The following is a 55,161-nucleotide window of genomic DNA, read 5'->3' as shown; positions in this document are numbered from 1 at the left end:
CCATCACGCGCTCGATGACGCGCTGGTTGTCGCGGTAGGTGCCGGACTGCTGCAGCAGCTTGTCGACGAGCGTGGTCTTGCCGTGGTCGACGTGCGCGATGATGGCGATATTGCGCATGGACATGCGGGTAGGGCCTTGCTTTCAAGGCCACGAGCCGGTCAGGTTCGAAGCCCTGCCGGCGCAGCCTGTTTCACGTGAATCTGGAATTCGTTGCGCTGCACATAAACGTTGGAAGGCGTTTCGGCAACCGTTCAGGCTGCCGAAAGGTGAGCGCGTTTAGTCTTCGGCCAAAGCCCGCTGCCGTTCGGCCACGGCCCGCCCGACCTGATCGATGGCAAGCCGGTAGGCGGCCAGAGCGGCAGTGTCGAGGTCGCCCTTGGCATAGTCGGCGAGTACGCGGGTCAGGATCTGGTCCGCCTCGCTCCCCAGCCGGGCGAGTTCCGCCTCGTCCTCGCAGGAGCGGATCACGGTAAGCAGCTCCAACAGCTCGTCGAGGCCCGACATGGCGCGGCGGCGGCGGTTGGCGCTCTCGCGGCTCAGCAGCGCGGCTCCGCCCGTGCCGACCGCGGAGAGAACCATCGCGCCGATATAGAACCAGTCGCCATAGCGATCGAAGAAGCTCTCCTGCTCGCCGTCGATATAGGCGGCCGCGCCCGAGTGAACCGGCAACGGCGCGTCCTTGTCGGTGGAGGGGGTCTCCAATGCCTGCACGGCCGGTACCTCCGTCGCCAATGTCAGCCTCAGGCCGAGGATGTCCTTGGTCAGTTCGCCGACGAGATTGTCGTCGAGATTCTGTGAGGCGACGAGCCGCGAGGTGATCGAGATGGTCTGCAGGCTCTCGGCCGGCCGGGGCGGGTCGCCGCCCAGCGCGCCGCGGACGATCTCGCCGGATTCGATCGCGCGATAGTGAGCGGCCAGCGCGTCGGCCTCGCGGACGGGGATCAGGACCGGGTCCTCGCCCCAGGCCTCGCGCAGCCGGCGCAAACCGTCATTGTTGGTGTGCGAACCGACGGCATTGATCGAAAAAAACACCTCGATGCGCTGCTCCTTCACCGCCGGGATCACCTCGTCGGGCAACAGGGCGACGATCTCGACGTCCTCGGGCCGAACCTCGTACTGCGCCAGGACGCGCTTGAGCAGGACGAGATTCCCCGCTGGATTGCGGATCACGCCGACCTTGCGGCCGCGCAGATCGGCGATGCGGCCGACGGCGCTCTCTTTGGTCGTAATGAAGAAAGGAAAGGTCCGCCGGGTGATCAGCACCGTGTCGGCGGTCGAGGGCATGGCGATGTCGGCCCGCAGCATGGCGAGATCGGCCTGTCCGGCATCGATTTTCTTCGCGCTGTCCTCGGAACCTTCCGTCAGGATGAGGCGCAGGCGGATGGCGGCCTTGTCGCGGTTGAGCCCCTGGACGAAGGCGGCCGCCATGCGCGCGTCCTCGGAGCCGAGGGGGCCGACAGCCAGGCGCAGCGTACGCGGCTGGCTGACATAGTAAAACACCGCCGCGGCGAGGCCGGACATGGCGAGCAAACCCGCCAGAACCGCCAGACCGCGCCTGCCCATGCCCAGCCGGACCAATCCTTGCCCCCTTCTTCGCCCCGTTCAGCATGACTTCCTTCGCCATCATGTCGCAAGTACGGCATGCACCGGCGAACGGACCGTGCTAAACGCCGCGCCATGTCCAATGGTTCGCCCTTCCTGATCAAGATCTGTGGTCTCTCGACGCCCGAGACGCTGGAAGCTGCGCTCGCGGCCGGCGCCGACATGATCGGGCTCAATTTCCACCCGAAGAGCCCGCGCTACGTCACGCTGGAGCGGGCCAAAGAATTGGCGGCGATCGCCCGCGGAAGGACCGAGATCGTGGCGCTCGTCGTCGACTGGAGCGAGCAGCAGGCAGCGGAGCTCGTCGAGGCGCTGAAGCCCGACTGGTTCCAGTTCCACGGCCGCGAGACTCCCGAGCAGACCGCGGCGCTGCGCCGTGCCGTTCGCCGGCCGGTGATGAAGGCGCTCGGCATCGCCACGGCCGAAGACCTCAAGGCCGTCGCGACCTATCGCGATGCCGCCGACCTCATCCTGCTCGACGCCAAGCCGCCGAAGGACGCCGCCTTCCCCGGCGGGCACGGCAAACCCTTCGACTGGAGCCTGCTCGCCGGCATCGACCGTTCCCAGCGCTTCATGCTATCGGGCGGGCTCGATCCGGCGAATGTCGCCGAGGCGATCCAGGTGACCCGTCCGGCCGGTGTCGACGTATCATCAGGCGTCGAAAGCGCGCCGGGGGTCAAGGACCCGGCCCGGATCGCGGAATTCATCGCGGCGGCCCGCAAGGCCGCTGCGGCAATACAGGAAGGCTCGAGCGCATGAACGCCCCCTCCCACCCGAACAGCTACCGCAACGGCCCGGACGAGAACGGCCGCTTCGGGATTTTCGGCGGCCGCTTCGTCGCCGAGACGCTGATGCCGCTCATCCTCGAGCTGGAGCAGGCCTATAACGAAGCCAAGGCCGATCCGGCCTATCACGCCGAGATGGCCCATGGGCTCAAGCACTATGTCGGCCGCCCGTCGCCGCTCTATTTCGCAGAGCGCCTGACCGAGCACTTCGGCGGGGCGAAGGTCTACCTCAAGCGCGAGGAACTGAACCACACCGGTTCGCACAAGGTGAACAACGTGCTCGGCCAGATCCTGCTGGCGCGGCGCATGGGCAAGAAGCGCATCATCGCCGAGACCGGCGCCGGGCAGCACGGCGTCGCGACCGCGACGCTTTGCGCCCGCTACGGCCTCGAATGCATCGTCTATATGGGCGCGGTCGACGTCGCCCGGCAGGCGCCGAACGTGTTCCGCATGCAGATGCTCGGCGCCACCGTCGTGCCGGTCGAATCCGGCACCAAGACGCTGAAGGACGCGATGAACGAGGCGCTGCGCGACTGGGTGACCAATGTCGCGACGACCTTCTACTGCATCGGCACGGTCGCCGGCCCCCATCCCTATCCGGCGATGGTGCGCGACTTCCAGTCGATCATCGGCAAGGAGACGCGCGAGCAGATGCAGGAAGCCGAAGGCCGCCTGCCGGATTCGCTGATCGCCTGCATCGGCGGCGGCTCGAATGCGATGGGGCTGTTCCACCCCTTCCTCGACGACCCATCCGTCGAGATCTACGGCGTCGAGGCCGCCGGCCACGGCATCCCGAGCGGTTTGCACGCGGCATCGCTGAGTGGCGGGCGCCCCGGCGTGCTGCACGGCAACCGCACCTTCCTGCTGATGGACAATGACGGGCAGATCAAGGACGCCCACTCGATCTCGGCCGGGCTCGACTATCCCGGCATCGGCCCGGAGCATTCCTGGCTGCACGATGTCGGCCGGGTGACGTACCTCTCGGCCACCGACGAGGAGGCGCTCGAGGCGTTCCAGCTGATCTCGCGGCTGGAAGGCATCATTCCGGCGCTGGAATCGGCCCACGCGCTCGCCCGCGTCGCCGAGCTCGCCCCGCAGAAGCCGAAGGACCATCTGATGGTCGTCAACCTGTCCGGCCGCGGCGACAAGGATATCCCGCAGGTTGCGGAGATCCTGGCGGCGCGCTGATCGCCGCCGGGAACACCCGACATTCTTGCCCCGAAGCCCTCGACTCCCGGCATATAATCAGCAACCATGGGTTGCTCTGGCGCGCCCGCGCCGAGGTTATTGCTTAGGGTGAGACCGGGGCCATTGGGGGGCAGCGGTAGCGACAGTCGTTCGAGCGATCCCGGACCCGCGGCTGCGGGTTTGCCGGTCGAGATCGCTTTTCTCGCACGGCACGGTGTGGACCCTTCCGCGCTGACGCACGCGGCCGAGCACGCCATGCGCAACCGCACCGATCCCGCGCGCGAGGCCATGGCGCTCGGCCTGATTGACGAAGCCGGTTTCTACCGTGCGTTGGCGGACGAGATGGGCTTGCCGTTCCAATACACGCCCCCGTCACTGCTGCCGGGTGGCAGATATCGCGCGATGCTGCGCCAGGGCATCGCGCCCACGCTGGAAGGGGCCTCGCTCCGCACCGTACTCGCCCCGGAAGGGCCGGCACTGCGCCGGATGATCGAGGCCGGCCCACGACGGCGCGACAATATCGCGGTGACGACACCGCGCCGCTTCGCCGAGGCCTTGCGCCGTTCAAACGCCGGGGAGCTGGCGCGTCATGCGGCCGGCCTCGACGAGGCCGGGCTCGCCCGCGACAGTGCCCGCACCGGCGCCAGCCGCGGCCAGGTGATCGCAGCCGGCATCGGCCTCGCCGCAGCAGCGATCGGCAGTGTCATCGCGCCGCTCGAAACCTTCTTTGCCTTCGCCCTGCTGCTCGGGCCGCTCTTTCTCGGCCTCATTCTGCTGCGCCTCGCGACCACGATCGAACGCGCGACACCCGATCTCTGGGCAAGCCATCGCTGGCGCATCGACGATGCGCGCCTGCCGATCTACACCGTCGCCGTGCCCATGTACCGCGAAGAGGCGGTCCTGCAGCAATTGACCGATGCGCTCTGCGCCCTCGACTACCCGCCCGCCAAGCTCGATATCCGCCTGCTGATCGAAGAGGACGATGCCGGCATGCGGGCGGCGCTGGCCAAGATGTCGCTGCCATCCCAGTTCATTGTGACGGTCGTGCCGCCCGGCGCCCCGCGCACCAAGCCGCGGGCGCTCAATATCGCCCTGCTCGAGGCCCGTGGCTCGTTCTTCACCATCTTCGATGCCGAGGATATTCCCGACCGGCAGCAATTGCGCATGGCGGCGGCACGCTTTCTCAGCGGACCACCGGACCTCGCCTGCCTGCAGGCGCGACTCGTCATCGACCATGCCGAGGAAGGCACGCTCCCCGGGCTCTTCGCGCTCGAATACGCCGGGCTCTTCGAGGTGCTCAATCCCGGCCTGCTGCAGTTCCAGCTGCCGATCATGCTGGGCGGCACCTCGAACCATTTCCGGACGGAGGTGCTGCGCGCCGTCGGTGGCTGGGATGCCTGGAACGTCACCGAGGATGCCGATCTCGGCATGCGCCTCGTGCGCGCCGGCTATCGCATCGGTGATCTGCCGTCGATCACGCGCGAGGAAGCACCTCTCTCTATCCCGGCCTGGCTCAAGCAGCGCTCGCGCTGGATCAAGGGTTACATCCAGACGCTGGTGACGCATTCGCGCGAGCCGATCCGGCTCCTGCGCGAAGCGGGTATCGGCGCGACATTCGCCTTCCTGTCGCTGGCCTTCGGCACGGTCGCCACCGCGCTGGGCTATCCAGTCTTCGCCGTCGCCGCATTGCTCGCCTGTTGGGACGGATCGCTGTTCGCGCCGGAGAGTGCTCTCGCGACCGTCACCTCGACGATCGCGCTCTGCGTCTGGCTATTGGGCAGCGTCGCACTCTTCGCGCCGCCGGCCGTCGGCGCGCTCCGCCGCGGCTCGCCCGGTCTGCTCCTGCTGGTGCCGCTGCTACCGCTCTATTATGCGCTGGTCTCGGTCGCGGCCTGGATGGCGCTCTACGACTACTTCAACCGGCGCTTCGTCTGGAACAAGACCGAGCACGGGCTGGCACGCCGGCGTGCACCCGTTGAAACCTGCTACGAGTGCCGCAACCATTCCGCCGCGGCCTGCGCCGGAGGTTGCTCGATGTTGAAGGCACCGATGAAGCTGCCGTCCTTGCCCATCAGATAGACCAAAGCGGTGTGATCCATCGTGTAGTCCCCGTCCTTCAGCGGCACCTTCTTGGCGTAGGCGCGGTAGGCTTTGATCACGGCGTCGACCGCAGGCCGATCGCCGCTCAAGCCGACGATGCGCGAATCGAAGGAGGCGAGATAGCTCTTCATCGTCTCCGGCGTGTCGCGCTCGGGATCGACGGTGATGAACAGCGCCTTGAGCTGCTTGGCCTTGTCGCCGTCACCAGCGGCGCGCAGCGCCTCGGAAATCTCGAAGAGCTTGGTCGGGCAGACGTCCGGGCAATGGGTGAAGCCGAAGAAGACCAGGAAGGGCGAGCCGCGCAGATCGGCGTCCGAGAGCGGCTTGCCGTCCTGCGTCGTGAGGGTGAAGGGGCCGCCGACGCTGGCCGTGCCGGTGCCACCGCCCTGGCGGCCGGGAGAGAAGGTGAGGATCGCGGCAGCCGCCAGCGCAAGCGCACCGGCAAGGAACACGACGAGGGGCAGGACGATGCGGCGATTCACGGAGAGCTTCCCGACGGAGCGGCGCGGTGGCCGCTATGCTTTGGATGATGGTCATGCATCGGCTGGTTCAGAAAACCGGTTCCCACTTTTCGGGCCGATGCCTAGAAGCAAGCGACGATGGCGGCGATGAGCCCGTCGGTGAAAAGCCGGTCCCCCTCGCGCCACCACAGCAGCAACCCGGCCAGCAGCAGGCCAAAGAAGCCGCCGCCGAGCAACAGGAGTCCGTTGCGGCTCGAAGAGCCCGCCTCGGCTTGCGCTGTCGGATCCACCTGCACCATTCCAACATCCTATCGCCACGCGACCTCGTCCGAAAGCGGGCGGCGTGACGCAGGGACTAACGATGCGGCGATGCGCCTTGGAGCGCGATTAATTCCTGGAACCGCGGTGTCATTCCGGGGCTTCGCGTCAGCGAAGAGCCCCGAAGCCAGAACACTGTCGAGCGTCATTCTCGGGCGAAGCAAAGCGCAGACCCGAGAATCTCTTGCAGGAAATGGCTCTGAGACTTCTCCTTCATGAGATGCTCGGGTCAAGCCCGAGCATGACGGCGGAGGTTCCGCTTATTTCACCGGGAAGGTGAGCGGGGAATAGTCCGTCACCGGGCGCTTGACCCAGTCATTGCCGGGCGCTGCGGCTTCGGTTCGCTTCTGGGCCTCGTGGAGCCGCAGCGCCGCAGCGGGATAGTCCATCGTCAGCACGGTGCCGTCGCGCACGACGAGCTTGCCGTCGACATAGACCCGGTCGACGGCGCGCTCTGCGGCGGCATAGACCATGCTGCGCACGGGGTCGCGGCGCGGCTGCATCATCGGGTGCTTGAGGTCGACCATGACGAGGTCGGCCTTGCAGCCCGCTTCCAGGCGCCCGATGTCATCGCGGCCGAGCGCGGCGGCGCCGGCCGTGGTCGCGGCCTCGAAGATGTCGGTGGTGGTCAGGGTGCGCGGATTCTCCGCCATCATGCGGGCGACATAGCCGACATGGCGCATCTCCTCGAGCATGTTGTGCGGATAGGTGTCGGTGCCCAGGCCGATCCTGACACCGGCGCGGCGATAGCGGCCGAAATCGTCGAGGGCGATGCCGCGGCGCATGAAGACCGTCGGGCAATGGGCGACCATCGTGCCGGTCTCGGCCAGCAGCGCGAGGTCGCGCCGGCTGTGCCAGGCGACGCGCGGGTAATCGTCGAGGAAGATGCCGTGGCCGACGATGCTGGTTTTGCCGAGCACGCCGAGCTTCTCCAGCCACTGGATCGGCGTCACGCCATGGCGGCGAGTGATCTCGTGGAACTCGACTGTCGATTGCGCCGCGTGGATCTGCCAGGGCAGGCCGCGACGCTTCGCTTCAGCATAGCTGTCCTTGATCAGGCCCTCGCTGCAGGTGTCGATCTGCGAAGGAGAGACCATCGCGAAGAGCCGGCCGGACGGATGCTTCTGCGCCCGCTCGATGACCGCGAAAGCCTGCTCCATGGCCGCGACGCCGGCCTTCTCGTCCCACTCGTATTCGACGACATGGCCGTTCTTGGTGTACCAGCGGGCCGACCGGAACATCGGCGATAGGCAGACGCGCAGGCCGCTATCGGCGGCGAGGTCCAGCCAGCCGGGATGAGCGACCGACATGTCGGCGAGCGTGGTGACGCCGGAGAGCAAAAGTTCAGAGTAGGCGACCTGCACGCAATCGGGCACCGCCTCGGCGTCCGGCCGCAGGATCGGCATGAACTCGTAGAGCGAGGAATTATAGAGCGCAGGCGAGCCAAGCTCGTCGAGGAAGCCCTTGTTCAGCGCCTCGCTCGAGGGATGCGAATGGATGTTGACGAGACCGGGCATGACCATGCGGCCACTTCCGTCGACGGTCTCGTCGGCCTGCCCCTCATAGCGAGCACCGACATAGCGCAGCGTGCCGTCCTCGAAGGCGACATCGGCTCCGTGCAGATAGACATGCCGGGAGGCTTCCGCGTCCCAGGCGACAACGATTTCGGCGTTCTTGATGACCGTGATCGTCATGACGTTTCCTCCCTAGCAGTTAGACATGGAAAAAGCGCCGCGCGGCCTGGGCCACGCGGCGCTGAGGAAGCTTAGCGCTTCAGCTTGATGTCGAGGCCCTTGTAGAGGCCCGCGCCGTAGATGCCGTGGGCGCGTGCGCCCTCGACACGGTCGCCCGCGACCACCCAGAGCGGCTGCGAGGCCAGCGGCACCCAGACATTCGCCTCGGTGAGCTGGGTCTGGACCGCGCCGATCGCCTGCTTGCGCTTGTCGGCATCGACGGCGGTCGCCGCAGTCTTGAGCAACTCGTCCGTCTTCGGGTCCTTCCAGTTCATCCGGTTCGGCGTCGGGGCCTGGCGGCTGGCGAAGTAGAGGTTCAGCGCCTCGGTCGCCGTCACATAGGGGTAGGACATGTAGAAGGCGTCGAATTCCTGCGTCGCCAGCTTGCCCCAGGCGACGGTGGCATCCCAGAGCTGGATCTTCAGGTCGATGCCGACCTTGCGCAGATCGGCCTGCATCGCCTCCGAGATGCGCGGGTTCACGTCGTTGCGGATGCCGTAAACGACGAAGGTCGCCTTCTGGCCGTCCTTCTCTCGGATGCCGTCGGAGCCCGGCTTCCAGCCGGCCGCTTCCAGCACCTTGATGGCGCCGGCGGCGTCATGCTTGGGCATCTTGCCGGCCGAATCCTTGTCGTAGTCGAGCACGGCCGGGTTGAGCAGCGAAGGCAGCGCGGTGCCCTTGCCGAAGAAGATCGCCTTGGCGATGGCCTGCTTGTCGACGGCCATGTTGACCGCTTCGCGGATCGCCGCGTCCTTCGAGACGGGCTTGTCGACCTTGAAGCCCATGAAGATGTCGTAGATGTAGTTTTCCTGCCGCTGCACCGTCATGCCCGGGATGCGCTGCATCGTGTCGAGCGCGATATAGGGCATGTAATAGGTCACGTCGGCCTGCTTGGCCTGGATCGCGGCCATCAGCGTGTTCGACTCGGGAATGACCTTCCAGACGATCTCGTCGATCTGCGGCTTCGGGTCCTTGTAGATCGGCGGGCCCCAGCTGTAGTGCGGGTTCTTCTTGAGGACGAGCTCCTGGCGCGGGGTCCATTTCGACCAGCAATACGGGCCGGTTCCGTTGAAGCCCTGCACGCCGAAGTTCGGGCCGAGCTTCTCGACCGTGTTCTTGTCGACGACAGAGGCGAAGGACAGCGCCATCTGGAACAGCAGGTCGCTGTAGGGCTCCTTGAGCTCGTAGATCAGCGTGGAATCGCCGTCGGCGCGGATGTCCTTGACCGGACCGCCACGGAAGGAGACCGGCGACTTGTTGGCGGGGTCGGTCCAGCGCTTCAGCGAATAGACGACGTCGTCGATCGTCATCGGGCGGCCGTCGCAGAACTTGACGTCGTTGCGCAGCTTGAAGGTGTAGGTCATGCCGTCCGGCGAGACCGTCCAGCTGTTGGCGAGACCCGGCTTGATCGTCTTCATGTCGAAGTCGACCGTCACCAGCGTATCCGCCATCATGTAGAGCACCTCGGCAGCGGCCGTGGCGGTGGTGCGGATCGGGTCGTAATTGTCGGCGTCGATCACGCGCAGGATCGAGAGCGGCGCCTTCTGCTGCGCGACCGCCGGCAGGGCGGCGAACGTCGCCACGGCGGCGCCGGCCAGAAGCAGGGTGGAGAGTTTGGTCATCGAGCTGGTCCCCTTTTGACGTTTCTTGGGCGGTATGAGCGGCTTACTTCCGCAGCTTCGGATCGAGAGCGTCCCGCAGCGCATCGCCGAGGACGTTGAAGGCGAGCACGACCGCGAAGATCACGAGGCTCGGCAGGACCGAGACATGCGGCGCGAAAAACAGGAAGTTGCGGCCGTCGGCGGCCATGGCTCCCAGCTCGGCGGTCGGCGGTTGCGCGCCGAGCCCGAGGAAGGAGAGCGCCGCGCCGAGCAGGATGACCTGGCCGAAGCGCAGGGTGACGAAGACGAACATCGCCGAGAGGCAGTTCGGCAGAACGTAGCGCAGAATGATGCGCAGATCGCTGAGGCCCAGCGAGCGGGCCGCCTCGATATAGCCCTGCTGCAGCACCACCAGCGCCGAACCGCGCACGACGCGCGCCATCAGCGGCACGGTCGCGATCGAAAGCGCGATGATGACCGCTGTCAGCCCGGGGCCGAAGATCGCCGCGATGGCGAGGCCGAACAGGATGGCCGGAAAGGACAGCAGCACGTCCATCAGGCGCATCAGGACGCCCGAGAGCTTCGGGTAATAGGCGGCAGCGAAACCGATCACGCCACCGATCACACAGCCGAAGATCACCGAGGCACCGCCCATGAGCAGCGTCGTCCTGAGGCCGAAGAGCAGGCGGGTGATCATGTCGCGCCCCTGCCCGTCCGTGCCGAGCAGCCCGGCCTCGCCCGGCGGCTTCAACGTGTTGGCGAGATCGTTGCCGTAAGGATCGGTCGGGGCGAGCCAGGGGGCGAACACCGCACAGAGGATAGCGAGGACGACCAGGCCGAGAGCGATGCAGGCGCCGACATCGGACAGCAGCATCCTGAGGACCGTCTTCCGGCGGACGGGCGTGGCGGCGGCGACGCTCACGGCGGCTTCCACCGCCTTGGCACCGGGCAGGAGAGCGCTTTTGGCGGAACTCATCAGGCGCCCCTCACACGCGGATCGAGCACGGCGTAGAGGACGTCCACCGCGAGATTGACCAGGATGAAGCCGAGCGACAACACGATGATCGTGCCCTGCGCCATCGGCAGGTCGCTCGACAGGATGGCACCGACGGCGAGCCGGCCGATGCCCGGCCACGAGAACACGGTTTCCGTGACGACGGCGCCGCCGAGCAGGAAGCCGATCTGCAGGCCGATCAGGGTGACGACCGGCACCAACGCGTTGCGCAAGGTGTGCCTGATCAACACGACCCATTCAGCCAGCCCCTTGGCGCGGGCGGTGCGGACATGGTCGGCGCCGAGCTCGTCGAGCACCGAGGTACGGGTCATGCGCGCGACCGGGCCGACAAAGACGCCCCCCAGCGTGAGTGCCGGCAGGATGACGCCCTGAATACCTTCCCAGGTCCAGAGCGGACCGGTGCGGCCGGTGAAGGGCAGGATCGGATATTTGAAGCCGAAGAGCCAGATCAGCCCGAGGCCGAGGAAGAAGACCGGCAGCGAGACGCCGGCGACCGAGACCGCCATGATCGCGCGGTCAATGAGCGAACCGCGGAAATAGGCGCCGAGCGTGCCGAGCAGCATGCCCAGCGGAATGGCCCAGACCAGCGAGGCGAACATCAATTCGAGCGTCGGGCCGATGGTGTTGCCGAGCTCCTGCACGACGGGGACGTTGTTGATGATGGAAACGCCAAGATCGCCCTGCGCCAGGCGCCCGATATAGATCACGAATTGCTTCCAGAGCGGCTGGTCGAGTCCCAGTTCCTGGCGGATGGCCTGAACGACATCCTGGGTCGCAGTCGGGCCGGCGCGCACCTGCGCCGGATCTGTCGGCACGACCTGCATCAGCAGGAAGCCGATCAGCAGCACGCCGAGCAGGACCGGAACGACCAGCAGCAGCCTTTGCAGCGTATGTCGGAGCATGAAGAGGTTCCCGGCTTATTGAGCGGCAGCCGCGAGCTGGCCGTGCCGGTCGAAGACGACCTCGCCGCCGAGCAGCGTCAGGTCGCAGCGCACCTCGTTCTCGACCTGCTCGACCGGAACCGAGAAGATGTCGTGCGAGAGCACAGCGATGTCGGCGAGCTGTCCGGGGACAAGACGGCCGAGCTTGTCCTCGGCGAACTGGGTGTAGGCGCCGAGCAGCGTATAGGCATGCACCGCCTCTTCCATGCTCAGCTTTTCGGCGCCGCCGATCTCGGTGTGGCGCTTGGTCTGGCGGGTGACCATGGTGAAAAGGTTCTTGAACGGGTCGGTGGCGCAGACCGGGGCATCCGAGCTCGCCGCGGCATGGAGCCCGCCATCGAGCCATTTGCGCATCGGATAGGAGGCGCCGGCGCGGGCCTCGCCGAGATTGATCACGTAGAGATCACCGAACTCGTAGATGAAGGCCGGCTGCGGCACCGGATCGATGCCGGCTGCCGCCATGCGGGCGAGCTGACCACCGGTCAGGAAGCCGCAATGCTCGATGCGGTGGCGCCGCCCGCGGATCGGATGCTCGGCGCTGTCGGCTTTTTCGATGCCCGAGAGCACCTGCTCGATCGCGGCGTCGCCGATCGCGTGGATGGCGAGCTGGTAGCCGAGCTTGTGATAATGCGCGAGATAGCGATGCATATCTTCGTCGGAATAGATGAAGATGCCGCGGTTATCGGGATCGCCGACGAGGTAGGGCTCGCTCATCGCCGCGGTCAGGCCGCCGGCGCTACCGTCTCCGAACACCTTCATCGCGCCGTAGCGCAGCAGGCCGGTCTCGCGGCCGAAGCGGTAGCCGGCGGCGTAAGCCTCGTCACCGATGCCGTCGGCATTGCCGTAGATGCAGACCCAGGTCCTGACCGGCAGCGTGCCGGCGCGGGCGAGCTCCTCATAGGCCTCGATCTCGGCCATGCCCGCGCCCATGCCGACGCCTGCATCCATCACGCTGGTGAAGCCCTGCGCGAGCATGTAGTGCCCGGCCTTCTCGATCGCCGCCTTCAGCTCGGCGACGCTAGCCTGCGGCATCGCCTCGACGATCAGCCGCATCGCGCTCTCCGCCAGCAGGCCGGTGAGCTTGTTGTCGCGCCGCTCGATCAGGCCGCCGGCCGGGCTCGGCGTGTTGTGGCCGATGCCTGCAGCCGCCATGGCACGGCTGTTGACGACGCCGACATGGCCGCAAGTGCGCTTGATGTAGACGGGATTGTCCGGGGCGATACGGTCGAGCTCCTCGGCCGTGGGATGACGCCCCTCGGCGAGTTCGTTGTGGTCGTAGCCGCGACCGATCACCCATTCGCCGGGCTTCTTGCCCTTGGCGGCGGCGGCAACGCGGCGCAGAACCTCGCCGATGCTGTTGACGCCTTCCTCGGGGCGCAGATTGACCTCGCTCATGGCGAGGCCGAGCGGCAGCAGATGCATATGCGCGTCGTTGAGACCGGGAATGGCGACGCGACCGGCGAGATCGACGACCTTGGTGCCAGGCCCCTGAAGCGCGGCGATCTCCGCCGCCGATCCCGCCGCCAGCACCTTGCCGCCAGCGATCGCCAGGGCTTCCGCGAAGCCTTCCGCCAAGCCGCAGAAGATGCGGCCATTCAACAAAACGGTTTCGGCTTGCGTCATCGCCCCTGCTTACCCTGTTTTCTCTGTTGAATTCTCGCCGCAGGCATTGGCAAATAGGCAGTATTCGGCAAGCATCGACCGTCGCGCGAAAGCGAGATATCGCTTCCACGCAGCCCTATCGGAGGGGATTGGGATTTTAGTCTGGACGGTACGTTCTGATCGCGAAAACTATTCCACTCCGCCTGATCCCCATGACACAATTTTCTTATTGGCTTTCGGGCAGCATTGCTCAGAATATTGAGCATGGCAAGGGCCGTCGAGCAGGCGCGCCCTGCATGACGCGCAAAAAAGACAAGGCGCGCGAAACGGGGAGGCGGAGCAGCGATGAGCTTTGATGTCGGCGGAAGGCTGAAGGAAATCAGGCTCGCGGCCGGACTTTCCCAGCGCGAACTGGCCGCCCGCTCGGGCGTCACGCATAGCCTGATCTCGCTGATCGAGCAGAATCGGAACAGCCCGTCGGTCGCCTCGCTGCGCAAGATCCTCGACGGCATCCCGATGAGCATGGTGAATTTTTTTGACGAGGCCCGGACCCCGAAGGACAAGGTCTTCTTCGAGGCCCCGGACCTGCTCGATCTCACCTCGCGGCTGCATCAGGTCAATGGCGGCGAAAGCCGGGGGCAGATGTCCTTCCGCCAGGTCGGCGACGCGCAGGCGCACAACCTGCAGATCCTGCACGAATCCTACGAGCCCGGCGCCGATACGGGAATCGCGATGCTGAAGCACGATTCGCATGAGGGCGGGGTGGTGCTGTCGGGCGAACTCGAAGTCTCCGTCGGCGACCAGATCAAGGTGCTGATGCCGGGCGACGCCTATCTCTTCGACAGCCGCGTTCCGCATCGCTTCCGCAACATCGGCACGGAGCGCTGCATCGTCGTCAGCGCCTGCACGCCGCCCTATCTCTAGGTAGCACCGCCTTCGGCGCGTAGCGCTTCAGCCCTCGCGAACCGCGACGATGAACAGGCGCGGGAAGCGCAGCAGCACCTTGCCGTCGCTCTCGACCGGATAGGCCGGCGCGATGCGCTCCAGATAGCGCGCCATGAAAGGCTCTCGCTCCTCGGCGGTCAGCCGGTCGAGATAGGGCTTGAGGCCCGTGCTCTTGAACCATTCGGCGATGGCCTCGACGCCGGCGAGCGCATGCACATAGGTCGTCTGCCAGATGTCGACCCGGCATCCGGCAGCCATCAACCAGCGGCGGTAATCCCCGAAGGAGCCGATTGCAGAGCGCTCCGCCTTGGCGGTGGCGAGCCGCTCTGCCCACGGCCCTTCCGCGGCGACCTCGCGCATCGCGACATGCGAAGGTTCCGCGAGATTGTTCGGCATCTGCACGGCGAGGCAACCGCCCGGCTTGAGCGAGCGCGCCAGCCGCGGAAACAGGCCTTCATGGTCGGGCAGCCATTGCAGCACGGCATTGGCGAAGACCAGGTCGTAACCGGCGGCGTCGGACCAGGTCGCGACATCGCCCAGCACGAAGGACAGGTCCGGCAGGCGCTTGCGCGCCTTCTCCAGCATGTCCGGCGAGGAATCGAGCCCCTGGGTAAGGGCATCGGGAAACCGCTGCGCGACCAGTTCGGTGCTGTTGCCGGGGCCGCAGCCGAGATCGATGCAGCGCTGTGGAGCGCTAAGCGGCACGCGGGCGAGGAGGTCGATCGAGGGGCGTGTCCGCTCGTCCTCGAAGCGCAGATATTGCGCGGCATCCCAGTCGGGCTTTGCAGTCATGCGGGAGGCTTTCGGGCAAGCAGGGCGAAACGGGTCGAGGAAGCCAGCCGGATCGCGTCGTGCAGCGGGGCGGCCCTCTGCTGCTCGCGAACGACCTGGATATAGTCAGCCGGCACGATATCGACGAAGCCTGCAGCCTTCAGCATATCCTCGAGACGCTGCCGGCTAAGACCATCCTTGAAGTAGAAGCGCTTGGTGATCGAGGCATGGGTGTCCGCATCGATCTGATGGACGGGCGCACCGCGCCTGTCGCGCAGCCAGTTGCCGAAGCGATTGACCAGCGCCTGCCAGCGCGTGCGGTTCACCCAGTCACCGTCGATCACCAGCAGGCGGCCACCGGGGCGCAGGACGCGGAACCACTCGCTCAGAGCCGCTTCCGGATCGGTCAGCGTCCAGACGAGATGGCGGGTGATCGCCGCATCATAGCTGGCCTCGTCGTCGAGCAGATGCTCGGCATCGCCGAGCCGGAAGCGTGCCGCCTTGCCATGCTTGGCGCGGGCGCGCTCCAGCATCGCCTCGGAGAAGTCGAGCGCCGTGACGCGGTGCTTGAGCGAGAGCAGCGCGCGGGTGATTTCCCCGGTGCCGCAGGCGAGGTCGAGCACATCGAGCGGTGCCGGGCCGAAGGAATCGCGAATCAGGCGCTGGAACGCCTGCAGCTCCCGGTCGGATTTGATCGCATGGCCGAAGGAGAGATCGAAGCTCTCGGCACGCGACGACCAATAGGCCCGGATCTCTTCCTTCAGGGTGAAATTGTCGTGCGAAGCGGGAGCGGACATGGCTCAATGGACCTGGATATAGGGCTCGACCAGAAGCGTGCCGCGGGCCGAATGCTCCAGATGCACACCCACGGCATATGTCTCCGAAACCGCCGGATGCGCAAGCACCTCGACCGGCGCGCCGGCCTGGGCGATGCGCCCGCCATTCATGACGAGGACACGGTCGGCAAAGCGTGCCGCGAGCGAGAGATCGTGGATGGCCACGACGGTGACGATGCCGCGCCTGCGGGTCGCCTCGCGAATCGTCGCCATGACGTCGAGCTGACGGCGGACATCGAGCGCGCTCGTCGGCTCGTCGAGCAGCAGCACGTCGGGCTCGCGCACCAGCGCCTGGCCGATCGCCGCAAGCTGGCGTTGGCCTCCGGAGAGCGTGGCGATGTCACGCGAGGCGAAGGGAGCGAGACCCAGCTCCGCAATCACCGCCTCGACGGCGCGCATGTCCTCGGAGGAGGCCGCGAGAGCAAACCCGCGATGCAGGCTCTTGCGGGCGAGCAGGATGATGTCGAAGACCGACAGCGCGACGCGCGCCTCGGTATTCTGCGCGAGATAGAAGACCTTGCGCGCACGTTCCCGTGCCGGAACCATCGCCAGATCGCGATCATCGAGCTTGACCATGCCTGCCTGCGGGGCAAGCAGGCCAGCCGCGCAGCGGAACAGCGTCGACTTGCCCGAGCCGTTCGGACCGACCAATGCGGCCAGTTCGCCGCGTGGCAACTCGCCGGTGCCGAGCCCTTGCAGCACGGGCGTGGCGCCATAGCGGAAATCGAGATCGCGGATGAGCAGCGCCACGGCTCAGGCTCCCCTGTTGCGGATCGACATGACCAAGCTGAAGAAGAAAGGCACGCCGATCAGCGCTGTGATGATGCCGATCGGATAGATCACGCCGGGCGTGATCGCCTTCGACACGCTGGAGGCGAGCGAAAGCAGGACCGCGCTCGCGATCGTCGCGACGGGCAGGAAAAAGCGCTGGTCCTCCCCGACCAGGAGCCGCGCGATATGCGGCCCGACGAGCCCGATGAAGCCGATGCCGCCGACGAAGGAGACCGAAACGGCGGCCAGCAGCGATGTCGCGATCAGGATCTCCAGCCGCAGCCGATCGACGCGGACGCCGAGGCTCTCCGCCCGGTCGTCGCCGAGCCGGAGCGCGGTGAGCGCCCAGCCGCGCATCAGGAAGAAGGGCAACGCCAGCGCGATCAGCAGCGCTGCGACACCGACCTTGCCCCAGGTGGCGCGGGCGAGGCTGCCCAGCGTCCAGAACACGATCTGGGTAAGCTGGACCTCATTCGAGCGGTACTGCAGCAGTGCCGTGAAGGCGTTGCAGGTGAAGAGCAGCGCGATGCCGACCAGGATCATCGTCTCGGCGCTGACGCCGCGCAGCTTGGTCATGAAGAACAGCACGAGCGAAGCGGAGAGTGCGAAGACGAAGGCATTCGCCGTGACGATGAAGGGGCCGGCGCCGGGCACGACGCTCCAGCCGAAGACGATCGCCACGGAGGCGCCAACCGTCGCCGCGGCGGAGACCCCGAGCGTGAAGGGATCGGCCAGCGGATTGGCGAGGATGGTCTGCATGCCCGCCCCGCTCAGGCCGAGCATGGCGCCGACGGCGAGCGCCATCAGCGCGATCGGCAGGCGCAGATCCCAGACGATGACGGACAATCGCGGCGAGGCCGATTGCGGGTCGACGAGCGTGCGCAGCACATCGGCGAGCGGCAGGTTGCCGGGCCCGATCGAGACGTCGAGCGCCACCGCAAAGAGCAACACCAGCACGCCGAGCAGAACGAGCTTCAGGCGCTTCGCGTTGCGCTTGCGGTAATCCGCGGTCGCGGTCGCCGCCACGGGCAGGACTGCCGTCATCGCTTCAGGCCGCGATCATTGGAGCTTGGCCCAGAAGACGCCGGAATAGGAGATCGGCAGGAATTTCTCATGGAATTCCTTGAACACCGCCTCCGGATCGATGTCCTTGAACAGGTCCGGATAGAGCTCCTTGGCCATGGCGAGCTCGGCGACGAAGTAATAGGGCGCGTCGTAGAACTGGTGGTAGAAGGCCATCACCTTCTTGCCCTGCACTGCCTTGAGCTGCTGGAAGCCAGGCCGCTGCATCAGCGCCGACATTTCCTTCTGCACCTTCTCGGGGGTGGCGTCATAGCCGAGGCTGACGGCGTTGCTTCCGGGATTGCTGCCGTACCAGTTGGCGCCCGTCAGGAAATAGACATCCGGGTTGTCGGTGAGCACCTTCTCCTGCGCGGCTTCGGCCTGGAAAGCTGAGAAGTACTGGCTGCCCCAGTTGCGCCCGCCGGCTTCCTCGATGAAGCGGCCGAAGTTGAAGGGACCGAAGGTGGCGCAGCAGGGCAGGAGCCCGGCAGCCCGCTCGACGAAAACCATCGGCTTCTTCTTGTCGGGGATGGAGCCGACACGCGCATAGATGCGGCGGGTCTGGCGGAGATAATAGTCGGTGAAGGCGGCCGCCTCCTTCTCGCGGCCGAGGACGCGGCCCAGCAGCTGCACGCTCGGCAGCACGTTCTGGGTCGGATCCTGGCGGAAATCGACGAAGATCGTGGCGATGCCGGCCTTCTCGAGCTTGCCGAGCAGGCCCGTCTCCTGCGCCTTGAAGTAGTTGGAGAGGTCGAGGATGTAGACCTCGGTGCCGAGCGCGGCGATCTTCTCCATGCTGACATCGGCGGCATAGGGGTTGCCCATGTCGGCGACGTCCTTCGCCTTCGGGAACTTCGCCAGATATTTCTGCCAGGCACCGGGATCGTTCTGGATCAGGTCGTTGCCCCAGCCGACGACGCGCTTGAACGGGTCGTCGCGGTCCAGCATCGCCAGCGTGTAGAGCTGGCGGCCCTCGCTCAGCACGATCTTCGACGGATCGCGCGTGACGTTGACGACGCGCCCGGCGAGATCAGTGACCTCGATCGTCTCGGCGCGGGCGGACGGTGCGGAGAACACCGCCAAAGCCAATGCGGCAGCAGGAAGAAGGCGCGTCAGGCGGGACAGAGCGAACATGATAGCCGACCGGATCGAGAAAAGCGCTTCGCGCTAACACAATCCTCCGGCAGTAGACAAAGCAAATCTGCATATTTTAATTATTCTAAAGAAATGAATACTGCAGTTTTCTTGTAAACGGACAACATCCGATCGCGGAACATTAGGTTCGAAAAACATCCCGCGCTCACCGAAGACCAGAGCTCCATGCTTGCCGCGCCGAGGTGCGATGAGCCTTTGCCGCACGGCATGAATTGTGCTCGAAATCACATCGACAATGGTCGGCCCACAAGCCGGCAGCAGCGGAAAGGATAGGGTCCGTGGCCTACCGCCATGTCATCGGCTTGCGGAGCTATGTCTTCGAAGACCTGCGCGACCTCATGGCCAAGGCCACACCGCCGCGCTCGGGCGATCAACTCGCGGGACTTGCGGCCGCCTCGGCGGAGGAGGCCGTGGCAGCCCGGATGACGCTGGCCGATCTGCCGCTCAAGACCTTCCTCACCGACGCGCTGATTCCCTACGAGATCGACGAGATCACCCGCCTGATCCTCGACACGCATGACGCGGCGGCCTTTGCGCCGGTCGCGGGCCTGACGGTCGGCGGCTTCCGCGACTGGCTGCTTTCGGACGAGGCGTCGAGCGAAGCGCTGGCCCGGCTCGCCAGGGGCGTCACGCCTGAAATGGCAGCCGCCGTCTCGAAGATCATGCGCCTGCAGGACCTGATCGCCGTGGCGCGGAAATGTCGCGTGGTGACCCGCTTCCGCAACACGCTCGGCCTGCCCGGCACCATGGCCGTGCGCCTGCAACCGAACCACCCTGCCGACGATCCGCGCGGCATCGCCGCCTCGATCATCGACGGGCTCTCCTATGGCTGCGGCGATGCCGTGATCGGCATCAACCCGGTCTCCGACAATCTCAGCGTGCTCTCGGACCTGCTCAAGTTGCTCGACGAGGTGATCCAGCGCTACGCCATCCCGACGCAGGGCTGCGTGCTCACCCATGTCACCTCATCGATCGAGTTGATCGCGCGTGGCGCGCCGGTCGACCTCGTCTTCCAGTCCGTCGCCGGCACTGAGGCGGCCAATCGCTCCTTCGGCATCGATCTTTCCGTGCTGCGTGAAGGCTACGAGGCCGGGCTCTCGCTGAAGCGCGGCGCGCTCGGGCAAAACCTGATGTATTTTGAGACCGGCCAGGGCTCGGCGCTCTCCGCGGAGGCCCATCACGGCGTCGACCAGCAGACGCTGGAGGCGCGCGCCTATGCGGTCTGCCGGGCCTTCGACCCGCTGCTGGTCAACACCGTCGTCGGCTTCATCGGGCCGGAATATCTCTATGACGGCAAGCAGATCACCCGCGCGGGCTTAGAGGACCATTTCTGCGGCAAGCTGATGGGCCTGCCGCTGGGCTGCGACGTCTGTTACACCAACCATGCGGAAGCCGATCAGGACGATATGGACGCCCTGCTGACGCTGCTTGCGACGGCCGGAGTCACCTACGTGATGGGCGTGCCGGGCGCCGACGACGTGATGCTGAACTATCAGTCGACCTCTTTCCACGACCAACTCTACATTCGCGACCTGCTCGGCCTGAAGCGCGCGCCCGAGTTCGAGCGCTGGCTGCAGGAACAGGGCCTGACGGGCACAGATGGCCGGCTCCTGGCCCAGGCTGGTGCACCGCGCCTCGTGACGTCACTGGCGGAGATGGTGTCGTGAATACTCCCGATCCCTGGCGGCGCCTTTCCGCACTGACGCCAGCGCGCATCGGCATCGGCCGTGCCGGATCGGGCCTCGGCACGCACGAAACCCTGCGCTTCGCCCTCGCCCATGCGCAGGCCCGCGACGCCGTCCATGCGGAACTCGACACGGCCGCGCTCGCCGCCGAGCTGCGGTCGCTTGGGCTCGCCTCCCTTCAGGTCGCCAGCCGGGCGGCCGGGCGCGCCTCGTACCTGCTGCGCCCCGATCTCGGCCGCAGCCTTGCCGCGGAAAGCCACGCCGCTGTCGCGTCCGGCGGCAGCGGCGGCTGCGATATCGCGCTCGTCATCGCCGACGGCCTGTCGGCACAGGCCGTGCAGGCCCATGCCGCTCGCTTCGTCGCAGCTTTCCTGCCGCTCGCGGAGCGCAGCGGCTGGTCGCTGTCGCCGGCCGTCATCGTCTCGCAAGGCCGGGTGGCCATCGGCGATGAGATCGGCATGCTCTTCGGCGCAAGGCTGACGCTGCTGCTGATCGGCGAACGGCCGGGCCTGTCCTGCCCCGACAGCCTGGGGCTCTACATCACCTACGCCCCGCGCCCCGGGCGCAACGATGGCGAGCGCAACTGCGTCTCGAACATCCATGGCGCAGGTCTGGCGCCAGCCGAAGCCGCAGCACGCGCTGCCTGGCTGGTGGAGGCCTCGTTCGCGCGCGGGCTCTCCGGCGTCGCATTGAAGGACGAGAGTGCGAGCAACACCACCCCCCGCCTCGCCTCCGACACGATCTGAACACGCGGCACCCGATCAGAGCAGCTTGTCGGGACCGTCCATGGCTTCGAGCGCCCGCACGGCGAAGCGTCGCCCCAGTGGCGCTAACTCCGCAGCGTTGGCAGCCGCAGCCGTGCCCGCCCTGACGCGATCGGCAATGCCGACGAAAATCACGGCGAAACGAAACAGCGCGAAGGCGAGATGAAAGCGCGTGAGCGGCGCCGTCGGCACGGCATGGGCATAATAATGCGCGAGAAACTCGGCCTCTGTGGGAATGCCGAGCGCGGCCCGGTCGAGGCCGAGGATGCCGCCATATTCGTCGGGCGCCGTATGCCAGGGCATGGCGCAATAGCCGAGATCGGCAAGCGGATGGCCGAGCGTCGACAACTCCCAGTCGAGGATGCCGATCACCTCGGGCTTCTCGGGGTGAAAAAGCAGGTTGCCGAGCCGGAAATCGCCGTGGGCGATCGAGACCTGACCGTCATCGGGAGGGAGATGCGCCGGTAGCCAATCGGCGGCGGCCTCCAATTCAGGGATCGGTTCGCCCGGCGATTCCCGCAGTTGCCTGGTCCAACGCGCGATCTGGCGCTCGAAATAATTTCCCGGTCGGCCGAAGTCGCCGAGACCGACCGCGTCGGGCCTGACGGAGTGGAGCTTCGCCAGGGCCTCGGCCATGCCGAGATAGAGGCCGTGGCGCTCGGCCGGCGCGAGGCCGGGCAAGGCGCAATCATGGAAGACGCGGCCATCGAGCCGCTCCATCAGATAGAAGGGCGTGCCAAGCGGCTCGGGTTCGGCATGGAAGAGCACCGCGCGGGGCACCGGCACATTCGTTTGCGCCAGCGCTTCAAGAACACGGAACTCGCGGTCGATCGCATGGGCGCCGCGCAGGATCGGACCCGCCGGCTGCTTGCGCAGCACCAGCCGCTTCCCGCCATGATCGACGAAATAGGTCGGATTGGATTGGCCTCCGCCGATCCGCTCGATCGAGAGAGCACCCGGACCGAAGCGTTCGTCCAGGAAACCCGCCAGCGCGGCGGGGTCGAAATCGGCCTTGCCGCTTGGAGCCTCGCCGCCCTGCCCGGTCATCGCGACGCCTCAGCCTTGTGCCTGCCCGGCGACGGGCCAGCGCCAGAAATCGCGGCCTTCCTCGGTCAGGAAGCCGTTCAGCACCATCTTGTGGACTTCATCTGCGCCGTCGACCAGCCGCGCCTGGCGGGCGTAGCGGTAGATCCACTCCAGCACGGTATCCTTGGAATAGCCGCGGGCACCGTTGATCTGGATGGCGACATCGGCGGCATCGTGCAGGACATTCGCAACCTGGACCTTGGCCATCGAGACCTCCTTGCGGGCGAAGCCGCCACGATCGAGCTCCCAGGCCGCCTTCATCACCAGCATGCGGCCGATCTCGATGCGCATGGCGAGGTCGCCGAGCTTGAGCTGAATGCTCTCGCGATCGGCGAGGCGCTGGCCGAAGCCGTAGCGCTCGGCGGCATAGGCCTGCGCGATCTCGACGCAGCGCCTGGAGAGGCCAAGCCAGCGCATGCAATGCGTCAGGCGGGCCGGGCCAAGGCGGACCTGCGTCACCTTCATGCCCCTGCCTTCGCCGCCGAGCACATCCTCGACCGGAATCTCCAGGCCGTCGAATTCCAGCTCGCAATGGCCGCCATGCTCCTCCGGCCCCATAATCTCGATGCGGCGCAGGATGCGCCAGCCCGGCTGGTCGGCATGGAAGAGGAAGGCGGTGAGGCCGCTGCGCGGATCGTCCGAGGTGCGGGCGACCAGGATGAAGTGCTTCGCCTCCTCCGCCCCCGTAATGAACCATTTGCGGCCGCTAACAATGTACGTGTCGCCCCGCCGTTCGGCTTTGGTCAGGATCATCGAAGGGTCGGAGCCGCCGCCGGGGTGGGGCTCGGTCATGGCGAAGGCCGAGCGGACCTTGCCCTCGACGATGGGCTTCAGCCAGCGCTCCTTCTGATCGGGGGTTCCGAGCGCCTCCAGCACCATCATGTTGCCGTCATCCGGCGCCGCCGAGTTGAAGACGACGGGGCCGAAGATCGAGCGGTTCATCTCCTCATAGGCGACCGCCATGCCCATTTTGCCAAGCCCGGCCCCGCCGGTTTCCGGCTTGAGCTGCAGGCACCAGAGCCCAGCCGCACGGGCCTTGGCGCGCACGGTCTCCAGCAGGGGCAGCGCGATGTTGCCATGCGCGTCATAGGAAGCCCGATCCGCTTCGAGCGGCATGATTTCGCGCTCGACGAATGCGGCGATGCGGGCGCGATAATCCTCGATGCGGGCAGAAATCTCGAAATCCATGGCCGTTCTCACAGAGACGAAACGAGATGGCCGCCATCGACTTCGATGGTCGCGCCGGTGATGTAGCTGCCGGCGGTCGAGGCGAGCAGCAGAAGGGCGCCGTCGAGCTCCTCCGGCTTGCCCAGCCTTCGCTGCGGGATGCGCTTGATCAAGTTCAGACCGGCTTCAGTCGCGAAGAAATCGCGGTTGATGTCGGTCTCGATATAACCGGGGCAAAGGGCGTTCACGCGAATGCCGTCGCGTGCCCATTCGAGCGCCAGGGCCTTGGTGAGCTGGATGACGCCCGCCTTCGAGGCCGCATAGGCGCTGACGCCGCCGGCGACGCGATGGCCGAGGATCGAAGCGATGTTGACGATGGCTCCGCCGCGCCCGGCTTCGCGCATGCCGCGCGCCACGGCCTGGGCGACGAGGAAGACGCCCTTGAGATTGGTGTCGAGCACCGCATCCCAATCCGCTTCGGAAAGGTCGGCCGCCGGACCGGCGCCGCTGACACCTGCATTGTTGACCAGGATGTCGAAATGCCGGCCGGCGAGCGCATCGGTGATGGAAGTGGCATCGCCGACATCCAGCAGAATGTTTTGCGCAGTGCCGCCCGCGGCAGCGATCTCGCCACATGCCTGATCCAGCGCAGATTGCCGGCGCGCGGCGAGCGTAACCTCGACGCCATGGCGCGCGAGCAGCTTGGCGAAATGCAGCCCCAGCCCACCGGAGGCTCCCGTCACCAGGGCGCTCCTTCCTGAGAGATCCTCGAACATCCGGCATCCCGTTTCGAACACGGCTAAGTCTCGGCCGGTTACCGGCGGCGATCAAGGCGCCAAACGTCGAAGAGCCCCGGCGCGGGACGCCGGGGCTCCTTACTTCGTCACCACCGATCCGCGGCTGCCTGATTACTGCCAGGTCTGTCGGCCGTACCAGGCGTCGACATCGCTGCGGGCCTTGTCCTTGGCGAGGCCGTAGCGCTCCTGGATCTTGCCTTCGAGCTGGTCGCGCTTGCCGGCGATGACGTCGAGATCGTCATCGGTCAGCTTGCCCCACTGCTCCTTCACCTTGCCCTTGAGCTGCTTCCAGTTTCCTTCGACGCGGTTCCAGTCCATCGGGACCTCCTCGTTTGAGAGTGGATTCGAGAAAACAACGCGTCAGCAGCGCCATTGTTCATCGAAAAATGCCGCAGAACATAAAATACCCGGATAAAATATTGCCTTATTAAAATCCGGGTATTATTTAGCACCCGTCGAACAGGATGGGTTGGACCGATGCAGATCGCGGATAGAAAGGCGGCAACGGCCGCCTACAAGGAACGGAAATCGGTGGCGGGCATCTATGCCTTCCGCTGCGAGGCGAGCGGCCAGAGCTGGGTCGGCCGCGCGCCCGATCTCGCGACGATCGAGAACCGCCTGCGCTTCACGCTGCGCCACGGCAATCACCGGCAGCGCAGTTTGCAGGCGGCATGGAATGCGCTGGGCCCCGAGGCCTTCCAGTTCGAGGCGCTCGAAAGGCTGGAGGACGAGGATATCGTCTATGTGCGGGATCGCGTGCTGAAGGAGCGCCTCGCCCATTGGCAGGCGACGCTCAGCGCGGAGATGCTCTGATCGAGCGCAATCCTGGGCGGCGTCCCGGGCGGAGCGAAGCGCAGACCCGGGATCCATTCCGGAACGGTCCAGGCATGGATCCCGGATCGGCGCCGCTGGCGCGGCTTGTCCGGGATGACCGCCCCCCATTCTGAAAGGACGGATGTTTGGGGTCTCGCCCGCTCAGTCGTCCATCTTGAGGGCGGCGATGAAGGCCTCCTGCGGGATTTCGACCTTGCCGAACTGCCGCATCTTCTTCTTGCCTTCCTTCTGCTTCTCCAGAAGCTTGCGCTTGCGGGTGGCGTCGCCGCCATAGCACTTGGCGGTGACGTCCTTGCGCAGCGCCCGGATGGTCTCGCGAGCGATGATCTTTCCGCCGATCGCCGCCTGCACCGGAATCTGGAACATGTGCGGCGGAATCAGCTCCTTGAGCTTTTCGCACATGGCGCGACCGCGCGACTCGGCCCGCGTACGGTGGACCAGCATCGAGAGCGCGTCGACAGGCTCGGCATTGACCAGGACCGACATGCGGACGAGGTCGCCCTCGCGGTAATCGGTGATCTGGTAGTCGAAGGAGGCATAGCCCTTCGAGATCGACTTCAGGCGGTCGTAGAAGTCGAACACCACTTCGTTGAGCGGCAGATCGTAGACGACCTTGGCGCGCGAGCCGACATAACCGAGGTCGATCTGCAGGCCGCGGCGGTCCTGGCAGAGCTTCAGCACGGAGCCGAGATATTCGTCAGGGGTGAAGATAGTGGCACGGATCCAGGGCTCGTCGATCGCCTCGATCTTCATCACATCAGGCATATCGGCCGGATTGTGCAGTTCGAGCGTCGAGCCGTCGCGCAGGCGCAGGTGATAGACGACGGAGGGCGCGGTCGAGATCAGGTTGAGGTTGAACTCGCGCTCCAGCCGCTCCTGGATGATCTCCAGATGCAGGAGCCCGAGGAAGCCGCAGCGGAAACCGAAGCCGAGGGCGGCCGAGGTCTCCATCTCGTAGGAGAACGAGGCGTCGTTCAGCCGCAGCTTCGACATGGCGCCGCGCAGCAATTCGAAATCGGCGGCATCGACCGGGAAGATGCCGCAGAACACCACCGGTTGCACCGGCTTGAAGCCCGGCAGCGGCTCGGCGATCGGCTTCTTCTCGTCGGTGATGGTGTCGCCGACGGCGGTGTCCGCGACTTCCTTGATCGAGGCGGTGAAGAAGCCGACCTCGCCGGGGCCGAGTTGCTTCACTTCCAGCATCTTGGGCTTGAACACGCCGACGCGGTCGACGCCATAGGAGGCGTTGGCGCGCATCATGCGGATGGTCATGCCCTTCTTCAGCACGCCGTCGATGATGCGCACGAGCACGACGACGCCGAGATAGGCATCGTACCAGCTGTCGACCAGCATCGCCTTGAGCGGCGCCTCGGGATCGCCCTTCGGGGCCGGCAGCTTCTCGACGATGGCTTCCAGCACGCCCTCGATGTTGAGGCCCGTCTTGGCCGAGATCGGCACCGCGTCGGAGGCATCGAGCCCGATCACGTCCTCGATCTGCTCCTTGATCCGCTCGGGATCGGCAGCCGGCAGGTCGATCTTGTTGAGGACGGTGACGATCTCATGGCCGGCGTCGAGCGCCTGATAGACATTGGCGAGCGTCTGCGCCTCGACGCCCTGCGACGCATCGACGACCAGGAGCGAGCCCTCGCAGGCAGCCAGCGAGCGCGAGACCTCATAAGCGAAGTCGACGTGGCCGGGAGTGTCCATCAGGTTGAGGACGTAATCCTTGCCGTCCTTCGCCCGGTAATCCAGCCGCACCGTCTGCGCCTTGATGGTGATGCCGCGCTCCTTCTCGATATCCATCGAGTCGAGAATCTGCTCGCTCATGTCGCGGGCGGCGACCGTGCCGGTCTGCTGGATCAGCCGATCGGCCAGCGTCGACTTGCCGTGGTCGATATGCGCGACGATCGAGAAGTTGCGGATATTGTCGATGGTGCGGGTGCTCATGCGCGCGCCATAGCAGTGAAGCCGCTTGGCGCCAAGCGGCGGGGCTGTTCCAAGGCAGCTCCGGGGTGTTGTTTTTCCCGGAACCTCCGCGTCATTCCGGACAGAGCGAAGCGGAGATCCGGGGTCCACCGTGGAATTCCGGAGCCCGCGATGCCCCCCGGGGCCAAGCCGGGATCGTAGCAGAGGCGTTGTCGCAGGGCGCGCCTAAACGCATCTCTCTTGCAAATTCCAATATATAAGATTTATTCTCCATTCATGGAGTTCGAAAGCGATACGAAATCGACCGGCGGCTCGGGCAGCGGCTGAAAGCGGCCCGCCAGCGCTATGGCCTGACGCTCGAGGCACTTGCCGAGCGTAGTGCCGTCAGCCGCGCCATGATCTCGCGCGTCGAGCGCGGCGAATCGAGCCCGACGGCCGCGCTGCTCGTCCGGCTCGGCTCGGGGCTCGGCCTCTCGCTCTCGGCGCTGCTGGAAGAGGATGCAGGAAGCGGGCCGCTCATCCGCCGCGGCGCCCAGCCGGTCTGGCGCGATCCGGCAAGCGGCTACCTGCGCCGCAATGTCTCACCGCGCGGAACGGGCTCGGGCTTCGAGATCGTCGAGGTCGAGTTGCCGGCCGGAGCCGAGGTCCGCCTCGACAACGCGACCGGCACCCCGGCACTGGATCAGCAGGTCTGGGTGCTGCAGGGCCGGCTCGACCTGACGGTCGAAGGGATCCGCCACGAACTCGCCGAGGGCGACTGCCTGCAGATGCATCTGCGCGGCGCGATCATCTACCGCAATCCGGGCAGCGAACCCGTTCGCTACGCCGTCATCCTCGCCGCCAGAAGCGGCACCTATCCAGGACATATCGCATGAACGCGACCACGCTCACCGTCGCCATCGAGACGCTCGATGCCGAAGCAACTGAGGCCGCCATCCCCGCGCTCACCGATATCCTGCGCGACTGCGTCGCCAATGGCGCCTCCGTCGGCTTCATGGATTGGAACACTTCGGCCGACTATGAGCGCTTCTGGCGCGATGCCGCGGCCAGCGTCGCAAGCGGGCAGGTTATTCTGCTGGCCGCGCGGAATGACGACGGCATCGTCGGCACGGCGCAGTTGCATCTGATCGGCAAACCGAACCAGCCGCACCGGGCCGAGATCGCCAAGGTGCTGGTGCATTCGCGCGCCCGCCGTCAAGGCATCGGCGAGGCGCTGATGCAGCGCGCCGAGGCCATCGCGCGGGAAAAAGGCCGCGACCTCCTCGTGCTCGACACCGACGAACACGGCGCGGCGCGCAGGCTCTACAACCGCCTCGGCTGGACGGAGGCCGGCACGATCCCGCGCTTTGCGCTGATGCCCGGCGGGGCCGACTGCGGATCGACCTTCTTCTACAAGGATCTGCGCTGACGGAGCGCCCCTGCCGTCAGCTCTTGCGCACCCTGCGCAGCATGACGGTCGGACCCGCCTGCTTGCCCGTACTGCAGGAGACCTCGGCGATATCCGCGAATTGGCCGGCTTTGAACGTGCAATCCCGCGGGTGGCCGAACATGCGTTTGCCGCTGCAGTGAACGACGAAGCTGTTGACCTTTGCGCTTGCGGTGGCGCCGATCTGGGAGCCGCTGCCTGTCAGCATGCATTCGGCATAGCCCACGCGGATCATTTCCCTCAGCATCACCTCCTGGCCGACAACATCGATGGCCAGGCCGAGATGACCTTCGCGCTCGGCGAGGAGAACCCAGTCGCCCTTGAGATCCGAAAGGACGGGTGCCGCTGCGAGAGGCCCGATCACGGCGGAAACGACCCCGCAGACTGCGATGCCGCGGCACGCCATTCGCATGGATCTGCCTCGCATCATCCCCTCCAGTGCTCGACCGGCGCGAAGACCGCGCGCGACGGTGAATTCCTCTCGAAGCCTTTGCGGCGGTCGGCGACGCGCTCCTCCGCAATCCCCGCGATGCTGCGAAACAGAAACAACCCGGCCCCGACGGCCGCAGCCGGCACGAGGCCGGCGGACCCGAGATATGGCAGGGCGCCGACAGCGAGGTCGCCGAGAGATTTCGCCACATCACCAGCTCCGGACGCCGGCGTGAACATGGTTTTGAAGATGCCTTCGACCGCCTGGCCGACACCGGGCATCGCTCCCAGACCACCGAGGATACCGGCAGCGCCGACGCCGATGGCGGCCTTGCGGTTATTGTCGGCGGCCACGATTGCAGGCACGCCGTCGTCATACAGGTCTCCCGGCGTCGCCTGCGCGCGCGCCGGCGCGACAGGCATCGGCAACCCGCCCGCCAGAGCGAGCAAGGTCGCATCGTCGGGCTGTCCTGTCGCCGACAGGCCGTTCTGCACCTGGAAGGCGAAGAGGGCGCCGGAGGTGATTGGACCGAAGAGGCCGTCGATCTTGCCCACCGGATAGCCCAGGCGGGCCAGATGCTCCTGCACGCGTTCCATCTCGGTCCGCCCGCGCGTGACCGAGGGCGAGAGCGTCGTTGCGACGGCTCCAGGCATGCGTAGCCGCGCGGCCCAGGCCCCGTAGGCTGTTTCCAGCCGCGTGTCGTAGCGGTTCGCAGCGTAGCCCTTGCCGTTGTAGCGATACGCGAAACCCGCCCAGTCGCGGCTCCGCAAGGCCTGCATCATCGCTGGATTCGCCGCGATGAAGTGCAGCATCGCCTCGATCTGCGCGGTCGCGCCCGTCGCCATGCTCGCGACCATATCGGTGGCCGATGCATAGCCCAGCGCAACCGCGTTGAAGCCCATGATCTGACCAAGCCCCCAGGAGGCGGAGCGATTGGCGAGCTCCTCGTGGATCGCCCGGGCGCGCTGCAGCAAGCCCAGACGGCCCGCACGCCCCTGATCGGCATATTGGGAGGAGCGCTGCCAGCTCGGGATGGCGAGGCCTTCCGCTTCCGCCCGCGCCAGGAGAGACGGCGCGGCCTCGCGCAACAGCCGATGGAAGACATGCTTCTCGAACAGGAAGACTGGCGTGATGCCGTCAGCTTCGAAAGCGCGACCATTGCTCTCGACCTCGACGACGGCGAGAGCCACGGCGGGCTCCAGCCCCTGTGTCTGGGCCAGCCGCGTGATCTCGTTGACGATGTCCTGCGTGAAATCGACCATAGGCTCCCCCCTTCGATCAGAAACGCAGATTCGCGCCTGTGCGGTGTTCATCGACACGCTGGGCGGTGGTCGCCTGCGCATTGCGCCAGAGCATGACGGCAAGCCCGATCAAGACGAGCCAGACCCCGCCCTTGGCCCCCAGAAGGACCGGCAAGATCGTAGGCAGGGGGCTTCCCGCCTCCTGGGCAACGGCTGCAGGCATGACCCAATCCGTCACGGAGGGCGATTGCACGATCTGCGTTGAAGCCGCTTCGGCCCGGGTGGCCAACTGGCCCGTCCTCTCGAAAAGGTCGGTTCGCGCATCGGTCAGTCCCAATATGCCGAACAGGGCGGTCGCGAGCGCCAGCCAGCGACCGCGGTCGGTCAGCGCAATCGTCTCGGAGCCCTCCCGCTTCAGATCCCGCGCCGTCTCGTTGCGCCGCTCCGGCCAGAGTGGCATCGGTTCGCCCCTGCGAAGCTGGAACCAGGTCCGCGCGTCGACGATGCCGGTGGGCGCAATGCCATTGGCCTGCTGGAACGAGAAGACGGCCGTCATCGTCCGCAGCCCGTAGTCGCCGTCGTCCCTCCCGGCCGGATAGCCCTGATCGTTCAGGAGCCCCTGAACGGCCTTGATCTGATCGACGGAATCGGGATTTGCGCCGGGGCGGAGCGGCAAGAATTCAAGGAGGCCTTGCCCGCCATCGATCGCGCCAAGCACCCCGCGCTGCTCATCCTCCAGCGCATCCGTCGTGATCTGATCGTCCGGTACGCCGAGCTGCAAGATATTCGGCAAGAGGCCGCTGGTCGCAACCGGAGCGCGCTCGGTTGGCCAACGATAACCAAGCAGCCGGGATTTCGGATAGCTGGAGACCTTGACGCTGTCCCCCTGATTGCCGCCGAGCACGAACAGGTGCTCATCATCCTCGCGCAGGAAGAAGCCGACATGGCCATAAGAGCTGTTCGCCTCGTTGCGAGAGAGGACGACGATGCAACCTTCGCGTGGCTCTTCGAGCTTCACGCCGAGGTTGAGATAGCTGCGGGCCATCAGCGAGCGGCTCGAGGAGTAGCCGGAAAGCACGAGGCAGGCGCCGGCGAAAGCCGCACACCACGCGTGCTCGTCGCTGCGGACCTGGCCGTGTCCCGACAGGCGGAACATCTCCAAAATCCGCGGTTCCGCTGCTGCGCCCTTGTATTCGGTGATGCCCCGGAGGGTATTCGCGATCAGCCACCACGGAGCCAACATGCGCACCTCACACAACTTATGGTTGCATGATCAATGCATATGCGCCTCCCCGACGCAATGCCGCAGCGGCAACTGCGTTAACGACAGAGGCCCGGCAGTGCACCGGCCACTGCCCGGCGCCTCGTTTCCGCAGCCCTGCAGAAGGCCGCGATCAGCCTTCGGCCTGAGCCTCGCCGCGGATATAGGGCTCGACAGGGCCCTTCAGCGTGATCGTCATCGGGCGGCCGAAGCGATCCTTGGCGTTGCCGGCCGCGACCTTCACCCAGCCTTCGGAGACGCAATATTCCTCGACATTGGTCTTCTCGACGCCCTTGAAACGGATGCCGATGTCGCGCGCCAGCACCTCGGCGTCGTAAAACGGGCTGTCCGGGTTGACGGAGAGGCGGTCGGGAAGCTGGTCTGACATGGGCTTTGGCTCTTGTGGATTCGGGGGCGCTTTCGCGCGGAGATAGCCTCATCCGCGACGGAAGCCAAATTCTTCAAGATGGAAACGCGTCGTCATCCCGGGCGAGCGGCGAAACCGCGCCGATCCGGAAGCCCTGGCGGCGTTCCGGTTTTCTTCGATGGCTTGCGGGCCACGCCCGGAACAACGGCGTACTTCCTCAGACAGATGCTGCGCGTCAGCGTTCGCCGTCGAGCAGGCTGCCGACCACCTTGGCGGTGTAGTCGACCATCGGGACGATGCGGGCATAGTTCAGACGCGTCGGGCCGATGATGCCGACGACGCCGACGATGCGCTGCTCGGCATCGCGGAAGGGGGCCGCCACCATCGAGGAGCCCGACATCGAGAACAGCTTGTTCTCCGAGCCGATGAAGATGCGCACGCCGTCGCCATCCTCCGCTCGCGACAGAAGATCGATCACGTCGGTCTGGGTCTCGAGATCGCCGAAGAGCAGGCGGATGCGCTCGAGGTCCTCCTGCGCCTTCAGGTCCTCGAGCAGGTTCGCCTGGCCGCGGACGATCAGGTGCCGGTCGCTGCTCGGGCCCGACGAAGTGGCGATGCCGTTCTCGACCAGCCGGGCGGTCAGCGCATCGAGCTCGCGCTCCATCTGCGTGCGCTGGGTCGCGATCTCGCCGCGCAATTCGGCGAGCGTCTTGCCGATGATACGCGCGTTGAGGAAGTTCGCGGCCTCGCTCAGCGCCGAAGCCGGCAGGCCGGGCGGCAGCGCCAGCAGGCGGTTCTCGACCGTGCCGTCCTCCGCGACGAGCACGACCAGCGCACGGGCGGGATCGAGCCGGACGAACTCGATGTGCTTGAGCCTTGGATCAGCCTTGGTGGTGACGACGACACCAGCGCCGCGCGACAGGCCGGAGAGCAGCGCCGAGGCCTCGGTCAGCGTCTGGTCGAGGCTGCGGTTGGTTGCGGCAGCCCTGATCTGTGCCTCGATGCGCTTGCGCTCGTCGGAGGTGAGGTTGCCGACCTCCATCATCGCATCGACGAAGAAGCGCAGGCCTCGTTCCGTAGGAAGGCGCCCCGCAGAGGTGTGCGGCGCGTAGATCAGCCCGGCCAGCTCCAGATCGGTCATGACGTTGCGCACCGTCGCCGGCGAGAGCGACATCGGCAGCAGGCGCGCGATGTTGCGCGAGCCGACAGGCTCGCCGGTCGTCAGAAAGCCGTCGACGATCTGGCGGAATATCTCGCGCGAGCGCTGATCGGTCTCGACCAGGCTGCTTATCGTCTCGGGGCGGGGCGTGTGGGCGCTCATGAACCTTTACGGGCGAACCGTTCCTCTGTCCTATTGTCGTCACGCGATGCGCATGGATCAAGGGGTAGAAAGCCCCCCTGCCTTGCCGTACCGGGCGGGAGAGCCTAAAAGCCGCCACTTCTCCGCAAGACAGGATCATTTCATGCGACCCTCCAAACGCGCCGCCGACGAGATGCGCAAGGTCACGCTCGAACGCGGCGTGGTGCGCTATGCCGAGGGCTCCTGCATGGTGACGTTCGGCGAGACCAAGGTGCTCTGCGCCGCCACCGTCGAGGAAAAGGGCCCGCCGTGGCTGCGCGGCACCGGCAAGGGCTGGGTCACCGCCGAGTATTCGATGCTGCCGCGCGCAACGCATGAGCGCACGCGCCGCGAGGTTACCTCCGGCAAACCCTCTGGCCGCACGCAGGAGATCCAGCGACTGGTCGGGCGCTCGCTTCGCGCCGTCGTCGACCTGACCGCGATCGGCGAGCGCCAGATCGTCGTCGACTGCGACGTGCTGCAGGCCGATGGCGGCACCCGGACGGCGTCGATCACCGGCGCCTGGGTGGCGCTGCACGACGCGTTGAAATGGATGGAAGGCCGCGGGCTCCTCAAGGGCACCAACCCGCTGAAGGACCATGTCGCCGCCGTCTCCTGCGGCATCGTCGCCGGCCAGCCGGTGATCGACCTCGACTATGTCGAGGATTCCGGCGCGCAGACCGACGCGAATTTCGTCATCACCGGCACGGGCGGCCTCGTCGAGGTGCAGGGTACGGCGGAAGGCGCGCCGTTCTCGGAGGAGGAGCTGCTTTCGCTGCTCAAGCTCGCCAAGGGCGGCGTTTCCAAGCTGGTCGCCCTCCAGAAGGCGGCTGTGGCCTGACGATGAGCCAGCACCGCCTCCTCACCGGCAAGGTCGTGATCGCGACCCACAACCAGGGCAAGCTGCGCGAGATGCGACAGCTTCTGGCTCCCTACGGCATCGAGCTCGTCTCGGCCGGGGAGCTCGGCCTGCCCGAGCCGGTCGAGGACGGCACCATGTTCTCGGAGAATGCGGCGATCAAGGCGGTCGCCGCGACCAGGGCGAGCGGCCTGCCTGCGCTCTCCGACGACTCGGGCGTCTGCATCGACGCGCTCGACGGTGCACCCGGTCTGTTCTCTGCCAATTGGGCCGGTCCGGGCAAGGATTTCGCCCCCGCGATCGCGCGCGTGCAGATCGAACTGGCCAAGCGCGGCGCCGCCACGCCCGACAAGCGCGGGGCGCATTTCGTTTCGGCGCTGGTGATCGCCTGGCCGGACGGCCATCAGGAGCTGTTCGAGGGCCGCGTCTTCGGCACGATCACTCATGAGGTCCGTGGCGCGGGCGGCTTCGGCTACGACCCGATCTTCCTGCCTGACGGGCACGCGAAGACCTTCGGCGAGATGACAGCGGCCGAGAAGCACGGCATCCCGGCCGATGGCTCCCCCGGCCTGTCCCACCGGGCGCGCGCCTTCCATGTCCTTGCCGCCGCCTGCCTGAGGAAACCGGCATGAGCACCGCGGCCGCCCTTGCGGAGCGGCCCACCGCCCCGCATCCGACAACAGATGCGGGCTTCGCCGTCTATGTGCACTGGCCGTTCTGCCTGGCCAAATGCCCCTATTGCGACTTCAACAGCCATGTCCGGCTGCAACCGCCGGACCAGGCCCGTTACATCGCAGCCTTCCGCCGCGAGATCGCGCATCGCGCCGCGCTGGTGCCCGGCCGCACGGTCTCCTCGATCTTCTTCGGCGGCGGCACGCCCTCGCTCATGGAAGGCCGCACGGTCGGCGCGATCCTCGATGCGATCGGGGAGCACTGGGCAGTCGATCCGAAGTGCGAAGTGACGCTGGAGGCGAACCCGACCAGCGTCGAGGCCGGGCGCTTCCGCGACTTCAGGGCTGCCGGCGTCAACCGCGTCTCGCTCGGCGTGCAGGCGCTGAACGACTCCGATCTCAAGGCGCTCGGCCGCATGCACTCCGCCGAGGAAGCGCTGGCGGCGGTCGCGATCGCGCGGAAATATTTCGAGCGCTATTCCTTCGACCTGATCTACGCCCGTTCGCCGATGCAGACGCCCGCGCTCTGGCGCGCCGAGCTGGAGCTGGCGATCAGCCATGCGGCCGAGCACCTCTCGCTCTACCAGCTCACCATCGAGCCGGGCACGGCCTTCGAGCGGCTGTTCCGGGCCGGCAAGCTCGCGATTCCCGACCATGATGCCGGCGCGGCGCTCTACGAGATCACGCAAGAGGTGACAGCCAAGCACGGCCTGCCGGTCTACGAGATCTCGAACCACGCGCGGCCGGGCGCGGAATGCCGCCACAACCTCGTCTATTGGCACTATGGCGAATATGCCGGCGTCGGCCCCGGCGCCCATGGCAGGCTGGTGACGACGCAGGGCCGCATGGCGCATTCGACCGAGAAGCGACCGGAAATCTGGCTGGAGCGGGTCGAAGCTGAAGGCCACGCCCTGGTCGAGGACGAGCGGCTGAGCGAGGAATCGCAAGGCGACGAATACCTGCTGATGGGGCTGCGGCTGGTCGAAGGCATCGACCCGGCGGTGTTCAAGGCGCTGGCGGGCCGCGAGCTCAACGCCAACCGCGTCGCCAGCCTGATCGACGAGAAGCTCCTGATGCACCGGCATGGCGGCCGGCTCGCGGCGACGCCGGATGGCGCACTGCTGCTCGACGCGCTGGTGGCCGATCTGGCGGCCTGAGTTTCGCCGGCTTTCGCGGCCCCCCCGCCGTCATGCTCGCCCTTGCGGCGAGCATCCATGTCTTGAACACGTCCCTCGACCAGCGAAGACGTGGATGGTCGGAACAAACCCGACCATGACGGAGAGCGTCGGAAAGCCGCTCAGCGCTTGCCCAGCCTCACCCCCGTCTTCGGATCGAAGACGTGGACCTTGTCGGGATCGACGGTGATCCAGAGCCGGCCTTCCTGCGCCGCGACGTCGCCGGTCGCCGCCTGCATCACGAAGGGTTGGCCCGCGAGCTTGCCGTGGAAGAGCTGGGTCGCGCCGAGCTCCTCGATGAACTCGACGTCGAAGGGCAGCGAGCCCGCCTGGCCTTCCGAGGCGATCTCGACATCCTCGGGCCGCAGGCCCACCTCGACCGGCGCCTGCGCCGCCAGATCCTCGCGCAGGTCGCGGACCTCAATGATGGCGTCGCCGAGCGCGACGATGCCGGGGCCGTCGACCAGGCCGGGCAGGATGTTCATCGGCGGCGAGCCGATGAAGGTCGCGACGAACTTGCTGGCCGGCTTGCGGTAGACCTCGGCCGGCACGCCGATCTGTTCGACCTGGCCGGCATTCATCACCACGAGCTTGTCGGAGAGCGTCATCGCCTCGACCTGATCGTGGGTGACGTAGATCGAGGTGACGCCGAGCGCGCGCTGCAGCTTCTTGATCTCGACGCGCATCTGGACGCGCAGCTTGGCATCGAGGTTCGAGAGCGGCTCGTCGAAGAGGAAGACCTGCGGCTTGCGCACGATGGCGCGGCCCATGGCGACGCGCTGGCGCTGGCCGCCGGAAAGCTGCCGCGGCCGGCGCTCGAGGAAGGGCTCGATCGCGAGGATGCGCGCCGCCTCCTTCACGCGCTTGTCGATCTCGTCCTTCGGCGTGCCGCGGTTGCGCAGGCCGTAGGCCATGTTGTCGTAGATGTTCATATGCGGGTAGAGCGCATAGTTCTGGAACACCATCGCGATGTCGCGGTCGGCCGGCTCGATCTGGTTGACGACGCGGCTGCCGATCGCGACTTCGCCCGAGGAGATCGTCTCGAGACCGGCGACCATGCGCAGCAGCGTGGACTTGCCGCAACCGGAGGGGCCGACCAGCACGCAGAAGCCGCCGTCGGGAATGTCGAAGGAAACGCCCTTCACGGCCTCGACGCCGCCGGCATAGACCTTCTTGACGCTGTTGAGAGTGACCTGGGCCATTCGCGGATTACTTCTCGGTTTCGACCAGGCCCTTCACGAAGAGCCTCTGCATGACGATGACGACGAAGACGGGCGGCAGCATCGCCAGCATGGCCGTGGCCATGGCGAGCTGCCATTCGGTCAGCGCGTCGGCGGTGACGATCATCTTCTTGATGGCGATGACGATGGTCTGCATCGAGTCCTTGGTCGTCACCAGGAGCGGCCAGAGATACTGGTTCCAGCCATAGATGAACTGGATCACGAACAGCGCCGCGATCGTGGTGATCGAGAGCGGCAGCAGCGTGTCCTTGAAGAACTTGAACGGGCCGGCGCCGTCGATCTTGGAAGCTTCCAGCAATTCGTCGGGAATCGTCATGAAGAACTGGCGGAAGAGCAGCGTGCCTGTCGCCGAGGCGATGAGCGGGACCGCGAGGCCCTGATAGGTATCGAGCATGTTGAGATCGGAGACGATCTTGAATGTCGGGAAGATGCGGACCTCGACGGGGAGCATCAGCGTGATGAAGATGATCCAGAACGCCGCCATGCGGAACGGGAAGCGGTAATAGACCACCGCATAGGCCGAGAGCACGGAGATGAAGATCTTCCCGAGCGCGATCGCCATCGCCATGATGAAGGAGTTGAGCATCATCCCGATCACCGGCTCGCGCGTCGTGCCGGAGGTTCCGACGAAGAGAATGCGGTTGTAGTTCTCAAGGAAATACGGCCCCGGATAGAGCGGCATCTGGCCGTTGATCACGGTGGTCGCATCCCAGGTCGAGGCGACGAAGGTCAGCCAGACCGGGAAGGCGACGATCAGCACGCCGATCGTCAGGATGACATAGGCGATCGCGTCGCCCAGGCGGCGGTCCTCGACCATCAGATCCCCCCCTTGCCCATCTCGCGCAGCAGCCCGGCCAGCGCTTCGGCGCAGGCATCGAGGCAGGCTTGCCCCTTCTGCAGCGTGGCGCGGCGGGCATCGCCGACCACGCCGGTCTCCGTCATCTCCCGGAAGGAACGATGCCGCGACACGGTCGGGCGTCCGGGCAGGCCCTCGCGGGCGCCGAACGCTTCGCCGAGGCGGTGTTCGCGGACCGAGCCCGGTGCCAGCACCATCATCATCGAGGTCTCGACCTCGCAGGCATGCTGCACGCCCTGCTGATCCTCCAGCAGCGGCCCGAGCGCGTCATGCGCCAGCAGGAAATAGGTGGTCGCCTCGACATGCAGCCGCGTCTCGCGGGCGAAATCGGGCAGGAAGGCCGTCAGCGCGGCGATGTTGCCGCCATGGCCGTTGACGATCAGCACGCGGTGGAAACCGTGGCGCTCGATGCTCCCAAGGAAGGCGAGCAGCACCGCGCGATAGGTCGGGATGTCGAAGGTGAAGGTCCCGCCGAAGGCCATGTGATGCTCGGCCATCCCGCACCACAGCGTCGGCGCGACGACCACCTCGACATCACCGGCCCGCTCGGCCGCGGCCTTGCAGACGCCGCTGCAAAGAATGGTGTCGACGCCAACGGGCAGATGCGGCCCATGCTGCTCGATCGAGGCGACGGGGAGCACGACGATCGTATCCTTCGCCGCCTTGGCGCGCAGCTCCTCGGCGGTGAGGTCTTGCCAGAGGACGGAGGCCATCAGTAGCTCACCTTGCGTTCGATGAAGCGGAACTGGACCGCGGTGAGGCCGATGACCATGACCAGCAGGATCACCGACTGCGCCGCCGAGCCGCCCAGATTCGAGCCGCCCTTGCCGTCGGCGAAGACCTTGTAGACCAGCGTTTCCGTCGCGCCCGAGGGGCCGCCGCCGGTGACCGCGTCGATGATGCCGAAGGTGTCGAAGAAGACGTAGACGATGTTGACGACGAGCAGGAAGAAGGTCGTCGGCGAGAGCAGCGGGAAGACGATGGTCCAGAAACGGCGCATCGGCCGGGCGCCGTCGATCACCGCCGCCTCGATCACGCTCTTCGGGATCGACTGCAGGCCGGCGAGGAAGAACAGGAAATTGTAGCTGATCTGCTTCCAGGTCGCGGCCAGGATGACGAGCAGCATGGCATGGTTGCCGTTGAGCCGCGGATTCCAGGGAATGCCGAGCACCTGCAGCCCGCGCGCGAGCATGCCCAGCGAGGGGTCGAACATGAACAGCCAGAGCACGCCGGCAATGGCGGGCGCCACCGCATAGGGCCAGATCAGCAGCGTCTTGTAGATCTCGGCGCCGCGGACCTGCCGGTCGGCCATTACCGCGAAGAGCAGCGCTATCGACAGCGAGAAGATGCAGACGAAGGTCGAGAACACCGCGGTGTTGATGAAGGCCTTGAGATAGCCGGGGTCGGCGAAGAGCAGCTGATAGTTCTCGAACCAGACGAACTCGGTCGAAGTACCGAAGGCATCTTCAAGCAGGAAGCTCTGCCAGACCGCCTGGCTCGCCGGCCAGTAGAAGAACACGATGGTGATTGCGAGCTGTGGCAGCAGCAGCAGGAAGGGGATGGTCAGCCCCTTGAAGTACGCGTTCTTCTGCATCGGCTTCCTTGAACGAGACGGCCATCCCGGACGCATTTGTCCGGGATGGCCCTAGAGATGCAAGAGGCTACGCGCTTACCGGGAGGCCGTGCGCTCGAACTGGCGCAGCATCTGGTTGCCGCGCTCGACCGCCGCGTCCAGCGCCGCCTGCGGCGACTTCTGGCCGTTCAGCGCCGCCTCCAGCTCCTCCGACCAGATGTCGCGGATCTGGACGAGGCTGCCGTAGCGCAGGCCCTTCGAGTTGTCGGTCGGGGTCTTGTTGGTCAGCTCGAGGATCGGCGTCTCGAGATAGGGCTTGTCCTTGTAGAAGCCGGACGCCTTGACCTTCTCGTAGGCGGCCTTGGTGATCGGCAGATAGCCCGACTCGGTATGCAGCTTCACCTGACGGTCGACATCCGAGAGGAAGGTGAAGAACTTGGCGACGCCCTTGTACTCGTTCGCCTTCTTGCCGCCCATCACCCACAGCGAGGCGCCGCCGATGATCGAGTTCTGCGGCGCACCCTGCACATCCGGATAATACGGCATCGCCGCATTGCCCCAGTCGAACTTGGCATTCGCCTTGACGTTGCCGAAGAAGCCCGAGGAGGTCAGGAAGATCGGGCACTCACCCGAGGTGAAGCGGCCTTCGCCGTTGTTGGTGCGGCCGGAATAATCGTAGGTCTTGTCCTTCTGCAGCTCGACCAGATTGGTCCAGTGCTTGAGGAAGGCCGGGCTCTTGTTGAAGTTCAGCACGGCGTCGAAGCCGGCCATGCCGTTGACCTTGGTCGAGAGCGGGATGTTATGCCAGGCGCCGAACTGCTCGATATTGGCCCAGGTCGCCCAGGCGTTCGAGACGGCGCACTTGTCGTAGCCGGCAGCCTTCAGCTTCTTGGCGGCCTCGAAGGTCTCGGGCCAGGTCTTCGGCGGCTTCGCCGGGTCGAGGCCCGCCTTCTTGAAGGCGTCCTTGTTGTACCACATCACCATCGAGGACGAATTGAACGGCATCGAGAGCATGTCGCCCTTAGCCGTCGAATAATAGCCGGTGATGGCGGGGAGATAGGCGTTCGGATCGAACTTCTCGCCGGCTTCCTTCATCACCTCGTGAACCGGCTTGATCGCGCCCTTGGCCGACATCATCGTGCCGGTGCCGACCTCAAAGACCTGCAGGATGTGCGGCGCCTGGCCGGCGCGGAAAGCGGCGATGCCGGCGTTCAGCGCGTCGGGATAGGAGCCCTTGTAGACCGGGACGACCTTGTAGTCCTTCTGCGAGGCGTTGAAGTCCTCAGCGAGCTTGACGACCACGTCGTTGTTGGCGCCCGTCAGGGCATGCCACCACTGGATTTCGGTCTGCGCAAGGGCCGGCGAAGCGCCGACGAGCGCGAAAGCGGCGACCGACATCAGGATGCGCGATTTGATGCTCATGGAGTGTCTCCCTTCCGCGGGCGGGCGCCGCCGCGGTTCTTGTCGTTGGTGCGCAAGCTAGCATGAAGCGCAGGCGACATTTCAATGACAAAACGATGACAGTTTTTGCAAGGCACTTATGGCCGCGGCCCGGCTTGCGCATTCACGCATAAACAGCTGATCTGCGCATCCTGACTCGCCTTTTCCGGACCGCATCATGACGAGCCTCGCCCTTTCCGTCTCGACGACCTTGCCACAGGATGCCGCCGCCGCCGCGCTGGCCGGCCGCGTCTGGCGCCCCGATCTCGGCGGCCCGGCGGTGGTCACGCTGCGCGACGGGCAGGTCGTCGACATCACCGCCACCTTCCCGACCAGCCGCGACCTCTGCGAGAGCGCCGATCCGGCGGCCGCACTGCGCGCTGCGAAAGGCGAGGCACTGGGCTCGCTCGCCGAGATCCTTGCCAACACGCCTGTGGACGGCCGCGATCCGAAGCGCCCCTGGCTGCTGTCGCCGCTCGACCTTCAGGCGGTGAAGGCGGCCGGCGTCACCTTCGCGATCTCGATGCTGGAGCGCGTCATCGAGGAGAAGGCGCGCGGGAACCCGGCGGCGGCCGCGACCATCCGCGAGGAGATCGGCAAGCTGATAGGCGACGACCTCTCCAAGCTGAAGCCCGGCTCGGCCGAGGCGATGCATCTCAAGGAGGTGCTGATCGCGCAGGGCGCCTGGAGCCAGTATCTCGAAGTCGGCATCGGGCCGGATGCCGAGATCTTCACAAAGGCCCCGGCGATGTCGACGGTCGGCACGGGCACTGACGCCGGCCTGCATCCGGCATCGAGCTGGAACAACCCGGAACCCGAGATCGTCCTGATCGTCGCTTCGGACGGACGCATCGTCGGCGCCACGCTCGGCAACGACGTCAACCTGCGCGATGTCGAGGGCCGCTCGGCCCTGCTGCTCGGCAAGGCCAAGGACAACAATGCGGCGGCCGCGGTCGGCCCCTTCATCCGCTTCTTCGATGCCGGCTTCACGCTCGATCATGTCCGCAAGACGACGGTGACCCTGACGGTCGAGGGCGAGGACGGCTTCACGCTGGAGGGCTCGTCCTCGATCGCCAAGATCAGCCGCGACCCGGCCGACCTCGCGGCGCAGATGATCGGCCCGCACCATCAGTATCCCGACGGGGCGGCGCTCTACCTCGGCACCATGTTCGCGCCGATCAAGGATCGCGATGCGCCGGGCGGCGGCTTCACCCACAAATACGGAGACATCGTCACCATCGCAGCGCCCGAGCTCGGCAGCCTGGTCAACCGGATGAAGCGCACCGATGCCTGCGAGCCCTGGACCTTCGGCGCCTCGCATCTGATGCGCCATCTGGCGAAACGCGGGCTGCTCTGAGCGCAGTCCGCGACAGACCCGTCATGGTCGGGCTTGCCCCGGCCATCCACGTCTTCGCTTCGTCGAAGGCTGTGTTCAAGACGCGTCATGCTCGCCACAAGGACGAGCATGACGCGTTGAGTAGCAGCAGGCTCAGCCGGCCGTAGCCTGGCCCGCCTCCCAGCCGAGGATGGCGCGCTTGCGCGTCAGGCCCCAGTGATAGCCGGTGAGCGCCCCGGACTTGCCGATGACGCGATGGCAAGGCACCACGAAGGAGATCGGGTTCTTGCCGACGGCCATGCCGACGGCCCGCGCCGCGCTCGGCTTGCCGATGTGGTTGGCGACGTCGCCATAGGTCGTCGCGCAGCCGACCGGGATCCGCAGCAGCGTCTCCCAGACCCGGACCTCGAAATCGGTGCCGATCAGCACGACGCGCAGCGGCGTCTCCGCCGACCAGGCCTTGGGCTCGAAGATGCGGCCGGCATAGGGCGCCGTCAGCATGGGATCGTAGCGATAGTCGGCATGGGGCCAGCGGCGCATCATGTCGGCCAGAGCCTCGGCGCGCCCGCCGACGACCTTGCCGCCATCGACGCTGTTCGAAACCCAGCCGAGCCCGGCGAGCCCGCGGTCCGTCACCACGATCAGCGCCTCCCCGAAGGGAGAGGCATGGAAGCCGTAGGAGAGCTTCAGCCCCTCTCCACCTAGCTTCCACTCGCCGGGCGACATCGCCTCATGCGTCACGAAGAGGTCGTGCAGCCGTCCAGGACCGGAAAGCCCGACTTCGAGCGCAGTGTCGAGGATGCTGGCGGAGGAGGCGAGCAGGCCCTTGGCGTGGTCGAGCGTGATCGCCTGCAGGAAGGCCTTGGGCGTCAGGCCGCACCAGCGCCGGAAGAGATGGTGCACATCGGTGGGGGTGGCGCCGGCCGCATCCGCGATCGCCTCGATCGTCGGCTGCTCGCGCCAGTTATGGGTGATGAAGGCCAGGATGCGGCGGACGGTATCGTAATCCGAGCCAGGCGCCACGGCGGGGAAATCGGCTTCGCTCGGCATGGCTTCGGCAGCCCGCGCCAGCACCGCGTTGGAAAAGCGCGTCGGGGTCATCGCCGTTTTCATCGGAGCATGAGCGTTCATGGCTTGAAACCTCGCATCATTCGTCATGATGCGAATCTAGGGCGCCGACCATGCCGTTCCCACCCGAAAGCTGGCAAGGGCGGGCTTGCCTTCGCTATATCTTTCCTGCCCCGAGCAGCGAGACCGAACCGGATTGACCATGCCGACTGCCTCAAGCGCCATCGTCGATCTCTACGAACGCCACGCCGCTGCCTTCGACCGGCTGCGCGGCAAGACGTTGTTCGAGGGCGCATGGCTGGACCGTTTCCTCGCGCTTGTTCCCGAGCATGCCACGATCCTCGACATCGGCTGCGGCTCCGGCGAGCCGATCGCGCGTCATGTCCTTGCAAAGCGTCACGCCGTCACCGGCATCGACTCCGCCCCTTCTCTGATCGAACTCTGCCGCCAACGTTTCCCGCAGGCCGAATGGCATGTGCAGGACATGCGCCACCTCACACTCGGCCGCCGTTTCGACGGGCTGATCGCCTGGGACAGCTTCTTCCACCTGACGCCGGAGGATCAGCGGGCGATGTTCCCGGTCTTTGCCGCGCACGCCGCCGCGACCGCAGCGCTGATGTTCACCAGCGGGCCGTCGCATGGCGAAGCGGTCGGCTCCTTCGAGGGCGAGCCGCTCTATCACGGCAGCCTGGCGCCGGAGGAGTATCGCGCGCTTCTGGCGGAGCACGGCTTTTCCGTGGTCGCGCATGTCGTCGAGGATGCAAGCTGCGGCGGTCACACGATCTGGCTCGCCCGCAAGGGCTGATCGTCTCAGGTTGCGCCGTAATCGGGGCCTCGCCGCGCGCTCGCCAGTGCCTTTCCCAGCGCATCGGCGAAACCGGCGCGCTCCTGCGGCGAGAGCGCGGTCGCGACCGCGACACTCCGGCCGCGCGAGACCAGCGTAAGGCCGAGCAGGCCGTAATCCTCATCGGTCTGGCGTTCGAGCCGCGTCCAGGCAGGGTTGGAGCGCCAGACCGCTTCGCGGCCGTGATGCGAGACCTTGCGCAGCAAGACCTCCAAGGGCGTCACCACGATGCGCTCGAAGGCGCGCGCATGACGGAAATTGACATGGAAGGCGATGAACAACGCCAAGACGTCGACGCCGAAGAAGCCGGCGACCGGCCAGGCGCCGAGCACGACGAAGGGAATCGAGGAGATCACGCTCGCCAAGCAGACCAACGTCATCACGATGCGCAGACCATTCCGGCCGAGAGAACGATGCGGTGTGATCGTCGCGTCGAAGACGGGCCGCCGCGCGGCGTCTGCGCTGTCGCTGACTGGGCTCTTGCCGGGGTCCATGGTCGCATTATAACGCCGTCATGGATCAGCAGAACAGGCCCGCGCGTGCCCGCGCCCCGGCGAAACGCATCACGTTGCCGCGTGCCCGCAAGCCGGCCGAGATCCGCGAGATATTCGAGCGCTTCCGCGCCGCCAACCCCGAGCCCAAGGGCGAGCTGGAATCCGTGAACGCCTTCACGCTGCTGGTCGCCGTCGTGCTCTCGGCGCAGGCGACCGATGCCGGCGTCAACAAGGCGACGCGCCCGCTCTTCGCCATCGCCGACACGCCGGAGAAGATGTTGGCGCTCGGCGAAGACAAGGTCCGCGACTACATCAAGACGATCGGCCTCTACCGCAACAAGGCGAAGAACGTCGTCGCGCTCTGCGAGAAGCTGATCGCCGAGTTCGGAGGCGAGCTGCCGACGACACGCGAAGCGCTGGAAAGCCTGCCGGGCGTCGGCCGCAAGACCGCGAATGTCGTGCTCAACATCGCCTTCGGCGAGATCACCCACGCCGTCGACACCCATGTCTTCCGCGTTTCGAACCGGCTCCGGCTCGCGCCCGGCAAGAATGTGCTGCAGGTCGAGCTCGGCCTGGAGAAGGCGATACCGGAGGAGTTCGGCCGGCATGCCCATCACTGGCTGATCCTGCACGGGCGCTACACCTGCAAGGCGCTGAGGCCCGAATGCGGGCGCTGCATCCAGAACGATCTCTGCGACTCTCCCGACAAGCGCGTCGTCTGAACCTCCCGCTTGATCCCTGGTCGGCTTGACAGCCTTCCACCGCTAGGCTGAGCTTCGTGGGCCGGATGCCTTGGGGGCTCGGAGAAGCCTGAGAGTCTGCGGCAGAGGAAGCTCAGGAGGTCATCGAGATGAAGCGTTTCGTCCTCGCGGCGAGCATCGCCGTTGCCGCCATTTCCATTCACGCAAGCGCCTTCGCGCAATCGAAAGGCCCGGTCGTCGGGGTCAGTTGGTCGAACTTCCAGGAAGAGCGCTGGAAAACCGACGAAGCCGCGATCAAGGCGGCAGTCGAGAAGGCGGGCGGCACCTATCTTTCGGCGGATGCGCAGTCTTCGCCGGCCAAGCAGCTCACCGATGTCGAGAGCCTGATCGCGCGCGGCGCCAAGGCGATCATCGTGCTGGCGCAGGACGCGCAGGCCATTCGCCCGGCCGTCGAGAAGGCGGTGAACGAGGGCATCGTGGTAGTCGGCTATGACCGGCTGATCGAAATCCCGCAGGCCTTCTACCTGACATTCGACAATGTCGAGGTCGGCCGGATGATGGCGCGTGAGATCCAGAAGGCAAAGCCGGAGGGCAACTACGTCTTCATCAAGGGCTCGAGCTCCGATCCCAATGCCAACTTCCTCTACCAGGGCTCGATCGAGGTGCTGAAGCCGGCGATCGACGGCGGCAAGATCAAGAATGTCGGCGAAGCCTTCACCGATGGCTGGCTGCCGGCCAACGCCCAGCGCAACATGGAGCAGATCCTGACGCGCAACCAGAACAAGGTCGATGCGGTGATCGCCGCGAATGACGGCACCGCCGGCGGCGCCATCGCGGCGATGGATGCGCAGGGCCTCTCCGGCTCCGTGCCGGTCTCCGGCCAGGACGCCGACCGCGCGGCGCTCAACCGCGTCGCATTGGGCACGCAGACCGTGACGATCTGGAAGGATGCGCGCGAGCTCGGGCGCAATGCTGCCGAGATCGCGCTCAAGCTCGCCGGCGGCGCCAAGCTCTCCGAGATTCCGGGTTCGGCCGCTTGGGATCAGGGTCCTTCCAAGCAGAAGATGACGGCGCTCTTCCTCAAGCCCGTGCCCGTGACGAAGGACAACCTCGGCGTCGTGATCGAGGCCGGCTGGGCGCCGAAATCGGCGGTGTGCCAGGGCGTGGCGGCGGGCAAGGTCAAGGCCTGTGACTGAAGCCGCCCCCGCGCCGGCCAGTCCGGTGCAGGATGAGCGCAGCCTTGCCGATCGTTTGCGCGAGATCGAATTCGATCCGCGCATGATCGGCATGGTCGCCGCGCTCGCGGTGATCTGGCTCGGCTTCAACTGGCTGTCGGACGGCGCCTTCCTGACGCCGCGCAACCTGTGGAACCTGCTGGTCCAGACCGCCTCGATCGCGATCATGGCCTGCGGCATGGTGCTGGTCATCGTCACCCGCAATATCGATCTCTCGGTCGGCTCGATGCTCGGCTTCGTCGGCATGGTGGTGGGGCTGGTGCAGGTCCGCGTCCTGCCCGAGATCTGGGGCTTCGAGCATCCGCTGACCTGGCTGGTCAGCCTGCTCGTCGCGATGTGCCTCGGCGGGTTCGTCGGCCTGCTGCAGGGCGCGCTGATCGCCTATCTCGCCATCCCCTCCTTCATCGTCACGCTCGGCGGGCTTCTGGTCTGGCGCGGCGCCGCCTGGTGGGTCACGCAAGGCCAGACCATCGCGCCGATGGATTCGCGCTTCCGGCCGCTCGGCGGCGGCGTCGAGGGCGCCATCGGCACGAGCGCCTCCTGGGCGATCGGCATCGCGCTCTGCGCGGCGATCTGCGCCGGCGCGGCGCTGATCCGGCGCCGGCGCAAGCGCTTCGGCTTCGTGCTGCGCCCGCTCTGGGCCGAGATCGCGATCGCCGGCCTCGGTTGCGCCGCGGTGCTGGCGATGGTGATGGTGGCGAATGCCTATGCATTGCCGGCCGGCATCGCCCGGCGCCTCACCGAGGCAAAGGGGGGCATCTGGCCCGAAGGCGGCCTGGCCATCGGCCACGGGCTTGCCGTCCCCGTGTTGATCGCGCTCGCGGTCGGCGTCGTCATCACGTTCCTCGCCAATCGCCTGCGCTTCGGCCGCTATGTCTTCGCGATCGGCGGCAATCCCGAGGCGGCGCAGCTTTCCGGGGTGAACACCCGCAAGGTTCTGATGCTGGTCTTCGGGCTAATGGGCGTGCTCGTCGGCATCTCCGCCTGCATTTCGACAGCGCGCCTCAACGCTGCGACCAACTCCGCCGGCACGCTCGACGAGCTCTATGTCATCGCTGCCGCGGTGATCGGCGGCACCTCGCTGGCCGGCGGCGTCGGCACCATCGCGGGTGCGATGTTAGGGGCGCTGGTGATGCAGTCGCTGCAGTCCGGCATGGTGCTGATCGGCGTCGATGCGCCGCTGCAGAACATCGTCGTCGGCATCGTGCTCGTCCTCGCGGTCTGGCTCGACGGCGTCTACCGCAAGCGGTTGAGCTGAGGAGGGAGCGATGAGCATCGCGGAACCGGCTGATCTCGCCGAGACGCATCCCGGCCAGGGGACGCCGCTGATCGCGATGCGCGACATCTCGATCGCCTTCGGTGGCATCAAGGCGGTCGATGGAGCCAGCGTCGACCTGATGCCGGGCGAGGTCGTCGGCCTGCTCGGCCATAACGGAGCCGGCAAATCGACGCTGATCAAGATCCTGTCCGGCGCCTACCGCGCCGACGCCGGCACAATCCATGTGAATGGCGAGGAGGCCGCAATAGCGAGCCCGCGCGACGCCAAGCGCCACGGTATCGAGACGATCTACCAGACGCTCGCGCTCGCCGATAATGTCGACGCCGCCGCCAACATCTTCCTCGGCCGCGAACTCCTGACCGGCTGGGGTACGCTCGACGACGCGACGATGGAGTCGGAAACCCGCAAGGTGATGGGCCGGCTCAATCCGCATTTCCGCCGCTTCAAGGAGCCGGTGAGGGCGCTATCGGGCGGCCAGCGCCAATCGGTCGCGATCGCCCGCGCCATCTATTTCAACGCGCGCGTGCTGATCATGGATGAGCCCACTGCGGCCCTCGGCCCTGCCGAGACGAAGCAGGTCGCCGAGCTGATCCTGCAGCTCAAGAAGCAGGGGATCGGCATCTTCCTGATCAGCCATGATTTGCACGATGTCTTCGACCTCGCCGACCGCGTCACGGTGATGAAGAACGGCAAGGTGGTCGGCACGGCGCGCACCGCCGACGTCACCCAGGACGAGGTGCTGGGCATGATCATCTCGGGCAAATGCCCACCGGCCGCGGTGGCCGGCCCCGGCGCGCTGCGTAGCTAGACCGCACCGGAGCCTTCTGGAGCGGCAGGAGCGCAAGGCTCCTCAGGCCGTCGCATGCGGCTCGTGCCGATAATCCCAGACCGCCCAGGCCGAGATCGCCGCAGTCAGCAGGCCGACGACCATATGAGGCCAGAAGGCGCGGAGGTTACCGGTAAAGCCGAGCACCCAGGGCGAGGCTACCAGCCAGAGCCCGAGCGCGAGATTCAGCCATTCCTCCCATTCGGCGAACGCCGAAAGCGCGGCGACCGCAATCACGGCGAGAGCCATGCCGACGATCCAGGCATTGCGCGTCGGCAGGAAGTCGCCGACGAAGCCCATGAACCATGGTGAGAAGAAAAGCAGCCCGGCCAGGATCAGATTACACCAGTCCTGTGGTCGCCTGGCGTTCGTATTCACGGTCAACATGATCACCTCCATCGGTGACGATCATCCAACCACTACGCCTCGCACACGAGGCGCTTGGCCATTTTTATTATACGCTCAGGGTAGCAATAGCTCAAGAACAGAATAAGAACGACCGGAAACCGGTCCAACCGGCCGCCGGCCAGAATAATGTGAGCCGCACCGCCGCGCTCAACCAAGCCGGCGGTGCGGGCGATCTCACTTCGCGTCGAGCAGTTCCTTCACAGAGAGCAGGACGAGTTCGTTGTCATCCGCCTTCTTGGGATCGCGCGAGGAGGAGAACGGCAGATTGTTGTCGTTGCCGACGACGATGATGCCCTTGGCGCGATCGACGACATCGACGTTCTCGATGGTGAAGAAGGGGAAGGGCAGCACGCCGTCGATGGCGCCCTGTTTCGCCTTCTTGTCGGGGTCGGCGATCTTCATCAGGTCGATGAAGCCGATCTTGCGCACGGGCTTGCCGACATTGGCGTCGGTCATCTCGATCTTCACGATGCGCTTGAACCTGGCGAGGTCGTGGAAGCAGTCCGGACCCTTCTGGCTGGCGGCGCAGGCCTTGTCGGCCGTGCCTTCGCCGTTGTCGCGCTCGATGATCAGCGCTGTCGTGGCGTCGATCATGTTGAAGTCGCCGATGGCGAGGCCCTTCTGCTCCAGCGGGAAGAACCAGGAGCGGCCGGTCCACTTCTCGTTGGCGACATCGAACTCGAGGATGCGCAGCACTTCCTTGCCGTCGACCTCTTCATTGCCCTTGGTCTCGGCGTTCCAGAGCGGCCCCTCCAGCAGCGGATAGAGGAAGCGGCCGTCGGGAGACTGCGCCATGCCCTCATAGCCCTTGGAGCGGCGGACATTGAATTCGACGGACTGGTTCGGTGCGCCGGGCGTCGTCACGGCGTAATGGTCGGGCGAGCGGGCCGGCTTGCCATCGACCGTGGTCTCGAACACCGCCTCGACCTTGCCGTTGGCATCGACGCGGATGAGATAGGGCCCGAACTCCTCACCGATCCAGTACTTGCCGCCGATCGGCTGGATCGATTCCGGGTCGAAGTCGGCGCCGGTCAGATAGCGCTTCTCCGTGCCTTCATGGACGATGCGGAACGGCACCTTCTTGTCGGGGTCGTGCAGGAAGGTGGTCGAGAGACGCTCGATCGCGCCCTTGTCGAAATCGGCCTTGAGACGATGGAAGAACAGCATCGCGTCGGGCGAGTTCACCTTGGTGCCGAAGCCATTATCGGTCAGCACGAGGAACTCGCCGTTGCCGAGCGAACGGATGCCGGAGAAACCCTGGACCGGCTGGCCGGCGAAGGGGGTGGAAAGGCCGGTCGGGCGCCCGCCCGAGGTGCCCATCACCGTGCCGACGGCTTCGACGCGCTTGCCCGGCGTCACGAACTTGCCGGACACCTTGAGATCGGCCGGCGCATCGGCGGGCGCCGGAATGATCGTGTTTGCCGGCAGCAGGGCTTGGCCGACGAGCTTGGACGGAAATTCCTTCTGGGCGTCCTGGGCCCCGGCGAGCATGGTCGAGGACAGAAGCAGGGCAATGGCGAGCGACGAGCGCATGAAATCCTCCGGACTGGAAAAGACCAGTCCGCTTCGCGCGCCGGGATTGCGACCCGACGACAGCGCTGCGACCGTTCGGTGACGGTCGCAGCGGAGGCGCTCAGTATCCTCTGGCCGGATCGACCAGGTGCTGCAGAGGCTCGCCGGCTTCCAGCCGCCTGATCTGCGCCGTGATCAGCGAAGCGATCGCTTCCGGCTCCGACATCGCCGCGTTATGCGGCGTGATCGTCACGCCCGGATGGCTCCAGAGCGGCGAGGCGGTCGGCAGCGGCTCGGTCTCGAAGACATCGAGCGTCGCGCCCTTCAATGTCCCCGCGTCGAGCGCCGCCAGGATATCCTCTTCGACCTGCAACCCACCGCGCCCGGCATTGATGACGACCGGACCGCCGAGGCGCCCATTCTGGGCCAGGGCAGCGATCAGCCCGGCATTGATGATGCCGCGCGTCTCCGGCGTGAGCGGCACGAGGCAGACGAGGATGTCCGTCCGCGCGAGGAAGTCCTTCATGCCCTCTTCGCCCGAGAAGGTGCGCAGCCCCTCGATGTTCTTCTGCGAGCGGCTCCAGCCGGCAACGTCGAAGCCGATGACCTTGAGCTTGGCCGCCGCATCCAATCCGAGTTCGCCCAGCCCCATGATGCCGACACGAACCGAGCGGGCCGCCGGCTGGTTACGGTCATCCTCCCAGAGCTTCTCGCGCTGCTGGCTGATGTAGCGGTGCTGCTGGCGCAGATACATCAGGCAGTGCAGCACGACGTACTCGCTCATCCGCGTGGTCAGATCGGGATCGACGACGCGGGCGATCGGCACGGCCGGCAGCTTGTCGTCGGCGAAGAGAAAGTCCACGCCGGCGCCAAGCGAGAAGATCGCGGCGAGATTGGGCAGGCCTGTCAGGCTGCCGGCCGGGTGCTTCCAGCTCGCGACATAGTGGACCGCGCGGCGGTCGAAGGGCTCGCCGAGAACCACGATAGGCATCTCAGGCAGCATCGCCTGAAACCGGGCACGCCAATCCTCGACATGCCAGCCCGTCATGGCCAGAAGCAAACTCATGCCGACACCCTCTCCGTGATCCGTTCGGCGACCAGCGGGCCGCGCGCCGCACCCTCGCCGATCCGATAAGCCTTGCGCAAGCGCGTACTCGCCGCAGCGAAGTGCGCCTCGTCGCGGGCGTGAACGATCCCGATCGGACGCTCCGGGCCAACCGCTTCACCGATGCCAGCCAGTTCGACGATGCCAACGGCATGGTCGATCGGATCCTGCGGGCGGACGCGACCGCCACCGAGCGCGACGACCGCAAGCCCGACCGCGCGCGTGTCGACCGCGACGACAGACCCAGCGGTCTCCGCGAAGACCGGCTTCACGATCGGCGCGGCGGCGAGGTGTTTTGCCGGCTTTTCCAGTAAATCCGCCGGTCCTCCAAGCGCCACCACCATCCGGGCGAAGCGTTCGGCCGCGGCGCCCGAGGCGAAGGCAGTCTCGATCTTCGCGCGCGCCGCCTCGAGATCGGCGGCAAGCCCGCCGAGCAGCAACATTTCGGCGCCCAGCGCGACCGTGACCTCATGGAAGCGCTCCTCGCGGCGGCGGCCGGTCAGATGGTCGAGCGCATAGGCGACCTCGAGCGCGTTGCCGGCGACCGAGGCAAGCGGCTCGTCCATGTCGGTCAGCAGCGCGTGCGTCGGCAGGCCGGAATCGTTGGCGACGCTGACCAGGGCCTGGGCCAGAGCCTGGGCCTTGGCATAATCGGGCAGGAAGGCGCCGGAGCCGAACTTCACGTCCATGGCGAGGCCATGGAGGCCGGCAGCGAGCTTCTTCGACAGGATCGAGGAGACCAGCAGCGGAATGGTTTCCACCGTCGCCGTCACGTCGCGGATGGCATAGAGCCGCTTGTCGGCCGGAGCGAGATCCGCGGTCTGACCGATGATGGCGCAGCCGGTTTCGCGCACGACCTTGCGGAACAGGTTGATGCCCGGCTGGGTGACATAGCCCGGCACCGCATCCAGCTTGTCGAGCGTGCCGCCGGTGTGGCCGAGGCCGCGCCCGGAGATCATCGGGACATACCCGCCGCAAGCCGCGACCGCAGCCGCGAGCGGCAGGCTCACCGTATCGCCGACGCCGCCGGTCGAGTGCTTGTCGAGGGCCGGACCGGGCAGATCGTCCCAGCGCAGCACGGTGCCGGAATCGCGCATGGCGAGGGTGAGTGCGACGCGCTCCTTCTCGTTCATGCCGTTGAAATAGACCGCCATGGCGAAGGCCGCCGCCTGTCCTTCGGTTACCGAGCCGTCGGTCAATCCTGCGATGATCTGGCGGATATCGGCATCGGGCAATTCGGCCCCGTCGCGCTTGGCGGCGATGATTTCCTGGGTCAGGCGCATTCAATAGCTCCCGGACAGCTGCGCCCCAGGCGCAGCGCCGCCGATCTCTTCGACGAGAGCGGCATAGAGGCCGCTCGCGCCGAAACGGAAAGTCGCGGGCGTCGCCCAGTCCGGCCCCATCATGGCATCGGCGAGAGCGAGGTAGCTCTTCGCGTCAGCCAATGTGCGGATGCCGCCGGAGGGCTTGAGCCCGACGGGCCGCGCCGTCATGCCGATCACGCCCAGCATGGCACGCGCCGCCGGGATGCTGGCCGAGCGCGCGGTCTTGCCCGTCGAGGTCTTGATGAAATCGGCGCCGGCGGCAATGGCGAGCTCTGAAGCGACCCGGACCTTGTCGAGATCGGGGTATTCGCCGGTTTCGAGGATGACCTTCAGCAGCTTGTCGCCGCAACCCCTCTTGACGTTGCGGACCATGGCGCCCGCTGCGGTGAGCTGCCCGGCCAGGACGGCACGCCAGGGCAGGACGAGGTCGATCTCGTCGGCGCCGGCCTCGAGCGCCTCCTCGGTCTCGCGGACCACCGGCGCAATCGGGGTGTCGCCATCCGGAAAATTCACGACCGTCGCGATGCGTACGGGGCTGTCGCCGAGCGCTTCGCGCGCCGCCGCGACGAAGCGCGGCCAGAGACAGACCGCCGCAACCGGCACAGGGCCGGAGACGGCGCGCCGGCACAGGTCGCGCGCGCCGTCGGCGGTCGCGTCATCGGCGAGATCGGTCAGATCGAGCAGTGCGAGCACGCGCGTGGCGATATCCGCATCCGACATGGCTCAGAGCTCCGAAAGGAAGGCGCGCAACAGGCGCCGTAGAGCGGACGACGCAATGGCGGCGACATCGCGCGTCTCGGTGTGGTGCGGCGCGCCGCCATGGAGGCCGGCGCCCATATTGGTGACGACCGATAGCCCGGCGACGCGGATGTCATGGCGCCGCGCCAGGATGACTTCCGGCACCGTCGACATGCCGACGAGATCGGCGCCGAGGGTCTTCGCCATGCGGATCTCGGCCGGCGTCTCGAAGCTCGGGCCGGAGAACCACATATAGACGCCCTCGCCCAGCGGAACCGCCACCTTCTGCGCAGCCCGCTTCAGCCGGCCGCGCAGATGCGGATCATAGGCATCGACCATCGGCACGAACCGGCCATCGCCCTGGTCGCCGACCAGCGGGTTAGGTCCGTTGAGATTGATATGGTCGGTGATGATGGCGAGGCTGCCCGGCCGCATCGCGGGGGACAGCGATCCGGCCGCGTTGGTCAGGATCAGCGGTGGCGAGCCGAAGGCCGTGAGAACACCGAGCGGGACGCGCATGACGGCCGGGTCGCCGCCTTCGTAATAATGGGCGCGGCCCTGGTAGATCAGGATCTTGCGGCCATGCAGCGTGCCGTAGCAGAGCTGGCGGGCATGGCCGGAAACCTCGCCGCGCGGAAAGCCGGGCAATTCGGCATAGGGAATGCGCACCGCATCCTGCACATCCTCGGCGATGGAGCCGAGGCCGGTGCCGAGCACAAGCGCGCAATCGATCGTGTCGATGCCGCGCTCGGCCAATACGGATGCCGCCTCGTCGAAGACCGGATCGGCCGCCATTAGTTCCTCTCCCCGGCCGCCGCAGCAGCAGTCGCAAATCACCGCGGCAAATTGGCCGGTCCGAAGGAGGCTGGCAACAGCTCCGCCAGGGTGAAACGCGCGCGGATGCCTTCAGGTCCCGCGATCGCCACCGGCGTCTCGGGCGCCGCGAATTCGCGAATGCGCTGGCGGCAGGCGCCGCAGGGCGTGACGAGTTCCGGGCCTTCGCCGAAGACGAGGATCGCGCGGATCGCTTTCCCGCTCCCGGCGACCATCGCGGAGATGGCGCCTGCCTCTGCGCAGGTACCGACCGGATAGGCCGCGTTCTCGACATTGCAGCCGACATGGATGACGCCGTCGTCGGAGAACAGCGCCGCGCCCACCCTGAAGCGCGAATAAGGCGCATAGGCGCGCGGCTGGATCGCTGCTGCCGCGGCGAAGAGAGCATCGAAATCGGGCAGGGCCGGCAAATCAGCGTTCCTTGACATAGG

General features: G+C 66.4%; 57 protein-coding genes (2 of these 57 running past the window's edge). 18 read left to right on the top strand and 39 right to left on the bottom strand.

Annotated features, from left to right (window positions below; all coding sequences use genetic code 11):
• On the bottom strand, positions 1-124 hold the 5' portion of the coding sequence (gene typA / locus AB4Z10_RS15075; RefSeq protein ID WP_441471199.1) for a translational GTPase TypA. 1,700 nt of this gene lie to the left of the window's left edge; the window shows 124 of its 1,824 coding nt (coding positions 1-124); the start codon lies at positions 122-124; its stop codon lies off the left edge, out of view.
• A 153-nt stretch (positions 125-277) separates the two neighbouring features.
• Positions 278-1,564, bottom strand: coding sequence for a TAXI family TRAP transporter solute-binding subunit (locus AB4Z10_RS15070; RefSeq protein ID WP_441471198.1), 1,287 nt, complete (start codon positions 1,562-1,564; stop codon positions 278-280).
• Between the two features lie 114 nt (positions 1,565-1,678).
• Between AB4Z10_RS15070 and AB4Z10_RS15065 the strand changes: the two genes are divergently transcribed.
• The 3 genes from AB4Z10_RS15065 to AB4Z10_RS15055 all read left to right on the top strand — a co-directional run bounded on the left by AB4Z10_RS15065 (position 1,679) and on the right by AB4Z10_RS15055 (position 5,655).
• Complete coding sequence (locus AB4Z10_RS15065) at positions 1,679-2,362, top strand: phosphoribosylanthranilate isomerase (protein WP_441471197.1); 684 nt, start codon at positions 1,679-1,681, stop codon at positions 2,360-2,362.
• Positions 2,359-3,576: a tryptophan synthase subunit beta gene (trpB, locus tag AB4Z10_RS15060; RefSeq protein WP_441471196.1), complete on the top strand. Its 1,218-nt coding sequence runs from the start codon at positions 2,359-2,361 to the stop codon at positions 3,574-3,576. The genes AB4Z10_RS15065 and trpB overlap by 4 nt, the downstream gene beginning before the upstream one ends.
• Positions 3,577-3,831: 255 nt before the next feature.
• Positions 3,832-5,655, top strand: a complete 1,824-nt coding sequence (locus AB4Z10_RS15055) for a glycosyltransferase family 2 protein (RefSeq protein ID WP_441471195.1) — start codon at positions 3,832-3,834, stop codon at positions 5,653-5,655.
• Here AB4Z10_RS15055 and AB4Z10_RS15050 read toward each other — a convergent pair.
• The 7 genes from AB4Z10_RS15050 to AB4Z10_RS15020 all read right to left on the bottom strand — a co-directional run bounded on the left by AB4Z10_RS15050 (position 5,562) and on the right by AB4Z10_RS15020 (position 13,368).
• Positions 5,562-6,158 carry an SCO family protein gene (locus AB4Z10_RS15050; protein WP_441471194.1) on the bottom strand — a complete coding sequence of 199 codons (597 nt, stop codon included), beginning with the start codon at positions 6,156-6,158 and terminating at the stop codon, positions 5,562-5,564. The genes AB4Z10_RS15055 and AB4Z10_RS15050 overlap by 94 nt on opposite strands.
• Before the next feature lie 101 nt (positions 6,159-6,259).
• Positions 6,260-6,436, bottom strand: coding sequence for a hypothetical protein (locus AB4Z10_RS15045; protein WP_441471193.1), 177 nt, complete (start codon positions 6,434-6,436; stop codon positions 6,260-6,262).
• 279 nt (positions 6,437-6,715) lie between these two features.
• Complete coding sequence (locus AB4Z10_RS15040) at positions 6,716-8,149, bottom strand: amidohydrolase family protein (protein ID WP_441471192.1); 1,434 nt, start codon at positions 8,147-8,149, stop codon at positions 6,716-6,718.
• 71 nt (positions 8,150-8,220) lie between these two features.
• The gene (locus tag AB4Z10_RS15035; RefSeq protein WP_441471191.1) at positions 8,221-9,810 is read right to left on the bottom strand and encodes an ABC transporter substrate-binding protein; all 1,590 of its coding nucleotides are present in this window, start codon (positions 9,808-9,810) and stop codon (positions 8,221-8,223) included.
• 43 nt (positions 9,811-9,853) lie between these two features.
• A complete protein-coding gene (locus AB4Z10_RS15030; RefSeq protein WP_441471190.1) occupies positions 9,854-10,765 on the bottom strand; it encodes an ABC transporter permease in 912 nt (303 codons plus the stop codon).
• Positions 10,765-11,706, bottom strand: coding sequence for an ABC transporter permease (locus tag AB4Z10_RS15025; protein ID WP_441471189.1), 942 nt, complete (start codon positions 11,704-11,706; stop codon positions 10,765-10,767). The genes AB4Z10_RS15030 and AB4Z10_RS15025 overlap by 1 nt, the downstream gene beginning before the upstream one ends.
• Before the next feature lie 15 nt (positions 11,707-11,721).
• The gene (locus AB4Z10_RS15020; RefSeq protein WP_441471188.1) at positions 11,722-13,368 is read right to left on the bottom strand and encodes an amidohydrolase; all 1,647 of its coding nucleotides are present in this window, start codon (positions 13,366-13,368) and stop codon (positions 11,722-11,724) included.
• A 324-nt stretch (positions 13,369-13,692) separates the two neighbouring features.
• Between AB4Z10_RS15020 and AB4Z10_RS15015 the strand changes: the two genes are divergently transcribed.
• Positions 13,693-14,271: a cupin domain-containing protein gene (locus AB4Z10_RS15015; RefSeq protein WP_441471187.1), complete on the top strand. Its 579-nt coding sequence runs from the start codon at positions 13,693-13,695 to the stop codon at positions 14,269-14,271.
• 27 nt (positions 14,272-14,298) lie between these two features.
• Here AB4Z10_RS15015 and tam read toward each other — a convergent pair whose 3' ends face one another.
• The 5 genes from tam to AB4Z10_RS14990 are packed head-to-tail and all read right to left on the bottom strand — an operon-like array spanning position 14,299 to position 18,866.
• Positions 14,299-15,084, bottom strand: coding sequence for a trans-aconitate 2-methyltransferase (gene tam, locus AB4Z10_RS15010; RefSeq protein WP_441471186.1), 786 nt, complete (start codon positions 15,082-15,084; stop codon positions 14,299-14,301).
• Complete coding sequence (locus AB4Z10_RS15005; RefSeq protein WP_441471185.1) at positions 15,081-15,860, bottom strand: class I SAM-dependent methyltransferase; 780 nt, start codon at positions 15,858-15,860, stop codon at positions 15,081-15,083. Before AB4Z10_RS15005 ends, tam begins: the two co-directional genes overlap by 4 nt.
• A 3-nt stretch (positions 15,861-15,863) precedes the next feature.
• The gene (locus AB4Z10_RS15000; protein WP_441471184.1) at positions 15,864-16,649 is read right to left on the bottom strand and encodes an ABC transporter ATP-binding protein; all 786 of its coding nucleotides are present in this window, start codon (positions 16,647-16,649) and stop codon (positions 15,864-15,866) included.
• Between the two features lie 3 nt (positions 16,650-16,652).
• The gene (locus AB4Z10_RS14995; RefSeq protein WP_441471183.1) at positions 16,653-17,714 is read right to left on the bottom strand and encodes a FecCD family ABC transporter permease; all 1,062 of its coding nucleotides are present in this window, start codon (positions 17,712-17,714) and stop codon (positions 16,653-16,655) included.
• 15 nt (positions 17,715-17,729) lie between these two features.
• Entirely contained in the window at positions 17,730-18,866 is a 1,137-nt protein-coding gene (locus AB4Z10_RS14990; protein ID WP_441471182.1) for an ABC transporter substrate-binding protein, read from the bottom strand.
• Positions 18,867-19,165: 299 nt separating this feature from the next.
• Here AB4Z10_RS14990 and AB4Z10_RS14985 point away from each other — a divergent pair, with 299 nt between their 5' ends.
• Together AB4Z10_RS14985 and eutC are read left to right on the top strand one after the other, a co-directional pair.
• Positions 19,166-20,554, top strand: coding sequence for an ethanolamine ammonia-lyase subunit EutB (locus tag AB4Z10_RS14985; protein WP_441471181.1), 1,389 nt, complete (start codon positions 19,166-19,168; stop codon positions 20,552-20,554).
• Entirely contained in the window at positions 20,551-21,318 is a 768-nt protein-coding gene (eutC, locus tag AB4Z10_RS14980; RefSeq protein ID WP_441471180.1) for an ethanolamine ammonia-lyase subunit EutC, read from the top strand. The genes AB4Z10_RS14985 and eutC overlap by 4 nt, the downstream gene beginning before the upstream one ends.
• Positions 21,319-21,333: 15 nt before the next feature.
• Here eutC and AB4Z10_RS14975 read toward each other — a convergent pair whose 3' ends face one another.
• The 4 genes from AB4Z10_RS14975 to AB4Z10_RS14960 all read right to left on the bottom strand — a co-directional run bounded on the left by AB4Z10_RS14975 (position 21,334) and on the right by AB4Z10_RS14960 (position 24,704).
• Positions 21,334-22,383, bottom strand: a complete 1,050-nt coding sequence (locus AB4Z10_RS14975; protein WP_441471179.1) for a phosphotransferase family protein — start codon at positions 22,381-22,383, stop codon at positions 21,334-21,336.
• Between the two features lie 9 nt (positions 22,384-22,392).
• On the bottom strand, positions 22,393-23,610 hold the full coding sequence (locus tag AB4Z10_RS14970) for an acyl-CoA dehydrogenase family protein (protein WP_441471178.1): 1,218 nt from the start codon (positions 23,608-23,610) through the stop codon (positions 22,393-22,395).
• Between the two features lie 8 nt (positions 23,611-23,618).
• Positions 23,619-24,365, bottom strand: a complete 747-nt coding sequence (locus AB4Z10_RS14965) for an SDR family NAD(P)-dependent oxidoreductase (RefSeq protein ID WP_441471177.1) — start codon at positions 24,363-24,365, stop codon at positions 23,619-23,621.
• A 132-nt stretch (positions 24,366-24,497) separates the two neighbouring features.
• Positions 24,498-24,704, bottom strand: coding sequence for a CsbD family protein (locus AB4Z10_RS14960; protein WP_047573131.1), 207 nt, complete (start codon positions 24,702-24,704; stop codon positions 24,498-24,500).
• 159 nt (positions 24,705-24,863) lie between these two features.
• Here AB4Z10_RS14960 and AB4Z10_RS14955 point away from each other — a divergent pair, with 159 nt between their 5' ends.
• Complete coding sequence (locus tag AB4Z10_RS14955; RefSeq protein WP_441471176.1) at positions 24,864-25,199, top strand: GIY-YIG nuclease family protein; 336 nt, start codon at positions 24,864-24,866, stop codon at positions 25,197-25,199.
• Positions 25,200-25,361: 162 nt separating this feature from the next.
• Here AB4Z10_RS14955 and lepA read toward each other — a convergent pair whose 3' ends face one another.
• On the bottom strand, positions 25,362-27,167 hold the full coding sequence (gene lepA / locus AB4Z10_RS14950; protein WP_441471175.1) for a translation elongation factor 4: 1,806 nt from the start codon (positions 27,165-27,167) through the stop codon (positions 25,362-25,364).
• Between the two features lie 251 nt (positions 27,168-27,418).
• On the opposite strand from lepA, the gene AB4Z10_RS14945 reads away from it, so the two are divergent.
• Together AB4Z10_RS14945 and AB4Z10_RS14940 are read left to right on the top strand one after the other, a co-directional pair.
• On the top strand, positions 27,419-28,021 hold the full coding sequence (locus tag AB4Z10_RS14945; RefSeq protein WP_441471347.1) for a helix-turn-helix domain-containing protein: 603 nt from the start codon (positions 27,419-27,421) through the stop codon (positions 28,019-28,021).
• Positions 28,018-28,554 carry a GNAT family N-acetyltransferase gene (locus tag AB4Z10_RS14940; protein WP_441471174.1) on the top strand — a complete coding sequence of 179 codons (537 nt, stop codon included), beginning with the start codon at positions 28,018-28,020 and terminating at the stop codon, positions 28,552-28,554. Before AB4Z10_RS14945 ends, AB4Z10_RS14940 begins: the two co-directional genes overlap by 4 nt.
• Before the next feature lie 16 nt (positions 28,555-28,570).
• Here AB4Z10_RS14940 and AB4Z10_RS14935 read toward each other — a convergent pair whose 3' ends face one another.
• The 5 genes from AB4Z10_RS14935 to hrcA form a co-directional block, all read right to left on the bottom strand.
• Positions 28,571-28,984 carry a hypothetical protein gene (locus AB4Z10_RS14935; RefSeq protein ID WP_441471173.1) on the bottom strand — a complete coding sequence of 138 codons (414 nt, stop codon included), beginning with the start codon at positions 28,982-28,984 and terminating at the stop codon, positions 28,571-28,573.
• 14 nt (positions 28,985-28,998) lie between these two features.
• Positions 28,999-30,264 (bottom strand): N-acetylmuramidase domain-containing protein, encoded by a 1,266-nt coding sequence (locus AB4Z10_RS14930; protein ID WP_441471172.1) that lies wholly within the window; start codon positions 30,262-30,264, stop codon positions 28,999-29,001.
• 16 nt (positions 30,265-30,280) lie between these two features.
• Positions 30,281-31,486, bottom strand: a complete 1,206-nt coding sequence (locus AB4Z10_RS14925) for a C40 family peptidase (protein WP_441471171.1) — start codon at positions 31,484-31,486, stop codon at positions 30,281-30,283.
• A gap of 151 nt (positions 31,487-31,637) precedes the next feature.
• On the bottom strand, positions 31,638-31,892 hold the full coding sequence (locus AB4Z10_RS14920) for a DUF3297 family protein (RefSeq protein WP_441471170.1): 255 nt from the start codon (positions 31,890-31,892) through the stop codon (positions 31,638-31,640).
• Between the two features lie 214 nt (positions 31,893-32,106).
• Entirely contained in the window at positions 32,107-33,192 is a 1,086-nt protein-coding gene (gene hrcA, locus AB4Z10_RS14915; protein ID WP_441471169.1) for a heat-inducible transcriptional repressor HrcA, read from the bottom strand.
• Between the two features lie 142 nt (positions 33,193-33,334).
• On the opposite strand from hrcA, the gene rph reads away from it, so the two are divergent.
• From rph to hemW, 3 genes are read left to right on the top strand one after another with little or no spacing between them, the layout of a single operon-like run.
• Positions 33,335-34,051, top strand: a complete 717-nt coding sequence (gene rph / locus AB4Z10_RS14910; RefSeq protein WP_441471168.1) for a ribonuclease PH — start codon at positions 33,335-33,337, stop codon at positions 34,049-34,051.
• A gap of 2 nt (positions 34,052-34,053) precedes the next feature.
• The gene (gene rdgB / locus AB4Z10_RS14905; protein ID WP_441471167.1) at positions 34,054-34,701 is read left to right on the top strand and encodes an RdgB/HAM1 family non-canonical purine NTP pyrophosphatase; all 648 of its coding nucleotides are present in this window, start codon (positions 34,054-34,056) and stop codon (positions 34,699-34,701) included.
• On the top strand, positions 34,698-35,897 hold the full coding sequence (hemW, locus tag AB4Z10_RS14900) for a radical SAM family heme chaperone HemW (RefSeq protein ID WP_441471166.1): 1,200 nt from the start codon (positions 34,698-34,700) through the stop codon (positions 35,895-35,897). Before rdgB ends, hemW begins: the two co-directional genes overlap by 4 nt.
• A 140-nt stretch (positions 35,898-36,037) precedes the next feature.
• Here hemW and AB4Z10_RS14895 read toward each other — a convergent pair whose 3' ends face one another.
• From AB4Z10_RS14895 to ugpB, 5 genes are all read right to left on the bottom strand, one after another.
• Entirely contained in the window at positions 36,038-37,117 is a 1,080-nt protein-coding gene (locus AB4Z10_RS14895; RefSeq protein ID WP_441471165.1) for a sn-glycerol-3-phosphate import ATP-binding protein UgpC, read from the bottom strand.
• Positions 37,118-37,124: 7 nt separating this feature from the next.
• Positions 37,125-37,973 carry a sn-glycerol-3-phosphate ABC transporter permease UgpE gene (gene ugpE / locus AB4Z10_RS14890; protein WP_441471164.1) on the bottom strand — a complete coding sequence of 283 codons (849 nt, stop codon included), beginning with the start codon at positions 37,971-37,973 and terminating at the stop codon, positions 37,125-37,127.
• On the bottom strand, positions 37,973-38,725 hold the full coding sequence (locus tag AB4Z10_RS14885) for a creatininase family protein (protein ID WP_441471163.1): 753 nt from the start codon (positions 38,723-38,725) through the stop codon (positions 37,973-37,975). The genes ugpE and AB4Z10_RS14885 overlap by 1 nt, the downstream gene beginning before the upstream one ends.
• Complete coding sequence (ugpA, locus tag AB4Z10_RS14880) at positions 38,725-39,606, bottom strand: sn-glycerol-3-phosphate ABC transporter permease UgpA (protein WP_441471162.1); 882 nt, start codon at positions 39,604-39,606, stop codon at positions 38,725-38,727. The genes AB4Z10_RS14885 and ugpA overlap by 1 nt, the downstream gene beginning before the upstream one ends.
• 75 nt (positions 39,607-39,681) lie before the next feature.
• Positions 39,682-41,001 carry a sn-glycerol-3-phosphate ABC transporter substrate-binding protein UgpB gene (ugpB, locus tag AB4Z10_RS14875; protein WP_441471346.1) on the bottom strand — a complete coding sequence of 440 codons (1,320 nt, stop codon included), beginning with the start codon at positions 40,999-41,001 and terminating at the stop codon, positions 39,682-39,684.
• Positions 41,002-41,203: 202 nt separating this feature from the next.
• On the opposite strand from ugpB, the gene AB4Z10_RS14870 reads away from it, so the two are divergent.
• Positions 41,204-42,382, top strand: a complete 1,179-nt coding sequence (locus AB4Z10_RS14870) for a fumarylacetoacetate hydrolase family protein (RefSeq protein WP_441471161.1) — start codon at positions 41,204-41,206, stop codon at positions 42,380-42,382.
• 132 nt (positions 42,383-42,514) lie between these two features.
• Here the strand turns inward: AB4Z10_RS14870 and AB4Z10_RS14865 are convergent, their stop codons facing one another.
• Positions 42,515-43,411 (bottom strand): methylated-DNA--[protein]-cysteine S-methyltransferase, encoded by an 897-nt coding sequence (locus tag AB4Z10_RS14865; protein WP_441471345.1) that lies wholly within the window; start codon positions 43,409-43,411, stop codon positions 42,515-42,517.
• Between the two features lie 220 nt (positions 43,412-43,631).
• On the opposite strand from AB4Z10_RS14865, the gene AB4Z10_RS14860 reads away from it, so the two are divergent.
• Entirely contained in the window at positions 43,632-44,234 is a 603-nt protein-coding gene (locus AB4Z10_RS14860; protein WP_441471160.1) for a class I SAM-dependent DNA methyltransferase, read from the top strand.
• A gap of 5 nt (positions 44,235-44,239) precedes the next feature.
• Here the strand turns inward: AB4Z10_RS14860 and AB4Z10_RS14855 are convergent, their stop codons facing one another.
• Complete coding sequence (locus AB4Z10_RS14855) at positions 44,240-44,767, bottom strand: DUF2244 domain-containing protein (RefSeq protein WP_441471159.1); 528 nt, start codon at positions 44,765-44,767, stop codon at positions 44,240-44,242.
• A 20-nt stretch (positions 44,768-44,787) separates the two neighbouring features.
• Between AB4Z10_RS14855 and nth the strand changes: the two genes are divergently transcribed.
• The 4 genes from nth to AB4Z10_RS14835 all read left to right on the top strand — a co-directional run bounded on the left by nth (position 44,788) and on the right by AB4Z10_RS14835 (position 48,790).
• Positions 44,788-45,489 carry an endonuclease III gene (nth, locus tag AB4Z10_RS14850; RefSeq protein WP_441471158.1) on the top strand — a complete coding sequence of 234 codons (702 nt, stop codon included), beginning with the start codon at positions 44,788-44,790 and terminating at the stop codon, positions 45,487-45,489.
• Between the two features lie 128 nt (positions 45,490-45,617).
• A complete protein-coding gene (gene xylF / locus AB4Z10_RS14845) occupies positions 45,618-46,664 on the top strand; it encodes a D-xylose ABC transporter substrate-binding protein (protein ID WP_441471157.1) in 1,047 nt (348 codons plus the stop codon).
• The gene (locus tag AB4Z10_RS14840; protein WP_441471156.1) at positions 46,657-47,961 is read left to right on the top strand and encodes a sugar ABC transporter permease; all 1,305 of its coding nucleotides are present in this window, start codon (positions 46,657-46,659) and stop codon (positions 47,959-47,961) included. The genes xylF and AB4Z10_RS14840 overlap by 8 nt, the downstream gene beginning before the upstream one ends.
• Before the next feature lie 10 nt (positions 47,962-47,971).
• On the top strand, positions 47,972-48,790 hold the full coding sequence (locus AB4Z10_RS14835; protein WP_441471155.1) for an ATP-binding cassette domain-containing protein: 819 nt from the start codon (positions 47,972-47,974) through the stop codon (positions 48,788-48,790).
• Positions 48,791-48,832: 42 nt separating this feature from the next.
• On the opposite strand, the gene AB4Z10_RS14830 is transcribed toward AB4Z10_RS14835, so the two are convergent.
• The 8 genes from AB4Z10_RS14830 to AB4Z10_RS14795 all read right to left on the bottom strand — a co-directional run.
• On the bottom strand, positions 48,833-49,195 hold the full coding sequence (locus tag AB4Z10_RS14830) for an SPW repeat protein (protein ID WP_441471154.1): 363 nt from the start codon (positions 49,193-49,195) through the stop codon (positions 48,833-48,835).
• Between the two features lie 195 nt (positions 49,196-49,390).
• On the bottom strand, positions 49,391-50,749 hold the full coding sequence (locus AB4Z10_RS14825) for an esterase-like activity of phytase family protein (protein ID WP_441471153.1): 1,359 nt from the start codon (positions 50,747-50,749) through the stop codon (positions 49,391-49,393).
• A 100-nt stretch (positions 50,750-50,849) separates the two neighbouring features.
• A complete protein-coding gene (locus tag AB4Z10_RS14820; RefSeq protein WP_441471152.1) occupies positions 50,850-51,794 on the bottom strand; it encodes a 2-hydroxyacid dehydrogenase in 945 nt (314 codons plus the stop codon).
• Entirely contained in the window at positions 51,791-53,116 is a 1,326-nt protein-coding gene (gene deoA / locus AB4Z10_RS14815) for a thymidine phosphorylase (RefSeq protein ID WP_441471151.1), read from the bottom strand. Before deoA ends, AB4Z10_RS14820 begins: the two co-directional genes overlap by 4 nt.
• On the bottom strand, positions 53,117-53,878 hold the full coding sequence (gene deoC, locus AB4Z10_RS14810) for a deoxyribose-phosphate aldolase (RefSeq protein ID WP_441471150.1): 762 nt from the start codon (positions 53,876-53,878) through the stop codon (positions 53,117-53,119). It abuts the gene before it with no gap.
• A gap of 3 nt (positions 53,879-53,881) precedes the next feature.
• Positions 53,882-54,691 (bottom strand): purine-nucleoside phosphorylase, encoded by an 810-nt coding sequence (locus tag AB4Z10_RS14805; protein ID WP_441471149.1) that lies wholly within the window; start codon positions 54,689-54,691, stop codon positions 53,882-53,884.
• A gap of 38 nt (positions 54,692-54,729) precedes the next feature.
• Positions 54,730-55,140, bottom strand: coding sequence for a cytidine deaminase (locus tag AB4Z10_RS14800; protein ID WP_441471148.1), 411 nt, complete (start codon positions 55,138-55,140; stop codon positions 54,730-54,732).
• A gap of 1 nt (position 55,141) precedes the next feature.
• On the bottom strand, positions 55,142-55,161 hold the 3' portion of the coding sequence (locus AB4Z10_RS14795) for an ABC transporter permease (protein ID WP_441471147.1). 955 nt of this gene lie beyond the right edge of the window; only the last 20 of its 975 coding nucleotides appear in the window; its start codon lies beyond the right edge, outside the window; it ends in the stop codon at positions 55,142-55,144.

Origin of the sequence: Allobosea sp. RAF48, from assembly GCF_052114025.1 — a bacterium.
Taxonomy (GTDB): domain Bacteria; phylum Pseudomonadota; class Alphaproteobacteria; order Rhizobiales; family Beijerinckiaceae; genus Allobosea.
The sequence above is the reverse complement of the archived record's forward strand: the minus strand, read 5'-3'. Positions and strand labels throughout refer to the sequence as shown.

Coding starts and splice junctions, on each gene's coding strand:
- AB4Z10_RS14865 (WP_441471345.1), bottom strand. CDS start 43,411: ATGCCGAGCGAAGCCGATTTCCCCGCCGTGGCGCCTGGCTCGGATTAC.
- AB4Z10_RS14895 (WP_441471165.1), bottom strand. CDS start 37,117: ATGGCCCAGGTCACTCTCAACAGCGTCAAGAAGGTCTATGCCGGCGGC.
- AB4Z10_RS15015 (WP_441471187.1), top strand. CDS start 13,693: ATGAGCTTTGATGTCGGCGGAAGGCTGAAGGAAATCAGGCTCGCGGCC.
- nth (WP_441471158.1), top strand. CDS start 44,788: ATGGATCAGCAGAACAGGCCCGCGCGTGCCCGCGCCCCGGCGAAACGC.
- AB4Z10_RS14955 (WP_441471176.1), top strand. CDS start 24,864: ATGCAGATCGCGGATAGAAAGGCGGCAACGGCCGCCTACAAGGAACGG.
- AB4Z10_RS15025 (WP_441471189.1), bottom strand. CDS start 11,706: ATGCTCCGACATACGCTGCAAAGGCTGCTGCTGGTCGTTCCGGTCCTG.
- rph (WP_441471168.1), top strand. CDS start 33,335: ATGCGACCCTCCAAACGCGCCGCCGACGAGATGCGCAAGGTCACGCTC.
- AB4Z10_RS15035 (WP_441471191.1), bottom strand. CDS start 9,810: ATGACCAAACTCTCCACCCTGCTTCTGGCCGGCGCCGCCGTGGCGACG.
- AB4Z10_RS14960 (WP_047573131.1), bottom strand. CDS start 24,704: ATGGACTGGAACCGCGTCGAAGGAAACTGGAAGCAGCTCAAGGGCAAG.
- deoC (WP_441471150.1), bottom strand. CDS start 53,878: ATGTCGGATGCGGATATCGCCACGCGCGTGCTCGCACTGCTCGATCTG.
- lepA (WP_441471175.1), bottom strand. CDS start 27,167: ATGAGCACCCGCACCATCGACAATATCCGCAACTTCTCGATCGTCGCG.
- AB4Z10_RS14940 (WP_441471174.1), top strand. CDS start 28,018: ATGAACGCGACCACGCTCACCGTCGCCATCGAGACGCTCGATGCCGAA.
- AB4Z10_RS14805 (WP_441471149.1), bottom strand. CDS start 54,691: ATGGCGGCCGATCCGGTCTTCGACGAGGCGGCATCCGTATTGGCCGAG.
- AB4Z10_RS15005 (WP_441471185.1), bottom strand. CDS start 15,860: ATGTCCGCTCCCGCTTCGCACGACAATTTCACCCTGAAGGAAGAGATC.
- AB4Z10_RS14935 (WP_441471173.1), bottom strand. CDS start 28,984: ATGCGAATGGCGTGCCGCGGCATCGCAGTCTGCGGGGTCGTTTCCGCC.
- deoA (WP_441471151.1), bottom strand. CDS start 53,116: ATGCGCCTGACCCAGGAAATCATCGCCGCCAAGCGCGACGGGGCCGAA.
- ugpA (WP_441471162.1), bottom strand. CDS start 39,606: ATGCAGAAGAACGCGTACTTCAAGGGGCTGACCATCCCCTTCCTGCTG.
- AB4Z10_RS15030 (WP_441471190.1), bottom strand. CDS start 10,765: ATGAGTTCCGCCAAAAGCGCTCTCCTGCCCGGTGCCAAGGCGGTGGAA.
- hrcA (WP_441471169.1), bottom strand. CDS start 33,192: ATGAGCGCCCACACGCCCCGCCCCGAGACGATAAGCAGCCTGGTCGAG.
- hemW (WP_441471166.1), top strand. CDS start 34,698: ATGAGCACCGCGGCCGCCCTTGCGGAGCGGCCCACCGCCCCGCATCCG.
- tam (WP_441471186.1), bottom strand. CDS start 15,084: ATGACTGCAAAGCCCGACTGGGATGCCGCGCAATATCTGCGCTTCGAG.
- rdgB (WP_441471167.1), top strand. CDS start 34,054: ATGAGCCAGCACCGCCTCCTCACCGGCAAGGTCGTGATCGCGACCCAC.
- xylF (WP_441471157.1), top strand. CDS start 45,618: ATGAAGCGTTTCGTCCTCGCGGCGAGCATCGCCGTTGCCGCCATTTCC.
- AB4Z10_RS14920 (WP_441471170.1), bottom strand. CDS start 31,892: ATGTCAGACCAGCTTCCCGACCGCCTCTCCGTCAACCCGGACAGCCCG.
- AB4Z10_RS14855 (WP_441471159.1), bottom strand. CDS start 44,767: ATGGACCCCGGCAAGAGCCCAGTCAGCGACAGCGCAGACGCCGCGCGG.
- AB4Z10_RS14870 (WP_441471161.1), top strand. CDS start 41,204: ATGACGAGCCTCGCCCTTTCCGTCTCGACGACCTTGCCACAGGATGCC.
- AB4Z10_RS15045 (WP_441471193.1), bottom strand. CDS start 6,436: ATGGTGCAGGTGGATCCGACAGCGCAAGCCGAGGCGGGCTCTTCGAGC.
- AB4Z10_RS15055 (WP_441471195.1), top strand. CDS start 3,832: ATGCGCAACCGCACCGATCCCGCGCGCGAGGCCATGGCGCTCGGCCTG.
- AB4Z10_RS15040 (WP_441471192.1), bottom strand. CDS start 8,149: ATGACGATCACGGTCATCAAGAACGCCGAAATCGTTGTCGCCTGGGAC.
- AB4Z10_RS14885 (WP_441471163.1), bottom strand. CDS start 38,725: ATGGCCTCCGTCCTCTGGCAAGACCTCACCGCCGAGGAGCTGCGCGCC.
- AB4Z10_RS14835 (WP_441471155.1), top strand. CDS start 47,972: ATGAGCATCGCGGAACCGGCTGATCTCGCCGAGACGCATCCCGGCCAG.
- AB4Z10_RS14820 (WP_441471152.1), bottom strand. CDS start 51,794: ATGAGTTTGCTTCTGGCCATGACGGGCTGGCATGTCGAGGATTGGCGT.
- AB4Z10_RS14995 (WP_441471183.1), bottom strand. CDS start 17,714: ATGACGGCAGTCCTGCCCGTGGCGGCGACCGCGACCGCGGATTACCGC.
- AB4Z10_RS15070 (WP_441471198.1), bottom strand. CDS start 1,564: ATGGGCAGGCGCGGTCTGGCGGTTCTGGCGGGTTTGCTCGCCATGTCC.
- ugpE (WP_441471164.1), bottom strand. CDS start 37,973: ATGGTCGAGGACCGCCGCCTGGGCGACGCGATCGCCTATGTCATCCTG.
- trpB (WP_441471196.1), top strand. CDS start 2,359: ATGAACGCCCCCTCCCACCCGAACAGCTACCGCAACGGCCCGGACGAG.
- AB4Z10_RS14990 (WP_441471182.1), bottom strand. CDS start 18,866: ATGTTCGCTCTGTCCCGCCTGACGCGCCTTCTTCCTGCTGCCGCATTG.
- AB4Z10_RS15065 (WP_441471197.1), top strand. CDS start 1,679: ATGTCCAATGGTTCGCCCTTCCTGATCAAGATCTGTGGTCTCTCGACG.
- AB4Z10_RS15020 (WP_441471188.1), bottom strand. CDS start 13,368: ATGACGCAAGCCGAAACCGTTTTGTTGAATGGCCGCATCTTCTGCGGC.
- AB4Z10_RS14965 (WP_441471177.1), bottom strand. CDS start 24,365: ATGTTCGAGGATCTCTCAGGAAGGAGCGCCCTGGTGACGGGAGCCTCC.
- AB4Z10_RS14925 (WP_441471171.1), bottom strand. CDS start 31,486: ATGTTGGCTCCGTGGTGGCTGATCGCGAATACCCTCCGGGGCATCACC.
- AB4Z10_RS14970 (WP_441471178.1), bottom strand. CDS start 23,610: ATGGATTTCGAGATTTCTGCCCGCATCGAGGATTATCGCGCCCGCATC.
- AB4Z10_RS14825 (WP_441471153.1), bottom strand. CDS start 50,749: ATGCGCTCGTCGCTCGCCATTGCCCTGCTTCTGTCCTCGACCATGCTC.
- AB4Z10_RS14975 (WP_441471179.1), bottom strand. CDS start 22,383: ATGACCGGGCAGGGCGGCGAGGCTCCAAGCGGCAAGGCCGATTTCGAC.
- AB4Z10_RS14830 (WP_441471154.1), bottom strand. CDS start 49,195: ATGTTGACCGTGAATACGAACGCCAGGCGACCACAGGACTGGTGTAAT.
- AB4Z10_RS14860 (WP_441471160.1), top strand. CDS start 43,632: ATGCCGACTGCCTCAAGCGCCATCGTCGATCTCTACGAACGCCACGCC.
- AB4Z10_RS14930 (WP_441471172.1), bottom strand. CDS start 30,264: ATGGTCGATTTCACGCAGGACATCGTCAACGAGATCACGCGGCTGGCC.